Genomic DNA, 54,741 nt, shown 5'->3' with positions numbered 1-54,741 from the left:
TGCTCAAGGTTATCGCGCGCCTGTTCCTTGAGGGCCTCTTCAACGGCGTCCTCCAGGTCAACGATGACTCGGTCGGCGCCACTCGCCAAGGCCTTGGGAATGCGCTCGGGGCGGGTAGCCGGCACGAACAGCGCACTGCGTACGATATCAGCGCTCATGGGAGTGCCCCTTGGGCGAATTCGATTTCGCCAACCTGCGCCTGACCGGCCTGATTACCTGCCCAGACCTGCGCCTTACCGTCACCGGTCAACCGCCCGCCGACGTGGAACGCATCCGGGCAGATCAGCGGGCGCACACCGCGATAGCTGAAGCGGCGGACGTTCAGTTGCGGGTTCGCGCGCACGAAGGCACGCAGGTTCAGGGTAGCGATCAGCGGGCCGTGGACCACCAGCCCCGGGTAGCCCTCGGTTTCAGTGACGTATGGCCAGTCGTAATGGATGCGATGGCCGTTGAAGGTCACTGCCGAGTAGCGGAACAGTAGCGTCGGATCTGGTTGCACGCTTTCGCTCCAATCGCCCTGGGGCATCGGCTCGGTGCCGCCGAGCTTGGGCGGCGAAGGCTCGCGATAGACGATGTCCTGCTCTTCGAGCAGTGCCCGCTGGCCGTCCTGCACATATTCATGCTGCACGGTGACGAACATCAAGGAGCCGGTACGCCCGTGCTTCTCCTCGACATTGAGGATGGTCGAGCGGCGGGACACCTGGGCATCGATCCGCAGCGGGCGGATGAATTCCAGGCGTCCTCCGGCCCACATGCGGTTGCGGTTATCCGCCGGGGGCAGAAAACCGCCCCGCGCCGGATGGCCATCGCCACCCAGGCCGGCCGCTTCGACTGGCTCCTGAAAAAACGCCCAATGCCAGAGTGCGGGCAGGGCATCACCCGGCGCGGGTGCCGGCTCGCTCAAGGTGGCGGCAATACGCTTGACCAGGTTATGGCTGATGCAGTCATGGACGGTCTCGCTACGGCCAATCCATGTTTGGGGTGCAGGTGTGCTCATTTTTTATTGTCCTTTACAGCGTCGAAGTCAGTTCCGGTACGATCTCGAACAGGTCGCCGACCAAACCGTAATCAGCTACCTGGAAGATAGGTGCTTCTTCATCCTTGTTGATCGCGACAATGACCTTGGCGTCCTTCATGCCGGCCAGGTGCTGAATAGCGCCGGAGATACCCACGGCGATGTACAACTGCGGCGCGACGATCTTGCCAGTCTGACCGACCTGCATGTCGTTGGGCACGAACCCTGCGTCTACCGCCGCGCGCGAAGCACCAACCGCAGCGCCGAGCTTGTCGGCCAGGCTATACAGGTGGCTGAAGTTGTCACCGTTGCCCATGCCACGGCCGCCGGATACCACGATCTTGGCGGCGGTCAGTTCGGGGCGGTCGGACTTGGCCAACGCTTCGCAGACAACTGCCGACAGGCCTGCATCTGCAGCACCGGCCAGTGCCTGGATTGGCGCGCCGCCGCCTTCTGCCGGCACGGCGTCAAAACCGGTGGAGCGCACGGTGATGACTTTTACCGCAGCGCTGGATTGGACGGTGGCAATGGCGTTACCGGCGTAGATTGGACGCTTGAAGGTGTCCGCGGACTCGACCGAAATGATCTCTGAGATCTGGTCGACATCCAGCAGCGCAGCTACCCGTGGCAGGAGGTTCTTGCCGTTGCTGGTGGCCGGCGCCAGCACATGGCTGAAGTCGCGGCCCAGGTTGGCCACCAAGGGCGCCACGTTTTCCGGAAGCTGATGGGCGTAGGCGGCATCGTCTGCCAGCAGCACTTTGCTCACGCCAGCGCACTGCGCGGCGGCGAACGCCACACCGGCCACGTCGTGTCCGGCTACGAGCACCACGATGTCAGCGCCGATCTGGCGAGCGGCGGCCAGGGTGTGCAGGGTAGGGCCAGCGAGGGAGTGATTGTCGTGTTCAGCAACTACCAGAATGCTCATCAGATCACCTTCGCTTCGTTTTTCAGCTTTTCAATCAATTCGGCCACCGACCTGACCTTGATACCTGCACTGCGGGCGGCTGGGGCTTCGACTTTCAAGGTCTTGTTGGTGGAGGCGAGGGACACGCCCAGATCGCCTGGCTTGACGGTCTCCAGCGGCTTTTTCTTGGCCTTCATGATGTTCGGCAGCGACGCGTAGCGCGGCTCGTTCAGGCGCAGGTCGGTGGTGACGATGGCTGGCAGGTTCAGCGCAACGGTTTGCAGGCCGCCGTCGATTTCACGGGTGACATTCAGCTTGTCGCCAGCCACTTCAACCTTGGAGGCGAAGGTGCCCTGAGCGAGGCCGGTGAGCGCGGCCAGCATCTGGCCGGTCTGGTTGTTGTCACTGTCGATGGCCTGCTTGCCGAGGATCACCAGCTGCGGCTGCTCCTTGTCGACAACGGCCTTCAGCGCCTTGGCCACGGCCAGGGCGTTCAGTTCGTCAGCGGCTTCGACCAGGATGGCACGGTCGGCACCCAGGGCCAGGGCGGTACGCAGTTGCTCCTGGGCAGTGGTCGGGCCGACGGAAACGACGACGATCTCGGTCGCAACGCCTTTTTCCTTCAGGCGTACGGCTTCTTCCACGGCGATTTCGCAGAAGGGGTTCATGGACATCTTGACGTTAGCAAGGTCGACGCCGGAGTTGTCCGCCTTGACGCGAACCTTGACGTTGTAGTCGACCACTCGTTTGATTGCGACCAGCACTTTCATAGGCAGGAATACTCTGTGTTTGAGCAATGGCAACGAATGAAGAACAGGGCGTCAGATGACCCCTGAATTGCGCAGTTGCTGAATACGTTCTTGGGGCAGGCCGAGTTCGGCAAGGATGCCTTCGCTGTGCTGGCCCAGTGCGGGGACCGGGTCCATGCGCGGTGCATAGGCGTTGCTGGTGGCCGGCGGCAGCAGGCTGGGCACTGATCCGGCGGCGGTGTCGATGCGACGCCAGCGGTCCCGGGCTTGCAGTTGCGGGTGGGCCCAGACACCCTGCATGTCATTGACCTTGGCATTGGCGATGCTGGCCCCATCGAGGCGCCGGATCACGGTGTCGAAGTCCAGCGCAGCAAAGGCCTCGACGATCAACCCGCGCAGCGCATCGCGATTGGCTACGCGTTTGAAGTTGGCGCTGAAGCGCTCGTCTGCGGCCAGCTTTGGCTGCTGCAGCACCTGTTCGCAGAACAGCTGCCACTCGCGCTCGTTCTGCAGCCCCAGCATGACGGTGCTGCCGTCGCCGACCGGGAAGGGGCCATACGGGTAGATGGTCGCATGCGCCGCGCCCGCACGTGGTGGTGGTGCGGCGCCCTCGTAGGCGTAGTAGAGCGGGTAGTTCATCCATTCCACCAACGCCTCGAGCATCGACACTTCCACCTGGCTGCCGATGCCGGTTTTCTCGCGCAGGAGCACCGCCGAGAGGATGCCGGTGTAGGCATACATGCCAGCGGCGATGTCTGCGATCGAGTTACCGGCCTTGGCCATCCCGTCTTCGCCCGGCCCACCAGTCACCGACAAAAAGCCGCCCTCGCTCTGGATCAGCAGGTCGTAGGCCTTTTTTTGTTCGTAAGGGCCGCCTGCGCCGTAGCCGGAGATATCGCAGACAATCAACCGGGGGAAGCGCGTGTGCAGCGCCTCGAAGGTCAACCCCAGGCGCGCAGCTGCACCCGGTGCCAGGTTCTGCACAAGCACATCAGCCTGCTCCAGCAACTGATCAAGGATGTCGCCGGCGATCTCCTGCTTGAGGTCCAGGGCCAGGCTTTCTTTGGAGCGGTTGGTCCACACGAAATGCGAGGCCAGGCCGTTGACACGCTGATCGTAGCCCCGGGCGAAATCGCCACTGCCAGGGCGCTCCACCTTGATGACCCGGGCGCCCAGGTCGGCTAGCTGGCGCGTGCAGAAGGGCGCCGCGATCGCGTGCTCGAGGCTGATGACTGTGATCCCGTCAAGGGGGCGGATGGACTGGCTCATGGTGGTCGTCTCTCTTGTTATGGCAAGCCCTCGTGGGTAACGGGGGGCAGTCCGGATCAGAACGAGCGTGGCAGTTCCAGCAGGTGTTCAGCCACATAGGACAGGATCAGGTTGGTCGAGATGGGCGCAACCTGGTACAGGCGGGTCTCGCGGAACTTGCGCTCGACGTCATATTCATTGGCAAAGCCGAAGCCGCCGTGGGTCTGCAGGCAGGCGTTGGCGGCCTCCCAGCTGGCCTTGGCGGCCAGGTACTTGGCCATGTTGGCGGCCGCCCCGGCGTTGCGCCCGCTGTCGTATTCAGTACAGGCGCGCCAGCGCATCAGGTCGGCGGCTTCGATCTCGATGTGGGCTTCCGCGATGGGGAACTGCACGCCCTGATTCTTGCCGATCGGCCGGCCGAACACCTCGCGGTCACGGGCGTACTGGCTGGCTTTCTCGACAAACCAGCGGCCATCGCCGATGCATTCGGCGGCAATCAGGGTGCGCTCTGCGTTGAGGCCGTCGAGGATGTAGCGAAAGCCCTTGCCTTCTTCACCAATCAAACTACTGGCTGGGATTTCCAGGTTGTCGAAGAACAGCTCGTTGGTCTCGTGGTTCACCAGGTTGGCGATCGGCTGCACGGTCAGGCCGTTGCCGATGGCCTCGCGCAGGTCGACCAGGAAAATCGACATGCCATCGACCTTTTTCGTCACCTCGGCGAGCGGGGTGGTGCGTGCCAGCAGGATCATCAGGTCTGAATGCTGCACCCGCGAGATCCACACCTTCTGGCCATTGACCACGTACTTGTCGCCCTTGCGAACCGCAGTGGTCTTGATCTTGGTGGTGTCGGTGCCGGTGGACGGCTCGGTCACGGCCATCGATTGCAGGCGCAGTTCGCCGCTGGCCAGTTTGGGCAGGTAATAGCGCTTCTGCTCGTCGCTGCCGTTACGCAGCAAGGTGAACATGTTGTACATCTGGCCATGGATGGTGCCAGAGTTACCGCCGCAGGCATTGACCTCTTCGAGAATGACCGAAGCCTCGGCCAGGCCCAGGCCGGAACCGCCGAAATCTTCGGGAATCATCGCCGATAGCCACCCCTCGTCAGTCATGGCCTTGACGAAGGCTTCAGGGAAGCCCTTTTCCTCGTCGATCTTGCGCCAGTACTCGGCCGGGAAGTCGCCACACAGGGCACGCACACCCTCGCGAATGGCGTTGAGTTCTTCATTGCTGTTGTTGTCGTGCATCATCATTCTCCTGGGTGGGCCGGGCCGGCAGCGTCATCGTGGTTCGGCGGCCGGCCGGCCCTGTAACACGGTCAGATAGGCGCAAAGCCCAGAGCGGCGCGGAAGCGGTTCTTGATGTAATGACCATCGCGCGGCGGCAGTACGCGGGGTGGGTTCTCAGCCTTGATTTTCACCGTCGCCAGCTTGACCCCGTCACGGTTGGCGAAACGCTCGCGCAAGGCGTGCACACCGTCCATCTCACGAATTTCCTGAGTCCAGGCGAAACCGCAGGTGTTGGCAACCTGGTCCAGCTGAATGCCGAAACCGGCGTGGCTGACCTGCATGCCTGTCTCGCCGAAGTGGCCGTTGTCCAGTACCACGATGGTCAGGTTCTTCGGCTGTTGCAGGGCAACGGTGGCCAGGGCACCAAAACCCATCAGCAGTTCGCCGTCACCGGTGACCACCACCACGCTTTTGTCTGGCTGGGCATTGGCAAGGCCCAGGCCTACGGTGATGGCGCTGCCCATGGCGGCCCAGAGGTAGTAGTTGTTGTCGTGATCGCCTGCCGCCATCACATCATAGGAGGCCGAGCCCAGGCCGGTGACCACGAGCACATCGTTGCGATCGGCCAGCAAGGTACGGACGACTTCACGGCGGCACAGCACGTGGTTAGCGCTTACTTGACCCATTTCTTTTCTCCGATCAGACGCTGGCCAAGCAGCAGGGCGGTGGCGGCATCGCCATTGAAGGCCATGGTGGCAGCGCCGTGCAGCAGGGGGGCTACGTCCTCTGGCTGGTCGGCGCGCCAGGTCATCACCTTCATCAAGTTGAGGGAGGCTTCGGTGGCTTGGCCCATGGGGTTCTGCCAGGCGTTGAACTCGGCCCAGTCGCCACGCATGGTCACCACCATCAGCAGCGGGAAGCCGGCGCAGTTCTGCAGGGCAAGGGTGTTGATGCAGTTGCCGACGCCGCTCGACTGCATCAGCAGGGCGCCGCGTTCGCCGCCCAACCAGGCGCCGGCCAGGTAGCCGATGCCTTCTTCTTCGGTGGTCAGCACAACGGCCTTGATATCGGGGTCCGCGTAGGACATGCGGATGGCCGCCGAGTGGCCGGCATCCGGGACGAACACGACGTGCTTGACGTCGTGGGCCTTGAGAACGCGGAACACGTCCTCTTGCCAGTTCTGTTCAGCTTCTTGCGATGACATGGGGTCTCTCCCGGCAGTGCTGCTTTTGTTTTTCCTCATCATGGGGGGAGTTGCCGTGCACGACGACTACCGTTTTTTTCTTTGAGATATGCCGTTGCGGCATAGGTCGGCTCATGCAACGGCAGGTCGACGCTCGCTGCGACCGGTTGCCGCGCCGGGTCAGGCATGGCTCGGGCAGGGGAAGCTGGCGTTATAGAAAGCGGGCATAGCTGATAGACACCAGCAGCGCTTATGGGGCGTCGGCGAAGACGTTAGGTTGTCGACTCGATCGCGGCCGAGCCGCTGTCGAATCAAAACAACAATAAAATTGGGGGTCGTCGATGTTGCTTCGTTACCTGCGCACGCTTGCCGGGTGGCTCACTGCTGAGCCGCCATTGGCCGATACGCCATCCTCACCATGCCGGTTCCGGCACCTTGCACTGTCCTATTTCGTTCCGTAATGCACTGCCCAGGCAGTGTCGGATCTTATTGCTTGAATACAGGTGCTCAATGAAACGCAGACTACCGTTGGCGGGCTGGATACTGCTGGCCATGTTTCTCGGTGTGGTGATCGGCTACGTCATTTTTCTCACCAGCCCGGACAAGGCCGCCGCCGCCCATACCGCGGGCTACATCTCGGTGATATCGGATGTGTTCCTCAGGCTGATCAAGATGCTGATCGGGCCGCTGGTGTTTTCCACCCTGGTGGTTGGCATCGCCCACATGGGCGACGCTGGTGCGGTAGGCAGGGTGTTCGGCAAGGCCATGATGTGGTTCATGACAGCCTCGCTGCTGTCGCTGGCAGTCGGCTTGATGATGGCCAACATTTTGCAGCCGGGGCTGCACCTGGCACTGCCGCTGCCAGACGCCAGCGAAACCACTTCGCTGCAGACCTCGGCCTTTACCCTCAAGGCCTTTGTCACCCATCTGGTACCCAGGTCCTTCGCCGAGGCCCTGGCCAACAACGAAATCCTGCAGATCGTGGTGTTCTCGCTGTTCTTCGGGGTCGCCCTGGCGGCGCTGGGCGAAAAAGCCAAGGGCCTGGTGCGCCTGACCGATGAGCTGGCGCAGGCCATGCTGCTGATCACGGGCTACGTCATGAAGCTGGCGCCCTTGGCAGTGATGGCGGCCATGGCCGCAACGGTGGCGGTCAACGGCTTGTCGATCCTGGCTACGTTCGCGGTATTCATGCGCGACTTCTATCTGGGCTTGCTCTTGCTGTGGGTGTTGCTGGTGCTGGCCGGCGCGATGTTCCTGGGCCGGCGGGTGTTCGCCTTGCTCGCACTCATCAAGGAGGCGTTCCTGCTGGCGTTCGCCACCGCCAGCTCCGAATCGGCGTATCCAAAACTGCTTTCGGCACTGGATCGGTTCGGGGTCAGCCGCAAGATTTCCAGTTTCGTGATGCCCATGGGCTACTCCTTCAACCTGGACGGTTCGATGATGTACTGCACCTTCGCCGTGCTGTTCATCGCCCAAGCGTACGGAATCGAGATGACCCTCAGCACCCAGATCCTCATGCTGCTTACCTTGATGCTGACCTCCAAGGGGCTCGCCGGGGTGCCTCGGGCATCGTTGGTCGTGATTGCCGCAACCCTGGTGCAGTTCGATATTCCTGAAGCGGGGCTGCTGTTGATCCTGGGGATCGACACCTTCCTCGACATGGGACGCTCGGCTACCAACGCCGTCGGCAACTCGATCGCCACTGCGGTAGTGGCCAAGTGGGAAGGGGAGCTGCAGGAACCGGACGCACAGCCGGCTAACTCACGCGCCACTGACCCGGAAGTAGAGCGTTCAACAGCTTGAGGTCGGCGCTTGGTGGGCACTGGGGGCCTGCGGGTGATTTCAGCGGGTGGAACAGGGCATTCATCCGTGCGGCCACACGTGTGTGGCCAGCCCGAGGGGTTCGCATGGGGTTCTAGCTGCTATGCTCAAATGCTATAGCTGGCGCCAGAGGCTGTCTTTAGACTGTCAAACACGCCGTTTCAGAGGCGCTTCTTTCCTTGCCAGTGGTTGACCGATGGACGTAACGCAACTCAAAACCCTGATCCACGTGGCTGAACTGGGCAGCTTGAGCAAGGCGTCGGACCGGCTGCATGTCGCTCAACCGGCGTTGAGCCGGCAAATACGGCAGTTGGAAAAGGAGTTGGGTGTTTACTTGTTCGAGCGCCATGGCCGTGGGATGGAAATCACTGCGGCGGGGCTCGAGGTGCTTGAGCGGGCCACCCGCATCATGAACGAGCTGGAGTCCATTCGTACTTCGGTCGCTGGCGGGCGCGCGGCCTTTCGCGGCATGGTCGCCATCGGTACCACGCCGACCATCGCCGAGATCGTCACCGTGCCGCTGGTCAAGCGCATCTGCGATACCCACCCGGACCTCTCCATTCGCTTCTCATCGGCCTTCAGCGGCTACCTGCTCGACTGGTTGCAGCGCGGCGAGCTGGAGTTGGCCATCTCCTACGATCCACAGCCGCTGCATACCCTGCGCATCGAACCGGTGATGATGGAAAACCTTGTGTTGGTCGGCCCTCCCGATTCCGGGCTGACCCTCGACACGGCGATCCCTTTCGCGCAGTTGGCCAGTGAACCGATGGTCTTGCCCAGCCCCCGCCATGGGCTGCGCAAGATCATGGACCAATGTGCCTTGGAGCGCGGATTCAAGATCACCACCAGCGTCGAGGCGGATTCGTTCGGCGCAATGATCGACCTGGTCCGGAATGGCTTTGGCTACACGGCATTGCCCTTGGCGTCGATCTACTCGCGCTTGAATGACGGCACGCTGTGCGCCGCACCGTTGGTCGACCCCACGCCCATGCGCAAACTGGTGTTGGTACTGCCCGCCGACCGCCAGGTGAGCCCGGCAACCCGCTATGTCGGCCAGACCTTCGTCGACATCGCCTCGGAATTGGTGGCCGAAGGCATCTGGGCAGGGCACATGCTCTGATGCTGGCCAGCTATTCAATCGCGGCATAGCTGCTAGAGGGCAGCGGGTCTGGCCGCTCCCCAGACGAGGGCGTAGTTTTGCTCAGGAATAAAAGTCAGTGCGCTTTCGCTGACTTGTAAAATAATAGATCCCAGAAGGTGCCACTCATGATCCGCGTTCCAGCGCCCTGCCTTTCACCGCTTGCTATCTCCCGCCACGACTCCACGCCGATCCATAGAACGTAAACCAACGCTGTCGTTCCTGCCTTGCGTTTGCCCAAGATCTGGAGTTACCCATGCACGCCAACAATAACAATTCCGCTGCGCCTGATATCCGCAACCTGACCAACCGCCAACGGATACGCGCCATACTCGGTGCTTGTTCCGGCAACCTGGTGGAGTGGTACGACTTCTTCATCTACGCCTACACTTCGATCTACTTCGCAGCCCTGTTCTTCCCCCAGGGCGACCAGACCACACAGTTGCTGGCGACCGCCGGGATCTTCGCCGTGGGCTTCTTCATGCGCCCCCTGGGCGGTTGGATCTTCGGATACCTGGCCGACACCCGTGGTCGTAAGTTTTCCATGATCATCTCTGTGTTCCTGATGTGCGGCGGCTCGCTGATGATCGCCCTGCTGCCCACTTACGAGTCCATCGGCATGGCTGCTCCAGTGCTGCTGTTGGTTGCTCGCCTGATGCAGGGGCTTTCGGTGGGTGCTGAATATGGCACCGGGGCCACCTACATCAGCGAGATTTCCCGCAAGGGCAAGCGCTGCTTCTTTGGCTCGTTCCAGTACTTCACGATCATTGCCGGCCAACTCCTGGCGCTGCTGACGGTGGTGGTGCTGCAGAATGTGCTGCCGCTCGAAGATCTCAAGGCCTGGGGCTGGCGGATACCGTTCTTCATCGGTGCGGTCAGTGCACTGGTGGTGGTCTACCTGCGCCGCTCAATGCTGGAGACAGCCCATGCCCAAGGCGCGAAACACAAGGAAGCCGGCTCGATCAAGGCCCTGATGAAGCACAAGAAAGCCGTGCTGCTGACCATTGCCATCACGGCTGGTTGCTCGCTGCACTTTTACACGTTCTCTACCTACATGCAGAAGTACCTGGTGGTGTCGGCCGGCTTCGACCCCTCGACGGTCAGCTTCATCATGACCGCCGCGCTGGTGGTGTTCATGTGTCTGCAGCCGGTGTTCGGGATGATGGCCGACCGGATCGGCTCGCGTAACAGCATGATTGCCTTCGGCCTGCTGTCGAGCCTGTTGATCGTGCCGTTGCTCACGGGCCTGAAGAGCGTCAGTAACCCGTACGAAGCCTTCGCGCTGGTCATGCTCGGGCTGCTGATTGCAGCGTTCTATACGCCGGTGACCGGCGTGCTCAAGGCTGACCTCTATCCCGCCACCGTGCGCGCACTGGGGGTGGGCTTGCCTTATGCATTGGGCAATGCGCTTTGCGGCGGCACGGCCGAGTACGTGGCGCTATCGTTGCGCGGGGCGGGGGTGGAGTCGTACTTCTATTACTACGTGGCGGCCATGAGCGCCATTACCCTGCTGGCAGCCGTGCTCATGCCAGACTTGCGCAAGCATGGTTACCTGGATGGCACCGGCGCGGTGGAGGAGCACACCGGCCTGCGCAGCGGCCCTGCGTACTCCAACGCTCGGGGCTGAGCCCCGGCCACGCAAAAGCCGGGTCTGCATGCAGCCCCGGCTTTTGTTTTCCCATCGCACTCGCTGGCCACCCGATTCCCGCCGGTAGAACGGTGTTTTAACCTCAGAGCAGGATGTAGTCGCTGTATTGACGCAGCCCGCCATGTGCACCTTCGATCAAGTGCACATAACGCCCGCCCACCAGGTCGACTGGCAGGCAATCGTCTACCTCCAGTACTGCATCGGTATGCGGCTTGAGCCAGCCTCCCTGCATGCGTTGCTTGCCCAGTTGCTTGGCCTGGGCCTTGTCCCTGGCCACTATCAGCAAGTAGCGGTGCGCCTCGCCAAACACCTGCGGCTCGTAGCCGCCCAGGTTGATGAAGAACAGCCGCGGATCATCCGGGCCCGGCGCGAGCTGGCTGAATGTGACACGGTAGCGATCGATACCGTCGACTTCCAGCCACGAGTCGATGTGCAGGCCCGCACGGCTGCCGAACCAGCCTTCGCGCAGTTGCGGGTATGCCTGCTGCAGGGAGTTTGCCTGCGCGAACAGCACGTCGTGTACCTCGATACTGGCCCGGGGGTGGCGGCCACCGAGCATGACTACGTACAGCATGAGCAATTCCTTCTGGGGGCAGGGGACGCGTTCCGGGAAAGTGTCAGCGTTGCTTTGACGGGCAAGGCGGTGAGGCTGACCTGACTGTTTTCGATACCGACCTGGACCGTGACGTTGTCTGCCAAGGAGTAAGCGTCACGCTGCACGACGCTGAGAGGGTTGGGTGCGCTGGCGAGTTTCAGCGTCACTGGCCATGTGATCGAAACCGATTCTTCAAATCCGTTGAGAGCGTGTGGAGTTTGCCAGCCAGGTCGGCATGATGCCGCCCTATTTTTCACATTTGGATAGATTCTCCAGCGTGACGTGTGGTGCGCTGACTTTGGTCCGGGGGTTGATACGGGCAGGGCCGAAGGTTCATAGCTCTCTCCGTCCGCCCAGCACCGTGCGGCTCAAAGACTGTCAGGGTCGCCAAAAAACATCTGTATCCGCGACCGCAACCATTTTTCCGCCGGGTCGTTGTCCTGCGCTCCGCGCCAGGCCATGTGAAGCTCGAAACTGCGCACGGGGATCGGCAGGTCTTCCGCCCGCAGGCCACCGGCAGCCGTCAGCGCATCGGCCGTGTAGTCCGGCACCGTTGCAACGATGTCGGTGCCCGCCAGCAAACTCCCCAACCCGTTGAATTGCGGCACCGCCAGCACGACGTGGCGCTTGCGGCCAATCTCTTCCAGTGCCTCGTCGATAAAACCCGACAAGTCACCGGCAAAGGACACCAATGCGTGGGGCCGAGCGCAGAAATCGTCGAGGGTGATGCTGCCGGGCACGCTGTCGGCGCGCAGCAGTTTCGGCATGCTGCGGCGCAGCACTTTGCGCTTGGCGTTGGCCGGCAGTTCGCTGGTGTAGCTGACCCCCACCGAGATTTCCCCCGAAGCCAGCAGCGTCGGCATCAGTAGGTAGTTGACTCGGCGCACCACCAACACGATACCGGGGGCCTCGGCGCGAATGCGCTTGAGCAGTTGCGGCAGCAAGGCGAACTCGGCGTCGTCCGACAGGCCGATGCGGAACACCGCATTGCTGGTGGCCGGGTCGAATTCGGCGGCGCGGCTGACAGCAGTGGAAATCGAGTCCAGCGCTGGCGACAGCAGGGCAAATATCTCGTGGGCTCGCGCCGAGGGCTCCATGCTGCGGCCGGTCCGCACGAACAGTGGGTCGTCGAACAGGTTACGCAGGCGCGACAAGGCCGCGCTGATGGCCGGTTGGCCGAGGAACAGTTTTTCTGCAGCCCGCGTTACGCTGCGCTCGTGCATCAGCGTTTCGAACACGATCAGCAGGTTGAGGTCTACGCGACGCAGGTCGTTTCGATTCATTGGTGCGCTTCGCCTAAAGTGGGGCAGGGGTGAATCTTAAGGCCAAAGGCTGTTACCCTGCACGGGTTTAGGGGGACCAATCGCAGGGAAAGTCAGGTGCCCAATCGATGACAAGCATGTCGACTATTAATGACCACTGATGGTCTAACCGGCAAAGCCCGGATAGAGTCAGGGGTAATTAGAGGTTCACAAAGGCGAGGTATGCGATGTCCCGCATGATCCGTTTCCACAAGTTCGGCGCTGCCGATGTGCTCCGTTGCGAGGAGCAGGCCGAACCGTCACCGGCTGCCGGCGAAGTGCAAGTTCGCGTCGAGGCGGTTGGTGTCAGCTGGTATGACGTGCTCTGGCGCCAGAACCTGGCACCGTCCCAGGCGCGTCTGCCCGCGGGAATCGGCCACGAGATGGCCGGGGTGGTGACTGCGGTCGGTGAAGGGGTTGACGACATTGCCGTAGGCGATCGCGTCGCCAGTTTTCCCGCTACCAGTGCCAACGACCATCCGGTGTATGGCGATGTCATCGTCCTGCCGCGGACGGCCATCACCCGTTACCCGGGTGTGCTCACCCCGATCGAGGCCAGCGTGCACTACACGCCGCTGCTGATCGCCTATTTCGCCTACGTCGACCTGGCGCGGGCCAAGGCTGGGCAGACCGCGTTGGTAACGGATGCAAGCCATTGTGCCGGGCCCGCCTTCGTGCAGTTGGGCAAGGCGCTGGGGCTGAGGGTGTTTGCTGCCACCAAGGAGGAACAGCAGCGTGAGTACCTGTTGGGCCTGGGGGCCGAGAAGGTGATCGTCACCGAAGAACAGGACCTGCTGCTGCAGATTGGCAAGTACACCGACGGTCGCGGCGTGGACATGGTGCTCGATGGCATGGGCGGGCCGCAGATGTCGCTGCTGGGCGATGTGCTGGCACCTCGCGGCAGCCTGGTGCTGTACGGTCTGCAAGGCGGCAACCAGACGCCGTTCCCGGCGTGTGCGGCATTCCAGAAGAACATCCAGTTCTACGTGCATTGCATCGGTAATTTCACCGGCAAGCCGGAGCTTGGCATCAGCCAGGACCAGGTGGCCTTGCAGCGTGCCCTGCGTGATATCAACCAGTTCACTGCTGACCAGTTGCTGACGCCGCAGATCATCAAGGTGTACCCCTTCGAGCAGGTGGTGGAAGCCCACCGTTACATGGATCAATGTCCGTGTGGCGGGCGAGTGGTGCTGGACATGGCGCAACACTGACGGTTGTCTGCGTAATTTGAAACCCGGGCAGAGTCCCGGGTTTTTTATACGTCGAATAAATGATTGTCGGCATCAAAATAGGAATATTCCTACATTAAAAGGCGGCAGGGATTACAGGCAGGACGAATACTTTGGGCGAGTCGGAAATATTCCGCCAAGCATTCCGACTTGAACTGTTTTCTTGCAGAGGTCAATGTGATCCTGCTCTCGTGCTGAATGGTTTTTTTACCGCGATCTGTATCTTCAATTCGCTTTGCATCCCTCGATAATGGCCCGGTGATGGTTTACGCAAGGAGCGTGGAATGAGCATGGCGATGCCTGAGTCAGGGCAGTTTGGGGCAGCAGCGGGCAGTCGCAGGGGTGGTTTCCTCTCAATGGCTTGGCGACAGTGATGCTTTACGTGATTACTTTCGCTTGGATGTAGGAAATTTCTTCTGGATAAGTTCGACGCATGTTGAAGTTCAAGTGCTTGGCACGGCTTGCGTTCGCTACATGTAGTAGGTGAGGTGGTTTCGTGACGGCTATTCACGATCAGGCAATGCAATATATCTACCAGCAAGTGCTCGAACGCTTGCTGAGCCATATGTCCCAGGCGCAGCGCGCTTCTTTGCAATTGCTGATACAGCGCCTGCTGATTTCAGCTGGTGGCACCGAGTACATTGGCACTTTCCGTTTGCAGGTATTGCACGGCAGCGATCGTCAGAGTACCCGGCTGTTGGCCATGCTGCGCGCGGCGCAACTGAGCATCGCCCTGCGTGCGCCGGTAACCTTCCAGTTGCAGGTGTTGGTGGTCAGCTTGCCGATGGCGTGTAGCGGAACGCTGCAAGCCCATGAGCGCAGTTTCAGTACCCTGTTCATGCAGGATGACCCGCGGGTGCAATTGCAGATGATTCAGGGGCGCGAAGTGGTGCCTTTCAACTGCCGGCCCCCGGTAGCCCCCGAACGCTGGCTGTTGGCAAGGGACGCCATGCTGGAGTTCGGTCACCTGGTCGATGCCAGGCCCGAAGCCTTGTTGGGTAGCCGCCTGTTCCTGGACCTGGCGGGGGCCATAGGTTTCGCTCTATTGGTACAGGCGCCCGCCGATGCAGTGGTCACCGCCGTTTCCGGGTTGCAGCGGCGCCGTTACCTGGCGTGGGCCCGGCGCAGCCTGCGCATGGCCGGCGAGCGGGGGCCGCATGTGATGCATCAGTGCCTGGCGATGCTGGCCCACGGTCTTGGCCGCTTGCCCGGCGCCGTGGATGTAGCGCCGGGGTGCCTGGCCGGGCCATTGCATGTCGATGCACCACAAGGTGTGCCGGTGCGGCTTTTTGCTATTGATGACCTGCTGCCGCACTTGCTTGACGAGCAGCCACTTGACGCCATGCTCGGTTGCAGCTTCGAAGCCGCGCCGGATGCCTGGCCGCTGCCCGCATTTCTCGACCCATTGGTCACCGCGCAACTGCACGAGTTGCGTGCACGCAGCCTGGAGCCGCAGGTCAGTCGCCCGGCGTTGCGGCTGGCGGGACAGGCGGGTGGCAGCGGACCGCGTGAGGGCCATCAATCATTGCTCGGTAAAACCTACGGGATCAACCAGACCCAACTGGTGTGCCTGCTTTTCAGCCCCTTTGCCAGGCAGGGGAAGAACCTCGAGCGTTTTCTGCAATGCCGGCACGCTGACATGCTGGTGGCACTGCCCTACCTGCACAGGGCGTTGCAAGGCAAGCCTTGCCCCGATGCGGTGAAAGCCTGGCTGGTCAACACCAGCGGTCTGCCGCTGGGGAAATTGCGAGCGATCTATGGCGGGCAGTTACCACTGACCACCTGGCGTCTGCTGAACAGCCTGGCCCGCCGAGATGTGCACCTGCGGTTGTTGCCGCGGCAGGCGCGTGGGCGGCAACGTGGTTGCGAGGGCCCGCCTTGAAGGGGCGAGCGGGCCGCGGCGAGTTCGCTTATCGAAAGGTCTATCGCTACCTCGAAGCATTGATTGGCCAGGCAGCCTGCGGCGGCCCTTGCCGGTTACCGTCCCTGCGCGCACTGTCGCGACGGCTGCGGGTCTCGTTGGCCACGGTGCAAAGTGCCTACAGCCTGCTGGAGGAGGAGGGCCGGGTACACTGCCTGCCGCGGTCGGGGTATTACGTGCTGATCACTGGCAGTGAGCAGGTCCCGTGCTGGCAGGCTCCCGTGCCAGCACGACCACTGCTGGAGCGCGCTTTGCTCAGCCACGAACGACGCCTGGCCCGTCAGCGTGACCGCAGCGCTGTGCCCTGGGAGGCGCTGGGCAGTGCCCGTTTACGTCACGCCCTGGCTGAGCGATACACCCGCTCGTCCAGCCAATATTGGCGTGCTGAAGATGTGCAACTGGCCCCTGATGTACTGACGTTGCTCGATACCCTGCTCGCGGCGCTGGCGATGCAAGGTGGCACGGTACTGGTGCACTCTCCTTGTTGCTGGCAGGTGTTGCGTGCCCTGGCACGTGCCGGCATGTCTGTGCTGGAGGTGCCGCTGGATGCCCGTGGCAACCTGGACCTGCGCGCCTTGGCCGGGCTATTGGGGAGCGAGCCGGTAAGGATGCTGGTCATGCCGTCGTGCCTGGGTATGCCAGAGGGGCGCCTCATTTGCGCGCACTACCAGCAGCAATTGGCCCTGATGCTCGAACTGCACCCGGTATGGTTGCTGGAAAACGATCTGGACAGCGAGCTTTGCTACAACGGGCCGCCCCCTGCACGCCTGCGCGATTGGGTCGACCCACGCAGGCTGCTGGTGATGGGGGCGCTTGAAGCAGCAGTGGGGGCCGAGGCGCCCTATGCCTATGTCCTGGGCCTTGATGCAGCGCTGCCCAAGGCATTCGCCGAGCGTGGGTTCAGGCTCGCGCCGCTGCGCCTGCAGGCGCTTGCGCACATGTTGGCCAAAGGGGACATCGAGACGCAGTTGGTCGAACTGCGCACGAACCTGCAAGCACGCATGCAAAGCCTGGCCAGTGCGCTGGGGTCACAATTCGCCCAGCGGGCAGTGGTGGAAATACCTCAGGGCGGGCAAATGCTATGGGTGCGTTTTGCCCAGCCTTTGGCCTGGGATGTGATCGCCGCCGCATTGGCAGGTTCCGCATTGCATGCGTTGCCGGGCGAGCGGTTCAGCTCGCAGGGGCGGTTCAAGCAATACATGGCACTGGTATGGCTGGGGGATAATCCCAGCGAGCTGCAACAGGCGGTGGAGCGGCTGGCGCAAGCGCTGGAGCAGCGTTGCGGGCGACATGTCCGGGTCCCGAGTTGAGCTCTCCCCGACAAGGCCGCCTCACGCCTGTCGCGATCGGGCTGGGAAGCCTCCCAGTGCCGATCATCACACCCGATGCGACCCACGGCTCTTGTCATGCATGCGGGTCTGTATGTATAACCAGTGCCTGTTCCCGCAATCTGACTCCAACCCGTGATCGCCCATTCTGTCGACGACCCGTTCTATTACCTGCACAATTTCCGGCAGGTGCTGCTTTGGGTCGAACATCGCTATGAAGACCTGCTCGACAAGCATGAGCTGGCCTTCATCCGAACCTTCAGCCAACTGCAAGCACCCGCCCAGGCCTTGTTGGTGCGCATGGTCATGCGCAAAGGCGAGCTGTTTCGCAGCGACCGGCTCGACTATGTCGAAATCGGTGACACTGCGCTGGCGCTGCAACCGCTGCAGGCCCTCGGCTGGGTTCGCGAACCTGAGGAACTGGACCTTGCCCAGCTGTTTGCCCTGCTGCGCAAGGACGAACTGGCGCGCTGCTTTGCCACGCAACTGGTCCGGCCGCGTGCAGCCAAGCATGAGCTGATGGCACAGCTACAACCCTTGGCGCTGGCAGCCCGGTCCTTGGCTGAATGGTTCCCCGGCTGCGAGGTGCGCATCCTGCAGTGGTGCCTGCAACCGCTGTGCGACCGCATGCGCCTGCTGTTCTTCGGCAACCTGTACCAGGACTGGTCAGACTTCGTTCTGGCCGACCTTGGCCTGCTGCGCTACGAGCAGGTGCCATTCAGTACCGATTCCCGGGCCTTGCACTACCGTGCCGAGGTCGACCTGGCCATGGCCTTGCACCAATGTGCCGAGCGCCTGGAGCAGGGTGACGACCCCAGGTCGATCCTCGCTGTGATGGAGGGTTTGCACAGTGACAACGCCTGGCTGGCCCGGCGTCACGCGCGGTTGCAGTTCGCGCTTGGCCAACAATGCGAGCGGCGGGGGGACTGGGACCTGGCCATGGCGGTATACGCTCAGTGCAACCATGCCCAGGCCCGTATTCGCCAAGTACGTGTGCTGGAGCGCAGCGAACAGTGGCCAGAGGCCCACGCAATGGCGTTGCAGATGGCTGCGGCACCCGCCAATGCGCTGGAGGTGCAGGCGCTGGAGCGCATGCTGCCGCGCCTGGCGCGCAAGCTTGGTGGCCCGCCACAGCGGCGTCAGCGGGTCGCGCCGCTTGAGCTGATCGAGCTGCAGTTGCCTGCCGAGCACGCAGCGCTGGGCGTTGAAGAAGCCGTGCGGCAGCACCTGGCACTAGAGGGAGGCCAGGTGCACTACGTGGAGAACACGCTGTTCAACAGCCTGTTTGGCCTGTTGTGCTGGGAGGCAGTATTCGCGCCGGTGCCTGGCGCCTTCTTCAATCCGTTTCAGGCTGGGCCGCAGGATCTGCACGACGGTGATTTCCGGCAACGCCGCGCTGCACTGTTCGAGCGCTGCCTGGGCCGGCTTGACGATGGCAGCCATCGCCAGGCGATCCTGGACTGTTATGTGGCCAAACAGGGCCTGCAGTCGCCGTTCGTATTCTGGCCCATGCTCAGTGAACAACTGCTGGAACAGGCCCTTGCGTGCCTGCCTCCTGCCCAGCTGAAGCACTGCTTTCAGCGCCTGTTGCAGGACATCCGTAGTAACCGGGCGGGCATGCCCGACCTGATCCAGTTCTGGCCCGAACAGGGCCGTTATCGCATGGTCGAGGTCAAGGGGCCCGGCGATCGCCTGCAAGATAACCAACTGCGCTGGCTAGCGTTCTGCCGGGAGCACGGCCTGCCCGTCGCGGTGTGCCATGTGCGCTGGAGTGACACGCCTTGAGCTACAGTGTGGCGGTGCGCGCCTTGTGCGAATTCAGCGCCAAGGTGGGTGACCTTGACCTGCGCTTTACACCTTCACCCACCGCTCAGGAAGGCATTGCAGGCCACCAGCGTGTAGTGGCGCAGCGTGCTGCTGGCTATGAGGCGGAAATCACCCTCGAAGGCCAGTTCGAAACCCTGCGGGTACGCGGCCGAGCCGACGGTTATGACCCTGCCAGCAACCGGCTGGAAGAAATCAAGACCCACCGTGGCGACCTGGCGCGCCAGCCGCCCAACCATCGCCAGTTGCACTGGGCGCAGGCCAAAGTCTACGGCTGGCTGTTGTGCCAGGCGCGACAGCTGCCGGCTATCGAGGTGGCTCTGGTGTACCTGGACGTGGACAGCGATGGCGAGACGTTATTCACCGAGCACTGCACGGCGGCTGAATTGCAGGCCTTCTTTGAAACCCAATGTCAGCGGTTTCTGGGGTGGGCGCGGTTTCAGCAACAACGCCTGGCCGAGCGTGACCAAGGCCTGCAGGCCCTGAACTTCCCCTATCCGGAGTTTCGCCAAGGTCAGCGGCAACTGGCCGAAACCCTCTACAAGGCAGTGAGCACTGGCCGTTGCCTGATGGCCCAGGCCAGCACCGGCATCGGCAAGACCCTCGGCACCTTGTTCCCGCTGCTGAAGGCGATGGTACCGCAGCAACTCGACAAGCTGTTCTTTCTCACAGCCAAGACCCCGGGCCGGGCGCTGGCCCTCGATGCCATGCGCCAGATCAGCGCTGCCACGCCACAGCCCGCCTTGCGCACACTGGAACTGATCGCTCGCGACAAAGCCTGTGAACACCCTGACAAGGCCTGCCATGGTGAGGCCTGCCCATTGGCTGCGGGGTTTTACGACCGCTTGCCGGCAGCGCGTGAAGCCGCGGCAGCACGACCCTTGCTCGACCGCGACACCCTGCGCGAAGTGGCGTTGGCGCATCAGGTGTGCCCGTATTACCTGGGCCAGGAAATGGCGCGCTGGGTCGACGTGCTGGTCGCCGACTACAACTATTACTTCGATGCCCACGCCTTACTGTTCGGCCTGACCCAACTCAACCAGTGGCGGGTCGCGGTGCTGGTGGACGAAGCACACAACCTGGTCGAGCGCGGGCGCGGCATGTACAGCGCCAGCCTTGACCAGGGCCAGTTGCAGGCCCTGCGCCAGCGCAAACCGCCAGGGCTGACCGGTGCCCTGGACCGCCTGAACCGCCAGTGGAATGCGCTGTACAAGGCGCAGCGTGCGCCATACCAGACCAGTGATTCGCTGCCCGACGGCCTGTTGCGTGCCCTGCAGCAGTGCATCGGGGTGATCCAGGAACAAATGAACCAGGCGCCCGCGCACATGGACCCGCCGGTGTTGCAGTTCTTTTATCAGGCCCTGCAGTTCAGCCGGGTCGCCGAGCTTTTCGACGAGCACTTCCTGTTCGATATCAGCCAGCGCCAGGGCCCGCGCAAACGCCGGCTGGCGACCCTGTGCCTGCGCAACGTCACCCCGGCGCGGCTGCTGGCGCCGCGCATGCAGGCGGCGCGCAGTGTAACCCTGTTTTCCGCCACGTTGAGCCCGCGGCATTTCTACGGCGACTTGCTGGGCATGCCTGCCGACACCGCCTGGTTGGAGGTGGCCGCGCCGTTTCGCGCCGAACAGCTAGAGGTGCGCATTGCCACCCAGGTGTCTACCCGTTACCAGCAGCGCCAGGCCTCGCTGGCTCCGATCGTCGATCTGATTGCCCGGCAGTATGAGCAGATGCCGGGCAACTACCTGGCGTTCTTCAGCAGTTTTGAATATCTGCAGCAGGTGGCTGGGCTGCTGGCCGAGCGGCATACACAGATTCCACTCTGGATGCAGGAACCGGGCATGGACGAGGCAGCCCGCCAGGCGTTTCTGGATCGCTTCGTTGCTGATGGCCGCGGCGTGGGCTTTGCGGTATTGGGTGGTGCGTTTGGCGAAGGGGTGGACTTACCCGGCACGCGGTTGATCGGCGCCTTCGTCGCCACCCTCGGGCTGCCTCAGGTCAACCCGGTCAATGAGCAGTTCAAGCAACGTTTGGGGCGGCAGTTTGGCGCAGGTTTCGATTATGCCTATCTCTATCCTGGGGTGCGCAAGGTGATCCAGGCGGCGGGCCGGGTGATCCGGGGCGACCAGGACCGCGGGGTGTTGGTGCTGATCGATGAACGGTTTGCAGAACCCCGTGTGCAGCAGATGTTCCCGGGGTGGTGGCCAGCGGCCGAAGAATGCCAGTGAGCCTTGCGACGCGTTGCACGGGGCTAGACAGGGCTTGATTCGTTGGATGGCTTCAATTGGGGTAAGATCCTGGCCTGTGCCGATTGTAAAACCGTGGAATATCAAGGTGATGGCACTTTACCGCGACCGAATGACATACCTATTTTGTAGACATCCAGACTCACCGGTATCTCGTTTTGATTTGCTTCAGGGTTGGCCCGCTGGGTTGCTGGCCAACGCTTCGCTACAGGATTCACGTTTTGACCGACCTCTCGAAAAATCCGCTGCTGCAGTACATGGCCCGCCTGGCCCCATCCAGCCAGCAAACCATGCGCTACATTCTTCAGGACGCCGCCGACCGGCTGGGCTTTGCCGACTGTAATATCGTCGACGTGCCTTGGCATCGGCTCGAGCCCGGCCACGTGATTGCCCTGGTCTCCGCCCTGCGTGCCGACGGGTACGCCCCCAACAGCTCGTCGCTGTACGTGAACGCCATCCGGGGCGTGATGAACGAGGCATGGCGCCAAGGCCTGATCGACCATGAGCGGTTGCTGCGCATTCGCGAGGTCAAGCCGGCCAGTGGTACCCGGCTGCCACCCGGGCGCAACCTGCGGCGCAGCCTGATCCGCGAGTTGATGGATGTGTGCGCAGCCGACCCCCGGCCGCAAGGTGTGCGCGACGCGGCGATCATCGCCTTGTTGTATGGCACCGGCATGCGCAAGTCGGAATCGGTGGATATTGACCTGGACCAGGTCGATTTCGAGGCACGCAGCCTGCAGGTGGTGGGCAAAGGCAACCACCAGCTGGTCAAGTACGCACCGCCATGGGCGTTCGAAAAATTGCAGGCATGGCTCGCACTGCGCCGGCAGGACCTGCCGGCTGGCGTCGAGGACGACCCCTTCCTGTTCAATCGCATTCGCCGGGGCAGCCACATCACCCGTGCGCGCATCACCAAGCATGCGATCTACTACATCGCCCGCCAGCGCGGCGCCCAGGTAGGGGTAAAGATCATGCCGCACGATTTCCGCCGGGCGTTCATTACCCGGGTGATCGAAGAGCACGACCTGTCGATTGCGCAAAAGCTGGCGCATCATGTCAACATCCAGACCACAGCCATCTACGACCGGCGCGACGACAACGAACGTCGGCGTGCGGTGGACCGTTTCGACTACTGACCTTGGGATCCAGGGCTGTTCCGCAGCCCGCATCCGGTTGGCACCGAAACAGGGCCAGGGTGCGCCCCCGCTTTGTGCGCCGTTAGCCCCCATGCTCGATGCCAGAGCGGCGGGGGCAAAAGTTTCATCTGCCTTCACCTGCGGAGTTGGCCCGCAACCTGCTATATCCAGCCTGCGAATTTGATCGAGTGGTCAGGCCGTGCGCGCTAGCAGCCGCCCGTGCCGAGCCCTCTAAACGGCCAGCAGGCCACGGATTTCAGGGGCCGCAGGATGTCGCTCGCGGAGCAGATCGAACAACAACAAGACGATGCAGGCTGGAGCGCCCACCTGCAGTTGCGCTTTGTCAGGCGCGATGATGTGACCCGCCTTGGTGCGTGGAGGCATTTCGGACCTCTTTTGGTGCAGCGGCCGTTCTATCCGGAAGGTGCACCCTGCCACGTCTATGTCTTGCACCCGCCGGGCGGCATCGTCGCTGGCGACCGCCTCGAGCTGGACATCCACCTGGAGCCCGGCAGCCATGCGCTGCTGACCATGCCTGGGGCAAGCAAGTTCTACCGCAGTGTCGGCCCCACCGCGCGGCTGGCCCAGCGCTTTCAGCTGGGCGCGGGAAGCACCCTCGAGTGGCTGCCACAGGACAGCATCTTCTTTTCGGGTGCCCGCGCCAGCCTCGCCAGCCACTTCATCCTTGAGCCAGGCGCACGCCTGCTAGCCTGGGAAACCCTGTGCCTGGGCCGCCCAGTCATGCACGAGCGCTTCGACCACGGTGCCCTCGACAACCTTCTGCACATCGAGCTGCCCGACGAGGTTGGCCTCCACGAGCGCCTGCGTATCGAAGGCGGGCAGCTGGATAAGCTCGGCGGCCATCCACTGCTCGCCACCTTCTGCGCCGCACCGGCCGACCAGGCGGTGCTGGAGCGGGTGCGCCCGTTACTCGACGAATTGGATAACCCGGCTGGCGCGACCCTGCTTGGGTCGCTGCTGGTGATCCGCCTGCTCGACCATGACAACCAACATCTGCAACACACCCTGCAACGCCTGTGGCATGTGCTACGGCCGGCCGTCCTCGGCTTGCCGGCCTGCCCGCCGCGTATCTGGGCCACCTGAGAGAGCGCCATGGAGCTGACCCCGAGAGAGAAAGACAAACTGCTGCTGTTCACCGCCGCATTGCTGGCGGAGCGGCGCCTGGCCCGTGGCCTGAAGCTCAATTACCCGGAAGCCGTGGCGTTGATCAGCGCTGCGGTGCTGGAGGGCGCCCGCGATGGCCGTACTGTCGCTGAGCTGATGAGCCTTGGCCGCGAGGTGCTGACCCGCGAGCAGGTGATGCCCGGCATCGCCGAAATGCTCCACGACGTGCAGGTCGAGGCGACCTTCCCGGACGGCACCAAGCTGGTGACCGTGCATGACCCGATTGTTTGAACCCGCCAAGGAGCGCCGCATGATCCCAGGTGAAATCCAGGTCGCCGCTGGCGACATCGAACTGAACAGCGGCCGCGCAACGGTCAGCGTCAGCGTGGCCAACCACGGCGACCGACCGGTGCAGGTTGGCTCGCACTACCACTTTTACGAAGTCAACGAGGCGTTGGTGTTCGACCGTGCGCCGACCTTGGGCTTTCGCCTGGACATCCCGGCCGGCACCGCGGTGCGCTTTGAACCTGGCCAGGCACGTACCGTGCAACTGGTGGCCTACGCCGGCAAGCGTGAGGTCTATGGCTTCCAGGGCAAGGTAATGGGCGCGCTGGAGGGCAGGGCATGAGCCGTATTTCCCGGCAGGCCTATGCCGACATGTTCGGCCCCACCGTGGGTGACCGTGTGCGCCTGGCCGATACCGCGTTATGGGTGGAAGTCGAAAAAGACTTCACGATTTATGGCGAAGAGGTGAAGTTTGGCGGTGGCAAGGTCATCCGCGATGGCATGGGGCAGGGCCAGATGCTGGCTGCCGAAGCCATGGACCTGGTGCTGACCAATGCCTTGATCATCGACCACTGGGGTATCGTCAAGGCTGATATCGGCATCAAGCACGGGCGCATCGCCGTGATCGGCAAGGCCGGCAACCCCGATGTGCAGCCGGGCGTCAACGTGCCGGTCGGGCCAGGTACCGAAGTGATCGCGGCTGAAGGCAAGATCGTCACCGCCGGCGGGGTCGACTCGCATATCCACTTCATCTGCCCGCAACAGGTGGATGAGGCACTGAACAGTGGCGTTACCACCTTCATCGGCGGCGGCACCGGCCCGGCGACTGGCACCAATGCCACCACGTGCACGCCTGGCCCTTGGTACCTGGCGCGCATGCTGCAGGCCGCCGACAGCCTGCCGATCAACATCGGCCTGCTGGGCAAGGGTAATGCCTCGCGCCCTGAAGCGTTGCGCGAGCAGATTGCCGCGGGCGCGGTAGGGCTCAAGCTGCATGAGGACTGGGGCTCGACACCTGCGGCCATCGACTGCTGCCTGGGCGTGGCCGAAGAAATGGACATCCAGGTGGCGATCCACACCGACACCCTCAACGAGTCCGGCTGTATCGAAGACACCCTGGCGGCGATCGGCGACCGCACCATCCACACCTTCCATACCGAAGGTGCCGGTGGTGGCCATGCGCCCGACATCATTCGCGCGGCGGGGCAGGCCAACGTGCTGCCGTCCTCGACCAACCCGACCCTGCCGTACACCGTCAACACCGTGGACGAGCACCTGGACATGCTCATGGTCTGCCACCACCTGGACCCTAGCATCGCCGAAGACGTGGCCTTCGCCGAGTCGCGTATCCGCCGTGAAACCATCGCCGCCGAAGACATCCTTCACGACATGGGCGCTTTTGCCATGACCTCGTCCGACTCGCAAGCCATGGGCCGGGTTGGCGAAGTGGTGCTGCGCACCTGGCAGGTGGCGCACCAGATGAAGCTGCGTCGTGGCCCATTGGCACCTGATACCAGCTACAGCGACAACTTCCGGGTCAAGCGCTACATCGCCAAATACACCATCAACCCGGCGCTCACCCATGGTATCGGCCACGAGGTGGGTTCGGTTGAACCCGGCAAGCTGGCCGACCTGGTGCTGTGGGCGCCAGCGTTCTTTGCCGTCAAGCCGGCCCTGGTGATCAAGGGCGGGATGATCGTTACCGCGCCCATGGGCGACATCAACGGCTCCATCCCCACGCCACAACCGGTGCATTACCGGCCGATGTTCGGCGCATTGGGCGCGGCGCGGCATGCCACGCGCATGACCTTCCTGCCGCAGGCAGCCATGGCCCGTGGCCTGGCCGAGGCGTTGAACCTGCGCAGCCTGATTGGTGTGGTTGACGGTTGTCGCCGGGTACGCAAGCCGGACATGGTCCACAACACCTTGCAGCCGCTGATCGAGGTCGATGCGCAGACCTACCAGGTGCGTGCCGATGGCGAGCTGCTGGTTTGCGAGCCGGCCAGCGAACTGCCGCTGGCCCAGCGCTATTTCCTGTTCTGAAGGAGCACCGATGATTGTCTTGAATCGCCGTATCACCGACCCCGGCACGCTCGCCGAAACCGGCACTGTCACCCTCGACGTGGACAGCCGTATCAAGAGCCGTCTGCGGCTGACGCTGGACGATGGCCGCGAGGCCGGGCTGATGCTGGAGCGCGGCCACCTGTTGCGCGGTGGTGAATTGCTGGCCGATGCCGAAGGCAACCAGCTGATCCGTGTGCTGGCAGCGCCGGAGGCAGTATCCACAGTGCGTTGTGCTGATCCGCACCTGCTGGCCCGTGCCGCCTACCATCTGGGTAACCGGCATGTGCCGTTGCAGATCGAGCCTGGCCTGCTGCGTTTCCAGCACGACCATGTACTGGACGACATGCTGCGTGGCTTGGGCCTGACCGTGGAGGCTGAACAGGCCCCGTTCGAGCCTGAAGCCGGCGCCTACCAGAGTGCCCCGCACGGCCATAGCCACAATCATGCCCATGGCCACGATCACCCGTTCGTGCGCCTGCCTGCCCATTCCTGAACTGCCCTGGAGCAACCCATGAAAAAGACTTTCGCCCTGTTTCTGCTGATGCTGGCGCTGCCAGCCTTCGCCCACCCTGGCCATGACAGTAACCCGCTGCACGACGGGCTGCTGCATCCGCTGACGGGCCTCGACCACTTACTGATGCTGCTGGGTACCGGTGTGCTCGCTGCACTGACCCGACGTAACCTGACGCTGCCCTTGGCCACGCTGGCAGCCATGTTTGGTGGTGCGGTGTGTGGTCACCTGTTCGGCGACGTGCTGGGCATGGAAACCTTGATCGCCGTGTCGCTGTTGGTCGCTGCCGGGGCGGTACTGCTGCCAAGCCGGCAACTGCTGCTGGCCATGGCCATGCCAGTGTTTGCCCTGTTCCATGGTTGGGCCCATGGTGTAGAAGCCACGCCAAGCGCGTTCTGGCAGTTCAGCCTCGGCTTTGTCACGGTCAGCGGCCTGCTGCTGGCGGCCGGCTTTGCGGTCGGTTGCCTGCTGCGCCGCCACAGTGGCTTGCAGAAAGCCTTCGGCGGTGGCCTGCTGGCCGGCGCTGCACTGGTGCTGGCCGGTTGATGAGCAGCGACCTGGCGTTGCTGCGCCTGCTGCAGCTGGCCAGCCCAGGCTTGCCGGTGGGCGGCTTTACCTATTCACAAGGCCTGGAGTGGGCGGTCGAGGCGGGCTGGGTAAGGGGCGTTGACGGCTTCGCTGCCTGGCAGCGTGAGCAGCTCAATGACACCCTGGCCTGCCTCGACTGGCCAGTGCTGGCGCGCCTGTACCAAGCTTGCCAGGCCGAGGATGCCGAAGCTTTTGGCCACTGGAGCCGCTTTCTGCTGGCCAACCGCGAAACCGCCGAGCTGCGCCTGGAAGAACAGCAGCGTGGCGCAGCCCTGGCGCGGCTGCTCGACGGCTGGCAATTGGGCCAGGCGCCAGCCTGGCGGGCCAGTCTGGAACTGACCCAGTTGGGCGGCATGGCCTGGCTGGCCGCACATTGGGGCATCCCGCTGCGCCAGTTGGCGTTGGGGCATGGTTTCGCTTGGCTGGAAGGTGCGGTCATGGCCGGGGTCAAGCTGGTGCCGTTCGGTCAGCAGGCGGCCCAGACCGTGCTGCGTGACCTCGGCGCCGACCTGCCTGGGGCCCTCGACGCGGCCCTTGCTCTTGGCGATGGCCAGCTTGGCGGCGGCCTGCCGTTGCTGGCCATCGCCTCATCGCGTCACGAAACCCAATACACCCGTTTGTTCCGTTCCTGAGGACTGCCTGCATGCAAAGCTATCAACAACCCCTGCGTGTCGGTGTCGGCGGCCCGGTCGGCTCTGGCAAGACCGCACTGCTGGAAGCGCTGTGCAAGGCCATGCGCGATCACTACCAGATCGCCGTGGTCACCAACGACATCTACACCAAGGAAGACCAGCGCATCCTCACCGAGGCCGGCGCCCTGGAGCCGGAACGGATCGTTGGCGTCGAAACCGGCGGCTGCCCGCACACGGCGATTCGCGAAGATGCTTCGATGAACCTGGCGGCGGTCGAAGCACTGGCGCGCAAGTTCGGCAACCTCGAAGTCATTTTCGTGGAAAGCGGTGGAGACAACCTCAGCGCCACCTTCAGCCCGGAGCTGGCCGACCTGACCATCTACGTGATCGATGTGGCCGAGGGCGAGAAAATTCCGCGCAAGGGTGGCCCGGGCATTACCAAATCGGATTTCCTGGTGATCAACAAAACTGACCTGGCGCCCTATGTGGGGGCTTCGCTGGAAGTGATGGAACGCGACACCCAGCGCATGCGCCCCCAGCGGCCTTGGACCTTCAGTAACCTGAAGAAGGGCGAGGGGCTGCAAGCGGTGATCGACTTCATCGTCGAGCGCGGCATGCTGGGTGTGCGGGCCTGACAGAACGAGGTCTCTTTGGGAGCGGCTATAGCCGCGAACACCGACGCTCCCGGTGTTCGCGGGTAAACCCGTTCCTGCAGGTGTGTGTTGCCTGCATCAGCTGTGACAGCAGTGAGGCTTGTCCGGCTGCCCTGCATAGCGGTCATGGTGGCGTACCCAGTCCATGGTGCCGCTTTCATTACGCCCCAGTGGCGCAATGTCGAGGAAGTTGTAGGTATTGACCAGAATGTCCAGCCCGCGGGCATAGGTCGAGTAGGTGTGGTACACGCTGCCGTCCGTGTCGCGGTAGAACGCACTCAAACCGGGCAGCTCGCTTTCACTGCCGTCATAAGGCTCATAGTTGTACTGGCGCTCGCCTGCACTGCCAACACTCACGCCAAAGTCCTCGTTGAAGCCGCTGCCATGCGACGAATACCAAGGGAACTGCCAGCCCATGCGCTGGCGGAATGCCTGGAATTCGGCATAGGGCGCGCGTGACACGGCCACCAGCGACACGTCGTGGTGGGTCAGGTGCAGGTTGGCGCCGTCGAAGTGGTCGGCCAGGAACGAGCAGCCGGGGCAACCCTCGCTCCAGCCTTCGGCGAACATGAAGTGGTAAAGCAGCAATTGGCTGCGGCCTGCGAACAACTCGCCCAGGCTCAACTCGCCGCCTGGCCCGTGGAAGCGATAGTCCTGCTCAACTTTGACCCAAGGCAGCGCGCGACGCGCTGCGGACAGCGCGTCGCGGTGGTGGGTGAAGGCTTTTTCGTGCAGCCACAGTTGCCGGCGGGCCGCCAGCCACTGGCTGCGGGAAACCACCGGGTGCCTGCTTTCGCTGGTGCTCATGGTGCTTCTCTCCACGCTGGGGGATTCACACACTAGTCGAGCACGTGCTCGATGAATCGACAGGCACCGGTGGCCGGGCGATGAGCGGTAGCCCCTCAGCCCGAATGGGCGATATGCCCCTCGGTCCGTTCATCGGCCGCGTCATCCTCGCCGGGCAATGCAGTGATCACGCTGAAGTCGCTGATTTCCACCTTGCCGCCGCCATAGCCCAGCAAGTGGAAGGAGAACGCCTTGCGCTCGGTCGGGTTGTCGAAGCCGAACTCCATCTCCAGCGGCTGGTCGGCGGTGACTTTGACTTCTTCCGGCAGGCCCAGTGGCACATCCTGCTCCAGCTGCTTGGCCTTGAGCTGGATGTAGGCTGCACGCTTGGGGTCCAGTGAGCGTACCTTGACCCGCACGCGAGTATGCGAGCCCTCGGGCATTTCCAGGTACTGGGCGCCAATCAGGTTGTCGGCCCAGTCATCCTGAATGCGCTTGCGCAACTTGATCGGCGCAGGGCCGCCGAACTGGTAACGCAGGTTGAGCGGGGTTTGCATCAGGGACTGATCCAGTACCCCGGCCAAGGCGCCAACCTGCTGACCGAGCAAGCTGTCGCCGGGCCCCAGGTAGCGGGCCTGGTCGGCGATGAAGCCTTCGCTGGCGTAACGCCTGCAGCGCTGCTGGAAGTCGCACTCGGTGAACACGCCCTGGCCATTGTGGTAGCGCAGCATGCCGTTGGTGTAGGCGATCATCTCACGGCCAGTGTCATAGTCGCGGTACAGCGAGCGACCGCCCAGCGCGATGGGGATGGGCAGTGAGAAGTAGTCGAGCAGCGATGTCGCCAGGTCGACATGGCCGTATGTGCCACGCTTGATGTGCGGCAACTGGGCCTGCTCCGGTGCCAGGGTAAGGTTGAAGCCCCACGACGAAGCCAGGCGCACACCATCGATGCCGTGGGACTCGTCGGAAGTCAGCACAACCAGGGTGTCCTTGAGCACGCCCTGACGTTCCAGGCCGTCGAGAAATGCCCCGACGGCGTCATCTAGGTAGGCCACCGCCGCCTGTTTCGGGGTGTCGTAGCGTTCAAGGTATTCGGCCGGGGCCGAATACGGCTGGTGAGTGCCCACGGTAAGCAAAGTCAGCATCCAAGGCTTGTCCTGCTTCTGCAACTGGCCGACGTAGCCCAAGGCACCTTCGAAGAACGCGCGGTCATCCTTGCCCCAGGGAAAATCCAGGTAATTCTTGTTGCGGAACCACTCCAGCCCGTGCACCGAGTCGAAGCCGATGTGCGGCATGATGCGGTCCTTGGCCATGAAGCGCAGGCCTGCGCCCTGTAGGTAGTGGGTGGTAAAGCCGGCCTGGCGCAGTTGCGCCGGCAGGCAGGCCTGGTTGCGTTCGTTCTGGGTCAGCAGTTCCACGCCCTTGGGCGTGCCGTTGGCCAGTTTGTCGTAGTCACCGCACAACATCGCGTACAGGCCGCGGATGGTTTGATGAGTGTGTAATACGTAGTCAGGGGTGTTCATGCCGCGCTCGGCCCACTTGCTGAGCTTGGGCATGAGGTCTTCGTCGAAACGGCTGTGCAGCGCCTGGCGGTTGGGCCGCAGGTAGGCGCCGGGGATGCCTTCCATGGTGATGACCAGCAGGTTGCGCGCGCTGCCCGGGCCGGCAAGCAGGCGTTGGCCATGCAGGTCGGATTGGGTCAGGCCGGCGCTGGGCAGCGGGGTGAAGGGCTGTGTCTGGCCCATCCAGCCTTCGACCTGGCGTTGCAGGTCGCCGACACCGGCAGACATCAGCTGGTGAGTGAGGTTGTATTGCCGCCACTGGTCGGCGTCCGAAGGCAGCACGTGTTGGCTGCCCCAATGGGCGGCGAACAGCAGTACCGGTATGGCCCAGGCCTTGCGCGGCAGAGGTTGGCTGAGCCTTGCGCGGCTGCGCCAGGCGCTGGCCAGCCAGGCCAGCAGGCCGCCGCCCATGACCCAGGGCAGCCAGGCATGGGCCAGACCGCCGCCGGTCGAATTTTCCATGAACTGCGGGTCGAGCAAGTAGGTCAGGTCGGCGCTGGTGGGCAGGCGGCCCACCGCGCTTACAAGTTCGGCAGAGGCGACCCAAAGAGCCGCCCAGGCCAGCAGTATGGGGAGGGCCAGCCACCATGGCCGGCGGTGCAGCAGCAACAGCAGCAGGCTGCCGAGTGCGAGGTCGGACAGGTAACCGAGCGGATTGGACCAACCCAGCATGGCGCGCGTACCCAGTGGGATCACCAGCACCAGGCCTGCCAGGGCGGCAAGCCGGATACGTGGGTGGTCGGACAGGTTCTTCACAAAAACATCCCTTTTGCCATCAAATCGTCATACATCTGTGCATGATGATAACAGGCCAGGGCAGGTAACGCGGTCGGCTACAAGGCTGGTAACCATTTGCCGGGCCCGCCTGGCGGGGCCCGGCCAGGAGTAACTGTCAGAAGTAGTAGGGGAATTTCAGGCTGAAGGAAAAGTCCGGGGCATCATCGGTCAGACCAATGGACAGGTTGGGCACGATGGTCAGGTTGTCGGTGGCGGCGAAGGTCAAGCCGATGTTGAAGTTGGCGGCGTTATAGTCACTGTTGGAGATCGACTGCCAGTCGCCGCCGTCCGGTTTGATCTTGCTCTTGCGGGCGAACTGGTCCGACACCGAGAACGACATGCTCATCTTCTCGTTGAGGGCAAAGGCGATACCGCCGCCGATCTGCCAGGAGTCGCCGAGCTTGACGTCACCCGGGACCTTGCTGTTGACCTGCGGGCTGATGTCGCTGAACGAGTCCTCCATGTTGTAGGTGTAGGACAGGCTGCCGAACAGCACGGCCGGGTCGAAGGTTTTCACCAGCGATATGCCTGGGGTGATCGACCACACGCCGTTGCCGGTCGGGAGGCTTTCCGGTACCGACAGGTTGCTGTTGCCATCGACCTCGCGCAGCTTGATGCCGTACGGGTCCTTGCCTGTCGGCGCCTTGATGCGCAGGGTTGCGACCGCGTCGGGCCAGGTTTCGTCCTCGTCGAGGAACTTGTAGGCCACGCCGACGTTGACATCGCCAATCTCGGGGTCGCGGGTCACCGACGCGTCAGACGTGCTGGCCCCGGCGCCACCTGCGCCACCCGACGAGTAAGTCGACTCGCGGTACACCACGGGCACGTTGATATCGAACTGCCAGCGCTGCGCCAGGTTGTAGCGCGCGGTCATGTCCAGGGTCCAGTTATCGGCCTTGATGCGGTCGAGGTTGATGCTGCCGAGAAAGATCGAGTCCAGGGCCAAAAAGCCGTTAAGGGTCAGCGCACGGGTATCGTAATGGGTATAGGTGACGCCGGTTTCGAAGCTGAACTTGCCCCCGCCAAAGAATCCGCTGGCTTCGTCATACAGGTTGGAAACACTTTGCGCCGGCTCGGAATCGGCCGTCAGCGCCTGGCCGTAGGAGCTTCCTGTGGTGCCCGGTGCGCCAGAGGCAACGGTCTGTGCACCTTTCACGCCCTCGGCGGGAGACTTGACCAAGCGTCTGGGTTGCGCGGCCGCTGGGGCCTCCTCGACCTGGCGCACACGTTGCTCCAGCACCATCAGCGCCTGTTGCTGCGCCTCATAGCGGCGTTTGAGTTCAATCAGTTCCTGTTTCAGCGCTTCGACTTGTGGGTCGGCGGCTGCGTAAAGTGCGGTGGCGGGGGCCAAGGTAGTCAAGCACACAAAAGCTCTGAGCGTAAAAGATCGGTACATGGAGTTGCCGTCCCTTCCAACTACTTTTGATGAGACTGAGCGTAGATCAGTATCCGAAGGTGCGAAGACCTTTGAGCTGGTCGAGGCTACCGTTGAGCGAAGCCGCTGTCGGCACGCTCTCGCGCATGACAACGTTCAGGGTGGTGACGTTGTTGACCAGGTTGCCGTTGCCAAGCAGGGTCGAGTTCTGCAGCAGGCCACCTTGGGCCAGGCGTTGCACGCTGCTGCCCTGGTTGTTGCTGGCATTGATGTTGACCTGCACGCCCACACCACTGGAGGACACACTCAGCGCGCCGGCGCCATTTTCCCCGACCAGGGTCTGCCCGGCGGCCAGTACCTGGCCTTGCTGTTGGACGGCGGGGGCCTGGTTCGCTTTGGTCACGTTGATATCGACGTTGTTGTAAGCGGCGTTGTTGTCACCGGCGGCACGGACCACTTGGGTCACACCTTCGGTGGTGGTCAGGCCTTTGCCGCCCGTTACCACGCCAGTCCCGGCAGTAGAAGCGCTGCTCGGCGCCGTACCTGCGCCTTTTTTATCAATCATCGATACATAGAACTGGGGTTTGATGGTCGATTGCTGAACTTGCAGCGTTGACGTTGCCCCGATCACATCCCCTTTTGTATTTTGCCAGGTGCTGGACATGACGATGCCGAAGCTCACGATCCGTCCGGGCATCACATAGCGGCCCCGCAGGTTCGCCAGCTCCTGGTCCTTCAGTTCGATGGGTTTCAACACCTCTGCGTGACTGGGCAAGCTGGCTGCCAGGCAGGCGATGGCCAACCACAATGAAGTCTTCATGAAATGCTCCCTGGAGCCTCATGCTCCTTGTCATTAGAACAGTCGTTAGAAGAAGTCGCTTTTGATGAAGCCGAAGTCCAGCAGCTCTGCGTCCTGCACAGGGGTGAAGTTGTTCACCCGGCCCTTGGCGGTCAGTGGCAGGGGCGGGTCGAGCAGGATGTTGTTCTTGTCGTAACCCTGGCCGATCACGGCGAAGATGATGCCGTTCCAGCCCTTGAGAAAATCGTCGACCTTGTAGCGCCGGTGGCCCAGCACGGGATCACCCACATATACCCAGCCCCTGTCGACTTTTTGCATGACCACAAAGTGTTTGTAGCCACGCACGTCCATCAGCACCACGACCGGAATGCGCACGCTGTGCAAGGTGTCGGGTGCTACCCGGTAGCCGCGGGCACGCATGCCCAGGCTTTCGACGTAGCGTTTCATGTCGAGCATCGAGAAGCCCTGGGTACGCACCAGGTCCTGGTCGGCGTGGGCCAGCATGCCTTCGATGATCTGGTGTTCGTCGACGTCCAGCCAGTAGGCCTGGCGCAGGATGGTCGCCAGCGCGGCGGCGCCGCAGCTGAAGTCGGTCTTCTGTTGCACCAGGTCGGCGAACTTGCGTTCGCGTAGGCTCTGGATAGGCTTGAACACGACAGCGCCGCCCGGCAGCACGGACAGCGGCATTTGTGCAGCTTCGTTCACGCTGGCCAGGCACAGCAAAAACGCCAGGGCAATAATGCGCATGATCGGATGCCTTCTTGTTCTGTGGAAGAAAGGCCCCCCGAAGGGGGCCTCAAGCGCAGCGATCAGAACGAGGTGTTGGAGATGGCCAGCGAGTTGCTTTGCTGGTTGCCCACACCCGCAGCCACGTTCACGCCCAGGTTGCCGCTGCCACCGTTCACCGAACCGCTAAGGGTTGCAGTGTTGGTAACAGGGTTGGCCCAGCCGGTCGGGGTCAGCACTTGGAAGGACACGGTATTGCTCAAGTCGTAAGCACTGCTTTCGCTGTAGCTCTTCGAGACGTCGTTGGACGACTGATGCGATTTCTCGCCAGACTTGGCGTATTCGGACGCCGAAGCGTTCTCGTACGAGGACTCGTGGGACTTCGTGTACGAAGAATCGCGAGACTTGTCATACGACGATTCGCGCGACTTGTCGTAGTTGGAGTCGAAGGCCTTCTCGAACGACGAGTCGTATGCACTTTCGCGCGACTTGTCGACCGAGACATCCAGCGAAGCGTTCAGCGAGCCATCGAAGCTGCTGCTACGGGTGCGTTCGCGACGACCGTCGTCCGTGGTGACAGTGCGGGTGGCATCAGCTGCAGCGGCCAGGCTGGCGTTGAGGCTGGCACTGCTCGACGAGCTGGCGCTGCCACTGGCCGAGCCGCTGGCGCTCCAGCCATTGGAGCCGCTGGCAGTCATGCTGCTGGAGCCACTGGCATTGCTGGATTTCGACCCGGCCGAGTTCCAGCCACTGGAGCCGCTGTTGCTGGCGCTTTGCGAACCGGCCACGCTAAAGCTGGACGACGAGTTGCGATCATCGGTCGAGTTGAAGGTGCCGTCACGCGAGCTCGAGCCGCTGGCCGACTTGGTGATGGTAATCGTATCCACCCGGTAGGTGCGGTCGGCGCTGTTGTTCACGGTCAGGCCAGGGCCGTCCTGGTTTGCCGAGGCGGTGGCGGTCGCATTACCCAGCGGGGCACCGGTGTTGGCGATAGCCATGGTGTTTTTCTGCTGGTTGAGGTCGCCACCGGCAATGTTGATGCCGATGTTGCCCTCAGCCCCGCTGGCCGAGCCACTCATCAAAGCAGAAGACTGCGTCGAGTAGTTGTCTACGCGGTTGTCGCTGCTGGTCTGCTGTACGTCGGCAGTAGCGCTGGCCATACCGAACACGAAGCTGTTGTCCAGGCTCGATTCGGAGCCGGCGTTGGCGATGGCAGCCGCATTGTCCTGCTGGTTGCCGTTACCGGCCGCCACGTTGATGCCGACGTTGCCGCTGGAGCCAGTGCCCGAGTCGCTCATCTCGGCTTCGTTGATGGTGCCTTGGTTGCTGATGCGGTTATCGGTACTGGACTGGGTATCCCAGGCGTTGGCCGTTGCATACACAGGGATCTTGGTGGGTGGAGGCGTGTGCTGACCATTGTTATGGTGGCCGTGATGGTGGTCATTGCGCCGATCGTTTTGCCCAGCTTGTACAGCAACAGCCATGACCGCAGCAATTGCGAAAACCAGAGGCTTGATTGCCATCGAGGGTTTCATGGTGATTCTCCGTACGCTATTAGGTTAAGTGTCGTTCTTGACTGAAAGGGTCAATCCGCGACCCGGATGCTCAAGGTGTTGGCCATGCGGTTTCCCACCCCGGCACTCTGGTTCAACTGGATCACCCCACGGCTACCGGTGAAGGCCTGGTCACTGGTGGTGACCTGGCGATAGCCGGCTGGAATGTCAGTTGCTCCGGAGTTGTTGATCAGCGCCACGTTCTGTTGCATGAGTACGCTGTCGTCGATGCTTTGCGGTTGCGCGCCAACGCTGATGCTGAGGGCGTTGGCTTGCTGGGTATTGGCGCCGGCGCTCTGGTTCACGCCCAGGGCACCACTGCCGTTGCTGAAGGCGTTGCCCCGAATGGTCGCGTGGGCGTCCATTGCAGGGTCAGCCGGGGTATTCAGGCGTTGGCGGATCTGCGTGCTGGCGCTGGCTTCGGGGCCGACAGCGATGGCACGCGCATTGACCTGCTGCTGTTTGTCGCCAGCGGCCTGGTTGACAGAGAGGTTGCCCTGATAGCGGCTGCCGGAACTGTCGATATCGGCGTTGTTGATGACGGGAACGAGGGACTGCGCGAAGGCCGGTGCAGTGCACAGGGTGGCCAGGATCAGCAGCGTGAGCTTCATCTCACTTGCCCCCGCCCGTCAGGATCTGCAGCGGCGCCAGGCCGCGCTGCACACTTGAGTTGACCATGTTGGCGATACCGTTACCCGAGCCACCCGTGCCACGGCCACCTGACAGGTTGGGTAGCTGGTTCTGGTTGCCGAGGTTTCCACCGAGGTTGTTGGTCTGCTGGGTGATCAGGTTGCTGATGCCGGCGCCACTGCTGATGCTGGCGAAGTCGCCGTCACTGAGCTCGTTGGTTTGCTTGAGCACATAGGCAGATGGGTTGGCATTGACGGTGGTAGGGTTGGGGTCAGGTATCAGCGGCGGAATCGTCGCGTTTCGCACCTGGACATCGCGGGTGATGATGATGATCCCCTTGTCGGCCTGCGCCGTCAGGCTCAGCGACCCCAGTACACACCCAATCAGCAAGACGTGATAAAGGCGATTGTCTGTTTTCCTCACGACGGCAATTCCTTCTTTGAGCGCTGGCCCTGTTCAGCGATGCGAACAAGAGAGCAGAAGGTGTGCCGCTTTCGGGAATTGTTTTCAGATCAACTGGTTAGCGCCAGAGGCTGACAAATCGCGGCGCATTTTGTTTCAGCCGTGAAACAGATAGCGGCAGGCGTCGCCGGCGAAACCAGCAGTGGCCTTGACTGGAAAGGTTTTTGCAGGGGTGTTTCATCAGCTTGACACTGCCCCCGGATCGGGGGGAGGGCCCGCATTTTCGGGGGCTTTGCCCCAGCGGAGTGTGTCAGCGGCTTAACACGCTTAGCGACAGGGTGGCGCAGTGCTATCAATGAGCTTAGCCACTGTTTGCAGGGCCAGCAACTGGCGCTGAGGCCAATTGCCATCAATGATTTTGTAGGCTTTGTCATTCTGTTCGAGCCAGCGCAGGCTGTCATCGAAAAAGCGCTGACGGTCGCCCGGCTCGGGTTGGCAGCGCTGCCCATCGGCGACCCACTCCACCCCTTGCGGGCTAAGCAACAGGTGCAAGTCATAGCGCCGTGCCAGCAATGCCTGCTCCATCCAGGCTGGGCAGTCGTCGAACAGCGCTTTGCTCCACAGCATATTGCTAAGCAGATGGGTGTCCAGAATCAGCAACGGCGGGGCCTGCTCCCGGGCGTGGTCTTCCCACGCCAGCTGGCCGCGGGCGATGGCTGGGATATCGGCAAAACAGGTGTCGCGGCCCTCCTGCTCGATGAAATGGCGCACGTACTCGGCCACCACCACGCCACCGAAATGCGCCTGGATCACGCCACTGAGCCAGCTTTTGCCGCTGGATTCCGGGCCGCACAGCACCAGTACTTTCATCGCCTGTTGCATGCTCATGCCTGCACCAGCGCCGGGTCACGGCGCCATTCCAGCCAGCCGCGCACCGCGATCAGGGTGAGCACGGCAAAGAAGCCGGCAGTGAAGTACAACTGCTGGTGCAGGTACTGGCCCACGTAGATGACGTCGACTGCCACCCACAGCGGCCAGCATTGCAGGCGTTTTTGCGCCATCCACAATTGCGCCACCAGGCTGAAGCCGGTCAGGCTGGCATCGAGCCAAGGCAGGGCGGCATCGGTCCAGTTGGCCATGGCCGTACCCAGCGTGACGCTCAGCAAAAGCCCCGCAGCAAGGCCACGGTAGAGCGCCGGGCGTTGCAGGCGGGTGACCTGACGGGCGTCTTGTGCGTGGCCTGGGCGCTTCCATTGCCACCAGCCGTACAGTTGCAGGATGGCGTAGGCCAGTTGCAGCAACATGCCCGAGTACAGTTTGACTTCGTAGAACAGCCAGCCGTAGATCAGCACCATGACCAGGCCGATTGGCCAGCACCAGGCGTTCTGCTTGACCGTGAGCCAGACAGCGGTGACGCCGAGGACGGCGGCGATGAGTTCAAGGCCGGACATCGGCGATCCTTGGCGGCTGCGGGGGAGGGGCGCGATTGTAGCTGTTCGTTGTGTGAAGGTGTAGCGCGCCAGCGATTCTCAATGCATGCAGAGAACGTGCTGGAGCTACACGCGGAACTGGCGCAGCAACTGCTCCAATGCCTCGCTCAACTGCCCCAGCGCTACACCGGCATCGCTGGATTGGCGCGCCGCATCGGCGGTCTGCTGGGATAGCCCGGCGGTGTCCAGCACATTACGGTTGATCTCCTCGACCACATGCGATTGTTGCAAGGTAGCGCTGGCGATGGAGGCATTCAGGGCGGTGAGATTGTTCAACGCCTGGTTGATGGCGTCCAGGCTGGCGCCGGCCTCGCGGGCTTGCTCCACGGTCTGGCGCGACGCCTCGCTGCTGGTATCAATCGCCAGGACAGCGGCATCCGACTGGCTCTGCAGGTGCTCGATCATGGTATGGATCTCGGCCGTGGAGTGCGCTGTGCGCTGGGCCAGCAGGCGCACCTCATCGGCAACCACGGCAAAGCCACGGCCTTGCTCGCCGGCCCGAGCGGCTTCGATGGCCGCATTCAATGCCAGCAGGTTGGTCTGTTCGGCAATCGAGCGAATCACGTCCAGTACCCCGCCGATGCGGGTACTGTGCCCGGCCAGGTCGCGGATTACCTGCACCGCCTGGTCGATGGTCAACGAAAGGCGGTCGATCTGCGCCAGGCTGCCGTGGATGGCTTGCTGGCCGTGCGTAACTTGCTGCTGTGCGGTGCGCATTTCACCGGCAGCCTGTTCGGCCGTCTTGGCCACGTCCTGCACCGCATAGGTCACTTCATTCACTGCCGTGGCCACCTGGTCCATCTGCAGTGATTGCCGGGCGCTGTGCTGTTGGGCGGCACCGGCGTTGTCGCCGACATGCCCGGCAGACTGCGCCAACGCGTGTGCGGCCGCCTGCAACTGGCCAACTACGCCTTGAAGCTTGCCGTTGAAGCGGTTGAAGTGTTCGCCCAGTTGGCTGATTTCGTCATGGCCATGGGTGTCCAGGCGCCGGGTCAGGTCGCTTTCGCCACTGGCGATGTTGCCCATGGCTTGCACCGCCTCCTGCAAGGGCCGGGCGATGCTGCGAGCAATCAGCATGACCACCAGCGCCATCAGCAGGGCAATGCCCACGCCCACCAGCGAGACATCACGCAGCTGGCGGGCGAATTCTGCCTGCACATCATCGACGTATACGCCCGAACCGATGATCCAGCCCCACGGTTTGAACAGCTGTATATAGGAGGTCTTCGCCACCGGTTCGCTGGCGCCGGGCTTGGGCCAGCGATAATTGACCGGGCCGGCGTCCTGCTGGCGGGCCAGGGCGACCATTTCGTTGAAAACGGCAAAGCCGTCGGGGTCGCGGATGGCCGACAGGTCCTGGCCGTCAAGTTTGGGGTTGGCCGGATGCATGATCATCCTCGGCCCCAGGTCGTTGATCCAGAAGTAGTCGTCGTGGTCGTAGCGCAGCGCGCGCACTACCTGCAGCGCCTGCTGCTGGGCGGCTTCGCGGCTGAGCGTGCCGGCCGCCTCCAGGCCCTGGTAGTAGGCCAGCACACCCGCAGCGGTCTGTACCACGTGGCGCGTCTTTTCCGCCTTGGCCTGGTACAGGTCACCGTGGATCTGGCGCAGCATCAGCAGCCCCAACACCACCAGCATGGCTACCGCCACCACAAGGATCAGCCACAGGCGACGGCTGATCGACATTGATCTCAGAGTCTTCATCCAGGAGCTCCCGCATTGTTCTTGTTATTCAGATGCATCCAAGCATGCTTTGCACCCAGGGCCCACCAGACTAATGGCTAAGTGCTATCTTCGTGGCAGTCTGCAACAGGGTCGAACAAGCCGATTGCAAAGGCGCTCTGTTAGCATTTCGGCCGCGCTGGATGAAACCTTTAGCGGGCGTGAACTTTTCCACTGGCATTGGTCCCAACAGTCGCTGTAAAACAGCCGGGCCGCGTGCGGCAATCACAAGCAAATCAAGAACAAGGGGCCTGCGACGCGCAGCGCTCCATCGGGGGAATGATGGATTTTTGGACTGCCTTCCAGGCAATCATCTTGGGCGTGGTGGAAGGGTTGACGGAGTTTCTGCCGATATCCAGTACCGGCCACCAGATCATTGTCGCTGACCTGATCGGTTTTGGCGGCGAACGGGCCATGGCTTTCAATATCATCATTCAGCTGGCGGCGATCCTGGCGGTGGTATGGGAGTTCCGCAGCAAGATTCTCGAAGTGGTTTTCGGCCTGACCAGCCAGCCCTCAGCGCGGCGTTTCACCGGCAACCTGCTGTTGGCGTTCATGCCGGCCGTGGTGCTGGGTGTGCTGTTCGCCGACCTGATTCATGAGTACCTGTTCAACCCGATCACCGTCGCCGCTGCGTTGGTAGTTGGCGGTGTGATCATGCTCTGGGCCGAGCGCCGCGACCATCGCGTGCAGGTTGACCACGTGGACGAGATGCGCTGGAGCCATGCACTGAAGATCGGTTTCATCCAGTGCCTGGCGATGATCCCGGGCACTTCGCGTTCCGGTTCGACCATCATCGGCGGCCTGCTGTTTGGCCTGTCGCGCAAGGCGGCGACCGAGTTCTCGTTCTTTCTGGCGATGCCGACCATGGTCGGTGCAGCGGTCTATTCAGGCTACAAGTACCGTGACCTGTTCCAGCCTGCTGACCTGCCAGTGTTCGCGATTGGTTTCGTGACCTCGTTCATCTTCGCCATGATCGCGGTGCGGGCGCTGCTCAAGTTCATTGCCAACCACAGCTATGCGGCGTTTGCCTGGTATCGCATCGTGTTCGGCCTGTTGATCCTGGCGACCTGGCAGTTTGGTTGGGTTGACTGGTCGACCGCACATGGCTGAGGCGCTGCGGGGGCAAAGGGTTGCTGGGGTGCAGAATGTGCGCCTGAAGCTGCTGGTGTTGGCTGTGTTGTGCCTGTTACCGGGCCTGGGGGCGGCGCGCATGGCCTGGAATGACCAGGCCTGGTGGCCGCTGGCCCTGTACCCGGCCATGAGCCTGATCAGCCTGTTGCTATATTGGCAGGACAAGCAGCAGGCGCGTACCCAGGCCTGGCGGACACCCGAGAAAGTGCTGCATGCCAGTGAACTGCTGGGCGGATGGCCAGGGGCGTTGCTGGCACAGCAACTGTTCCGGCACAAGACGCGCAAGGTTTCGTACCAGCTGGTGTTCTGGGTGATCGTGCTGGTGCATCAGGTGTTCTGGGCGGACTGGCTGTTTTTTGATGGGCGCTATCTGCCTGTTGGTTGAGGCGTGGCTGCCCCGGCGCCTTCGTAGGCTTGTCCAGGTGGCGTCATATCAACAACCCCACCTGCGCGCGCTTGGGCAGCCGCCGCACCACCAGCTGGTGTGAGCGCTGTAGCAAATCGCACAGCTCATCACGGCCCATGGGGTAGGGCAGCGCCATGCTGATCCACCGCGCCCGCGCCAGATATGGCGCCGGCCGCACCCCTGGGCGGTCGCAATAGCCGAGAAACAGTTCATCGGCCACCTTGAACGACAACCCCGCACCCGCCAGGTCGAGCACCGCGAACATCTTGTTGCCGGCTACCGAGAACACCCGGATGCCGCCCCATTTGTAGTCTTCTCGCGCCCCCGGCAGGCCCAGGCAAAACGCCGCCACCTGAGCCTCGCTCATCTTCCTTTCAGACATACCGTTCTCCACACGCTTCAAACGAGGCCGCCAGGTGATCGATCCACGCCCGCACTGCCGGGAGCAAGCCACGGCGGTGCGGGTACACCGCTTGCAAATAGCCACCCGGCAGTGACCAGTCTGGCAGCAGGCGCACCAGCTCGCCGCGCTCCAGCTCTTCCTCACAGAACATGCTGGGCAGCGCAGTGAACCCAAGGCCGGCCCGTACAGCTGCATTACGTACTACGAAATCATCAATCGCCAAACGGGGTTCCAGTGCGATTTCCTGGTGCTTACCATTGGGGCCGAACAGGCGGAAGTGTACCAATCGGTCGGCTTCGGCAGCGCCGAGGACCGGTACCGATGCCAACTCGCTCGGCGCGCGAATGTGGTCGGCAAAGCCGGGAGCAGCAACGAGCTGCATTTGCGCCTGACGCAGGCGGCGGGTAACCAGGGCAGGGTCTTCATCGCCTAGGTCACGCACACGCAATGCCACGTCGATACCCTCGGAAATCAAGTCGACCCGGCGGTTGAGCAGCACCATGTCCAGTTGCACATGCGGGTAACGTTCGAGGAAGCGGCTGATAACATCCGGCAGGAAGGCGTGCGCCAACGCCACCGGGCAGGACACCCGCAAACGGCCGCGGGGTTCGCTACTCATGCTGGCCACTGTCTCATCGGCGGCTTCAGCCTCCAGCAGCATGGCCTGGCAGTGATGCAGATAGCGTTCGCCGACCGCGGTAAGCTTCAGCTGCCGTGTGGTGCGCTGCAGCAGGCGGGCACCCAGGCGCTCTTCCAGTTCGGCGATACGCCGCGACAGGCGCGATTTGGGGATGCCCAACTGGCGCCCGGCGGCGGCAAAACCGCCGGCTTCGACGACGCGGGCAAAATAGAAAAGGTCGTTGAGGTCTTGCACGAGAATGTCTCACTGTTCTATCTGTGGGACAAACTAACGCATTTTTACTGCCTTATCAGTTATTAATCATCCCGGTAGGATTCTCTGCAACGTGATCGCCCACAGATGCGGTCTTCAATCACAGGAGAGTCCTATGAAACTGTTGCACATCGATTCGAGCATCCTGGGCGACAATTCCGCCTCCCGCCAGCTGAGCCGAGAAGTGGTTGAAGCTTGGAAAGCCGCCGACTCAAGCGTCGAGGTGGTGTACCGTGACCTGGCCGCCGACGCCATCGCCCACTTCTCTGCCGCCACCCTGGTAGCTGCAGGTACGCCAGAAGACATGCGTGACGCCGCTCTGGCCTTCGAAGCCAAACTGAGCGCCGAGACCTTGGAAGAGTTCCTGGCGGCTGATGCCGTGGTGATTGGTGCGCCAATGTACAACTTCACCGTGCCGACCCAACTCAAGGCCTGGATCGACCGCGTGGCCGTCGCCGGCAAGACCTTCCGCTACACCGAAGCCGGCCCGGAAGGCCTGTGCGGCAACAAGAAAGTGGTCCTGGTTTCCACCGCTGGTGGCCTGCACGCCGGCCAGCCGACAGGCGCCGGGCATGAAGACTTCCTGAAAGTGTTCCTGGGTTTCATTGGCGTAACCGAGCTGGAAATCGTCCGCGCCCATGGTCTGGCCTACGGCCCGGAGCAGCGCACCCAGGCGATTGTTGCTGCCCAGGCGCAGATTGCCAACGAGCTGTTTGCGGCGGCCTAAAGCTGGCGATGCGCGTAAGCGGCGGGGTAGGGCGGCACAGTCACTGTTGCGCAACCCTTGGCCATAACTGTGCTGGTCCCCAAGAAAGGAATAGCCTTATGCTGTAACGAAATATGTCCAGAAACGCCTGAAGAAGGAAGTCGCAATGCCGCTCAAGGACCTGCTTATCGCCCTGGTGGTGATTATCGCCTGGGGAGTCAACTTTGTAGTCATCAAGGTTGGCCTCGATGGGTTGCCGCCGATGCTGCTGGGGGCATTGCGTTTCTTGTTGGTGGCGTTTCCGGCCATCCTGCTGGTCAAGCGGCCCAAGCTGCCCTGGCGCTGGCTGATCGCCTACGGTGCGACCATCTCGCTGGGGCAGTTCGCGTTCCTGTTTCAAGCCATGTACAGCGGCATGCCGCCGGGGTTGGCCTCGCTGATCCTGCAGTCGCAGGCCTTCTTCACCCTTGGTTTTGCCGCGTTGTTCCTTGGTGAGCGGTTGCGCCTGGCCAGCGTGCTTGGGCTGTTGGTGGCGGCCAGTGGCTTGGCGCTGATCGGCAGTGAAGACGGTAGCCATGTGCCGATGCTGGCGCTGTTGCTGACCCTGTGTGGGGGCGCCATGTGGGGGCTGGGCAACATCATTACCCGGCGCTTCGGCTCGGTCGACCTGGTGGCGCTGGTGATCTGGGGCGGGCTGATTCCGCCACTGCCGTTTCTGCTGTTGTCCTGGTGGCTGGAAGGGCCCGAGCGGATTGGCCACGCGCTGGCCAACATCAGCTGGAGTTCCGTGCTGGCCCTGGCGTACCTGGCCTTCGTCGCGACCATGCTGGGCTACAGCCTGTGGAGCAAGCTGCTGTCGCGCCACCCGGCGGGCAAGGTGGCGCCATTCTCGCTGCTGGTGCCGGTGATTGGCTTGAGCTCGTCGGCTTTGCTACTGGGCGAACGCCTGACAGCGACCCAGGGCTGGGGGGCCTTGCTGGTGATGGCCGGGTTGCTGGTGAACGTGTTCGGGGCGCGCATTGGCCAGCGGTTGCGGGCGGCCAGCGCCTGAGTTGGAGCCTATGCAATGACCGTGACAGCGGGCACAACCTGTGCCCGCCAGTGCGGTGTTGGCTTCCCGGGCATGCACTGTCCCCCGTCTGTGGCTTGACTGCCGCGGTCATGTGCTCTGTTAGAATCAGCCTTTTTTGCCAGGTAAACGGAGCGTACCCATGATCATTTCCACCACCAGCCAGCTCGAAGGCCGCCCTATTGCCGAATACCTGGGTGTGGTCAGCTCCGAATCGGTGCAGGGCATCAACTTCGTGCGCGATTTCTTCACACGGTTTCGCGATGTTTTCGGCGGCCGTTCGCAAACCCTGGAAAGCGCATTGCGCGAAGCCCGCGAGCAGGCAACCGAAGAACTCAAGGCGCGGGCACGGCAGTTGCAAGCCGATGCGGTAGTGGGTGTGGATTTCGAGATAAGCATGCCGTCGGTACAGGGCGGCATGGTCGTGGTTTTTGCTACCGGTACGGCAGTACGCTTGAAATAGAGCCATCTGCCACTGGTCGGCTGCGGGATCATCGTCCAGGCAGTCCGCAAATGACCAGCTAGTCTCACTTTCACAGGCCGCGTTCACTGGGCAACTTTTCTGGTTGTCGGCGCGACCGCCACTGGAGGGAGACAGGGCATGAGCGAATCCTTTTTCGAAGACCTGAACGACGCGTTCCCGATCAACAGTCAGGTGCGTTGCGGCCAGTCGGCATTCCGCCTGGGTTTCGCCCACATGACGCTGGATGATTCCGAACAGCTCCAGCCTGCACACCTGCAGCGCAGTAAAAAAGGCCGCTTCATGCCGCGGGTACCGCTGAAGAAGTAATCCCGCCCCAACCTGACCCCGCCCGATGGCGGGGTTTTTATTGCCATTCGTTGATCCGCCTCATGGTAATGCCGGGTAGCGCTCGCCGGATGGTCACGGCTGTGCTTTTCTGATGCGGCATTCCAGCGACGGAGGATTGAACGCTCATGCGAGTCAGGGAAGAGACCTATTGGCAGTGGGCTGATGCCCAGCTGCACAGCCGCAGCCACGATGAAGCCCTCAGCGATGGCACCACACTCGATGTGCAGGTGCGCTTGTCGCGCCTGGGGGCAACGCAGTTGTTCCTGGGGTTGTATGCCGGGGATGGGCGGGCGTTGCTGGAAGAGTATTACCCTGCTCGGCCTGGCGAGACCATGACCCGTGCCCTGGTCTGGGGTGTCGACCGCGCCCGGGCGATGGCAACGGGCGCATTGCCCCTGCCGGAAAGCCGCCCGCAGCGGCGCCAGGCATAAAAAAGCCCGGCCTATGCGGGCCGGGCTCTGTTAAGGGTGCGAACCCTCAATTCAACGGTTCGATCACCTTGACTGCCTGCTGCTCACGGGCAGCGGGCCATTCTTGTTGCAGGGTCTGCAGCACGCGGCCAACGAATTCGGTGTCGGCTGCGGCCTTCTTGCCGACGTAGCCCTGGCCACGGCGGTAGACCTTGAAGCGTGCACGCATGCTTGGCAGGTGCTCTTCGAATTCATCTTCGACGGTGTTCGGTGGCAGGCGGTCGAGGCGCACTTCACCGGTTTGGCTGACCCACAGCAGGTGGTCGTCAAGGCTGTCCTTGCGTACGGCGAACAGCTGGGCCAATTGGTCGATAGTCGGATTGTTGTTCAAGTTCATCATAAAGCCCCCATTACCCATTCGTAGGTGATTTTCACAGTTGGCGCCACCACGGTGTAGCGCACTACCAAGGCTGCTACAGCAGCATCGCAACAGGGGCTTTCTCACGCTGCCTTTTGGACAGTTTCCCTCTCCACGGACGGCCTGCGTTACCGCGCAGGCCGTCTGGAACACCCTTGCCACCGCTCCCGATCGGGGAGACAGCTTCATCATGCACAAGGGCGATGAATGGCGTCAACCATTTTGTAGTGAATATTTTGATGCACTACATCGTGTCGTTTTGTTCGACAATCAGGCTGAGCACTACAGGCCGGAGAGGATGTCGAAGGCCGCGCGCACCCGGGCTTCGTTGGGGTAGTTCCGATTGGCCAGCAGCACTACCGCCAGCTGTTCAGCGGGCACGAATGCGGCGTAGACGCCAAAGCCATTGGTTGATCCAGTCTTGTTGTACCAGGCTGCTGCCTGCGGCGGCAGGGCAGGTTGCAGGCGGGTGGTTGCCTGCGGCTCACGGATCAGGCGCGCGCTGTTGCCATCGACCAGCGTGTTCAGCGCGACCGGGTAGGGGTAGCGCTCCCAGCCCAGGCCTTGAGTCATGGCGCCGACCTGGAAATAGCCTTGCTGGGTGATGGCCGTGGCCTTCACCAGTGTTGGTGGCAGGCCGTGCGGTTGCATGTGCAGGCGCACGTAGCGCAGCAGGTCGCTGGCGCTGGTCTTGATGCCGTAGGCCTCGTCGGCATAAGGGCCTGGGCCGACACGCACAGGCTTGTCGGCGGCGTCGTAGCCCTGGGCATACAGCCCCTGGGCACTGGCCGGGACCTGCAGGTAGGTGTTTTCAAGGCCCATTTGCGCCAGCAACTGCTCAGCCATCAGCGTGGAAAACGGTTGGTGCTGAGCGCGGGCTGCCAAGTCACCGAACAGCCCCAGGCTGGGGTTGGAGTAGCAGCGCTGGGTGCCGGGTTTGGCGCGCGGTTGCCAGTGGCGGAAGAAATCGACCACTTGCTGCGGGGTCTGTACCTCATCCGGGAACTGCAGCGGCAGGCAGTCAGCGCTGTAGGCGCCCAGTTCCAGTACGGTCGCATCGCCGATTGGCGTGCCGGCCAGTGCCGGGTGATAGCGCTTGGCCGGGGCTGCAAGGTCCAGCTTGCCTTCGGCGCTGGCCAGTGCGGCCAGCGTGGCGGTGTACGTCTTGCTCAGCGAACCGATCTCGAACAGCGTGTCACGGCTTACCGGCACGTTGTCGGCCTTGCTGGCCACGCCATAGCTGAAGTAGTGCGCGTGATCGTGGGCATAGATGGCCACGGCCATGCCGGTGATGCCCTGTTTCTGCATCAGCGGGCGGATGATCTGGTCGACCTTGGCTTGCAATTGGTCGTCGGCGCGGGCGTTGACAGGGCCCAATGTGAGCGTGATGGCGGCTGCAACTGCAGCCAGGCGAGGGCGGAGCATGGGTGGGGTCCTTGTGTGGAACGTGTCCGTTGAGCGATACCCGAGGGGGTTCCGGCGTTAGCGCCGAAAAGCCGAAAACCTTATCGTCTGCGCCTGGACAATGACAAGACGGAAACTGTGATGAAGTATTTGCGCATGTTATTCGACAATTTCACCCTGGCCTTGCTCGCGGTGGTCTTGATTGCGACCGTGCTGCCTTGCTCGGGCGACGGCGCGGTGTATTTCGGCTGGTTGACCAACCTCGCCATCGGCCTGCTGTTCTTCCTGCATGGTGCCAAGCTGTCGCGTGAGGCAATCATTGCCGGCGCCGGTCACTGGCGCCTGCACCTGCTGGTGTTTTCTTGCACCTTCGTGCTGTTCCCGCTACTGGGCATGGCGTTCAAACCCTTGTTCGTGCCACTGGTGGGCAACGAGTTGTACCTCGGCGTGCTGTACTTGTGTGCCTTGCCGGCCACCGTGCAGTCGGCCATTGCCTTCACTTCACTGGCGCGCGGTAACGTGCCGGCAGCCATCTGCAGTGCGGCGGCGTCCAGCCTGCTGGGCATTTTCCTCACCCCTCTGCTGGTGATGATGTTGCTGGGGGCCAGTGGTGATACAGGCTCGGGCCTGGATGCAGTACTGAAGATCACCTTGCAACTGCTGGTACCGTTCGTGGCAGGGCAGATCGCACGTCGCTGGATCGGTGCCTGGGTCAAGCGCAATGCCCGCTGGCTCAAGGTGGTGGACCAGGGTTCGATCTTGCTCGTGGTGTATACCGCCTTCAGCGAGGCAGTGGTTACCGGGCTGTGGCACACGGTTTCGCCGCAGCACCTGGCCGGGTTGTTCGTGGTGTGCGGCATCCTGCTGGCGGTGGTGCTGTGGGGGACCCGCCTGCTGGGCAAAGCGCTGGGCTTCGACCTTGAGGACCGCATCACCATCCTGTTCGCCGGCTCCAAGAAGAGCCTGGCCACGGGCGTGCCAATGGCCCAGGTTCTGTTCGTGGGCAGTGGCATTGGTGCGATGATCCTGCCGTTGATGCTGTTCCACCAGATCCAGCTCATGGTCTGCGCGGTGCTGGCGCAGCGTTATGCCAGCCGCGAGCAGGTGAGCGAAGAGGCTTCGCCCGCCTCTTGATGGCCACCCGGCCTCTGGCGCGGCCGCTCCGACACAGGGGCCGCGCCATGGCCGGGATTACCTGGCCTGCCCCGAACCACGTTCGCGCAACACCTTGGCCACTTCGGCCTCGATTTTGTAAGCCGGCCCCTCCAGCTCGTCGTAATTGCGGGTATAGCGCCGGGCAAATTCCTCGACCCCCAGTTGTTGATACTGCTGGACATGCTTGAGCTCGTGCGCCCACAAGGCCACGTTGTCCTCGGCGTCGCTGGCGCGGCGGAAGATGATGGTGTCGATCAATGTCACCGCATTCACATCAGGGTTTTGCAGCAGTGCATTGGCGGCACTCATCTGCTGCTCGTCACCCACCCGAAAGCGTGCCGTATCGAGTACGGCAAAGTCATACCAGGGTTCCAGCTGCGCGCGGATATGCAACGGGATCGGCTGCACGCCGTTGGCCGTGGCTTCGTCGCGGGCCTGACGCAGGGCGTAGCTCAGGCTGGAAGAGGCCATGACCTCGACATCCTTGAGGATCTGCCCGGCCTGCCCAGGGTCGATCGGGGCGCAAAAACAGCCCATCAGACACACTTGATACTGCCCAGGCGGGCATGCTTGTTCGGCAAATGCCGGCAGTACCACCAGCAACCCCAGCAGAGCACTAATCCGCTTCATGCAGCGCCCGTTCGACAAACGCGCGGCTAGCGCCCAGCACCTGTGCTTGCGCGCTTTCGCTGGCCAGCATGCGCCCGACCAGCAATGCACCGACACACTGGCTGATCAGCACCCAGGCCAGTTGCTCATCCTCCAGGGTAGTGCTCCAGGCCTGGTGCAGTTGCAGCAACCAGTGCTCGGCCACTTCACGCACCGGTGCTTCGGCACGGGCAATTTCAACTCCCAGGGGTGGCAGCGGGCAGCCACCTTCGGCGTTGTGCAGGTGGGCCAGGCTCAGGTACTGCTGCAGGCAGCGGGCCAGGCGCTCGCGGCTGGCACCCTCGTTGGCGAGACGCGCCAGCGGGCTGTTGCACAGCTCCTGGCGTACTACCTCGGTGAACAGGTCGTCCTTGGAGGGGAAGTGGTTGTAGAAAGCACCGCCGGTCAGGCCGATCGCTTTCATCAGCCCTGCCACGCCGGTGCTGGCGAAGCCCCCGCGCTTGGCCAGCGCACCGCTGCTGGCCAGCAACCGCTCGCGGGTTTGCTGCTTGTGTTCGGTGGAGTAGCGCATTCACTGGCCTCTGGACGCGGGCTTGACGGTGACCGCGATCATAACATAGCGTTCGTTAACTAAACGATCGTTCATCAATGGAGTCAGGCATGGCAGAACAACAAAAAGCAGTGCTGGTGATTGGCGCGGGCGATGCCACTGGCGGCGAGATTGCCAAGCGTTTTGCGCGTGAGGGCTATATCGCCTGCGTAACCCGGCGTCAGGCTGACAAGCTGCAGCCGTTGCTGGCAGAGATACGCGCCGCTGGCGGCCAGGCCCATGGTTTTGCTTCGGATGCACGCAAGGAAGAAGAGGTGGCCGAGCTGGTCGAAACCATCGAGCGCGATATTGGCCCGATCGAAGCTTTTGTCTTCAATATCGGCGCCAACGTGCCATGCGGCATTCTTGAAGAGACCCCGCGCAAGTACTTCAAGATCTGGGAGATGGCCTGCTTCGCCGGCTTCCTCACTGCGCAGGCGGTGGCCCGGCGCATGGTTCAGCGCGAGCGCGGCACGCTGCTGTTTACCGGCGCCACGGCCGGTACCCGGGGGGCGGCTGGTTTTGCCGCTTTCGCCGGAGCCAAGCATGGCCTGCGCGCCCTGGCCCAGAGCATGGCGCGGGAGTTGGGGCCGCGCAACATCCATGTCGCCCATGTGGTGGTGGATGGTGCCATCGACACCGCCTTCATCCGCGACAGCTTCCCGGAGCGCTATGCCCTCAAGGACCAGGATGGGATTCTTGACCCGGCACACATTGCCGACAGCTACTGGTTCCTGCACGCCCAGCCGCGCGACAGCTGGACCTTCGAACTGGACCTGCGCCCGTGGATGGAACGCTGGTAAACCCTCTCGCCCCCGCAAGGACCATGATCATGCACAAGACTGTCGATTTCCATTTTGACCTGGGCAGCCCGGCCAGTTACCTGGCCTGGACCCAGCTGCCCGCGCTGTGCGCCCGCCTGGGTGCCACGTTGCGCTACAGGCCAATGCTGCTGGGCGGTGTGTTCCAGGCCACGGGTAACGCTTCGCCGGCGATGATCCCGGCCAAAGGGCGCTACTTGTTCACCGACCTGGCGCGCTTTGCTGCACGCTACGGCGTGCCGTATGGGCTGCCACCGGGGTTCCCGGTCAATACCTTGACCCTGATGCGCGGCGTGATGGGCACGCAGATGCGTTCACCCGAGCGTCTGGAGGCATTGCTGAACGTGCTGTTCACGGGGCTGTTTGCGCAGCAGCGCAACCTGAGCGACGCGGGCGTACTTGACGAAACCCTACGCCTGGGTGGCTTTGACCCGCAGGTATTCCACGCGCTGGCGGCGGATGACGAAGTAAAAGCCGCGCTCAGGCAGGCGACCGACGCGGCTGTGGCGCGAGGGGTATTTGGCGCGCCCACCTGCTTTGTCGGCGACGAGATGTTCTTCGGCCAGGATCGCCTCGACTTTGTCGAGGCTGCGCTGCTTCAGGGCGCGCGCAGCCTCCCCAGCTGAATGTCGCGTGCGCACCGACAGCGAGTGCGGGTATTGCCGGTGAACAGGGGCAACGTACCCGAAGGAGCAGCATAACGCTGCTCTTGCAACGGGCACGGCTGCCTCGCTGATCAGAAGTTCGCCGGGGTATTGGCGCTGATGATCTCGGCCTCGTCCGGCCCGATGTTCTTGAAACTGTGCGGCAGGGTAGTGGGGATGTAGTAGCCATCGCCCGAGTTGAGCACGCTGACCTGGCCATCGACCCACAACTCGACCGTGCCCCGGGTCACCAGGCCACATTCTTCGCCCTCGGCATGCACGATCGGCTCGCCCGAGTCGGCGCCAGGTGCATACAGTTCGCGCAGCATACGCATCTGCCGCCCTTCGACACTGGCGCCCACCAGCAGCATGCGCAAGCCGTTGCGGCCCAGGTCTGGCTGTTCGCCGCCACGGAACACGTAGCGCTCTTCACGCACCGGCTCGTCGAAGCTGAAAAACTCCGCCAGGCTCATGGGAATGCCTTCGAGCAGTTTTTTCAGGGAGCTGACCGAAGGGCTGACGCGGTTCTGCTCGATCTGCGAGATCGTCGAATTGGTCAGCCCACTGCGGCGGGCCAGTTCCCGTTGGGAGAGGTTGTTGCGTTCACGCACCAGTTTGAGTCGCGTCCCCGTGTCCATAGCCGCCTTGTAATCAGAGGTGTTAAAAATAATGAGCGATGCGCATTAAAACACACTCTGCGCGCTTGCGCGCTGTGCTTCTCAAACCCTCTGTTGACGCGGGATTGGCCACAGCCCGACCAGCAGCAACAGCGCTGCTACGGCCAGGAATGGCAAGCGCGGATCCAGGGCGTAGATCAGGGTGCCGGCCAATGGCCCGATGACTGCGCCCATGCCTTGGGCAGCACCAATGGAGCCGGCGGTGGCGCCTTGCTCGGAAGCCTCCATGGCATTGGCTGCCAAGGCCGAAAAGGCCGGAAAGACAAAGCCCATGCCCGCAGCCGCCACAAAATAACAGCCCCACAGCCAAGGTGCCGTGGTCGCCAGCGAGCCGCAGGCAAAGCCCAGGGCCGACACCGTTGCACCCACCCGGATCATCCTCAGGGGTGGCCATTCCAGTTGCCGCAGTATCACCTGTGCGAGTATCAGCGCAACGCCGACTGTGGTCAGGGCGATACCGGCAGCCTGGGCCGCCTCGGCCGGGCCGAGTTGCAAGCGGTCCAGGGCAAAGAAACCGACGATGATCTGCGAGACGGTCACGCTGAGCATGGCGCTGAACGCCACCAGCAGGGGCCGGCGCAGGCGCGGGTCGTTCAGCCGCACCGGGCTGGGTGCGTGGCTGTGCTGCAGCGCCTGTGGCTTCAGGGTGAACAGCAGCACCAGGAAGGCAATGGCGGGCAGCAGCGACATGATATGGAAGGGCAGGCTCAGGCTATGCCGCGCCAGCAGCGCCGCCAGCGCCGGGCCGGCGACCAGGCCAACGGCGTTGGCCGCGCCCAGCGAGGCCATGGCCCGGGCCCGGCGTTGCGGTTCGACATGATCGGCGATCAGCGCATTGCAGCCCACCGGAATGGCAGCGTAGAAGGCGCCGATGCAACCGCGCGCGACCATCAGGCCGATGAACGCCAGGGTCGCGCCCGGCAGCCAGCGCAGTGCGCCTTCCACGAACAGACACATCAGCCAGTAGGCCAGGGTAAAGCCAGCGCTGCCCAGCAACAGGATCCGCCGCCGGCCGAGGCGGTCCGCTGCGCGGCCCCAGGGCCGGGCCAGCAGCACCCAGACCACGCCAGCCACGGTAACGGCGGCACCTGCTTGCCAGGTGGCCATGCCGAGCTGGCGGGCGATAGGGCCGATCAAAGCGACGAAGGCCATCATCGACATGGTGCAGGCCATGTTGGCCACTAGCAGCGGGCGCAAGTCCAGGGTGCTGGCAGGTAGAAGGGTTGCAGGATCCTTTGCGACATTCATTGGGCAGTCCAGGGCAGTTCGGCAATAAGGCGCCGATTTGGTTAAGCAAGCATTGATGTGTGTCGAGCACCCTGGGCTACGTCAGCTCATTCATTGCGGCGCAGGGGGCCTGGCCACATGCTACGCAACACGCCGTCGCGGCGCACCCATGCGTGCATCAACGCCGCGCCCACGTGCACCAATACGGTGGCGAACAGCAGGTAGCCGGCCCAGCCGTGGGCCTGCCGCAGCACGGCGTACAGCTGCAAGTCGTGTGGGGCGATGGCGGGCAAGCCCAGCGGGCGTGGGTAGTCGCCGGCCGACAGCATCGCCCAGCCCAGCAGCGGCATGGCCAACATCAGGCCGTAGAGCAGCAAGTGAGAGGCACCGGCAGCCCAGCGCTGCACTGCTGGCAGATCGTCTGGCAAAGGCGGGTGGGGCACGGCCAGGCGCACGCCGATGCGCAGCAGAACCAGCACCAGCAAGGCCAGGCCGGTGGCTTTGTGCAGGCTTATCAGTAAAGGGTGGCGAGGCGACAAGTCGACAACCATGCTCACGCCGATGAACAGCATGGCCAGGATCAGCACAGCCATCAGCCAGTGCAGCAGGCGGGCGAAGGGGTGGAAAGCGTCGGGTTTCATGGGCGGGCTCCGGTTCCGAGCGATTCACGGCTGCGGCGGTTGAACGATTCCGAATAGGCAGCAGAACGGGCGGCGAGGATTGGGTCGCCAGATGCTTCGATGCCCCGTGGCAGGATCAGTGGGTCGAAGTTCAGATCGCGGCAGGCGCCTTGCTCGGGGCCGTCGACCTGCTGCAGCACCAGGGTGCCGGCGTCTACGCGACGCCGCTCGGCTGGCCAAGGGCGGGCAGGGTCATCCACCGCATCGCCCGGCTCGGCCAGTACCAGGCGCAGGGTCCAGCGCAACGGGCCTTGGGCCAGGCGCTGTTGCAGGTCGTGCTGGAGGAACTGTTTGTCGTCGACCTTTGCAGGCAACGCAGCGAATGCGGTTTGGGGCTCGAGCTGCCAACGTACCGGGTGAGCCGCCCCGGTGGCGTCGATCAGGCGGAAGGCATTGATGCTGTGGTACTGCGTGCTGGCAAAGCTGTCGCTGGGCTTGTAACTTGCCGCCCATTGGCGAAACGCTGCGCTCTCAGGGTGCGCGGCGAAAAACGCCTGCAG

General features: G+C 62.9%; 58 protein-coding genes (2 of these 58 cut by a window edge). 27 read left to right on the top strand and 31 right to left on the bottom strand.

Annotated elements, in window-relative coordinates; translation table 11 throughout:
• The 8 genes from DMX11_RS09935 to DMX11_RS09900 all read right to left on the bottom strand — a co-directional run.
• Window positions 1-158 carry the 5' portion of a CoA ester lyase gene (locus tag DMX11_RS09935; RefSeq protein WP_110744367.1) on the bottom strand. 658 nt of this gene lie to the left of the window's left edge, so the window shows 158 of its 816 coding nt (coding positions 1-158); its start codon is at window positions 156-158; the stop codon falls past the left edge of the window.
• A complete protein-coding gene (locus tag DMX11_RS09930) occupies window positions 155-997 on the bottom strand; it encodes a MaoC family dehydratase N-terminal domain-containing protein (protein WP_110744366.1) in 843 nt (280 codons plus the stop codon). The genes DMX11_RS09935 and DMX11_RS09930 overlap by 4 nt, the downstream gene beginning before the upstream one ends.
• A 13-nt stretch (window positions 998-1,010) precedes the next feature.
• Window positions 1,011-1,940: an electron transfer flavoprotein subunit alpha/FixB family protein gene (locus tag DMX11_RS09925; RefSeq protein WP_110744365.1), complete on the bottom strand. Its 930-nt coding sequence runs from the start codon at window positions 1,938-1,940 to the stop codon at window positions 1,011-1,013.
• Window positions 1,940-2,689 (bottom strand): electron transfer flavoprotein subunit beta/FixA family protein, encoded by a 750-nt coding sequence (locus tag DMX11_RS09920; protein ID WP_110744364.1) that lies wholly within the window; start codon window positions 2,687-2,689, stop codon window positions 1,940-1,942. The genes DMX11_RS09925 and DMX11_RS09920 overlap by 1 nt, the downstream gene beginning before the upstream one ends.
• A 51-nt stretch (window positions 2,690-2,740) precedes the next feature.
• The gene (locus tag DMX11_RS09915; RefSeq protein WP_177410725.1) at window positions 2,741-3,937 is read right to left on the bottom strand and encodes a CaiB/BaiF CoA-transferase family protein; all 1,197 of its coding nucleotides are present in this window, start codon (window positions 3,935-3,937) and stop codon (window positions 2,741-2,743) included.
• Between the two features lie 56 nt (window positions 3,938-3,993).
• Window positions 3,994-5,160: an acyl-CoA dehydrogenase family protein gene (locus tag DMX11_RS09910; RefSeq protein WP_110744362.1), complete on the bottom strand. Its 1,167-nt coding sequence runs from the start codon at window positions 5,158-5,160 to the stop codon at window positions 3,994-3,996.
• A 71-nt stretch (window positions 5,161-5,231) separates the two neighbouring features.
• Window positions 5,232-5,828, bottom strand: coding sequence for a thiamine pyrophosphate-dependent enzyme (locus tag DMX11_RS09905; protein WP_110744361.1), 597 nt, complete (start codon window positions 5,826-5,828; stop codon window positions 5,232-5,234).
• Complete coding sequence (locus DMX11_RS09900) at window positions 5,816-6,346, bottom strand: thiamine pyrophosphate-binding protein (protein WP_110744360.1); 531 nt, start codon at window positions 6,344-6,346, stop codon at window positions 5,816-5,818. The genes DMX11_RS09905 and DMX11_RS09900 overlap by 13 nt, the downstream gene beginning before the upstream one ends.
• A 489-nt stretch (window positions 6,347-6,835) precedes the next feature.
• On the opposite strand from DMX11_RS09900, the gene DMX11_RS09895 reads away from it, so the two are divergent.
• From DMX11_RS09895 to DMX11_RS09885, 3 genes are all read left to right on the top strand, one after another.
• Complete coding sequence (locus DMX11_RS09895; RefSeq protein ID WP_110744359.1) at window positions 6,836-8,128, top strand: dicarboxylate/amino acid:cation symporter; 1,293 nt, start codon at window positions 6,836-6,838, stop codon at window positions 8,126-8,128.
• 214 nt (window positions 8,129-8,342) lie between these two features.
• The gene (locus DMX11_RS09890; protein ID WP_047602692.1) at window positions 8,343-9,266 is read left to right on the top strand and encodes a LysR family transcriptional regulator; all 924 of its coding nucleotides are present in this window, start codon (window positions 8,343-8,345) and stop codon (window positions 9,264-9,266) included.
• A gap of 274 nt (window positions 9,267-9,540) precedes the next feature.
• Window positions 9,541-10,911, top strand: coding sequence for an MFS family transporter (locus tag DMX11_RS09885; RefSeq protein ID WP_110744358.1), 1,371 nt, complete (start codon window positions 9,541-9,543; stop codon window positions 10,909-10,911).
• A gap of 103 nt (window positions 10,912-11,014) precedes the next feature.
• Here the strand turns inward: DMX11_RS09885 and DMX11_RS09880 are convergent, their stop codons facing one another.
• A complete protein-coding gene (locus DMX11_RS09880) occupies window positions 11,015-11,506 on the bottom strand; it encodes a DUF1543 domain-containing protein (protein ID WP_110744357.1) in 492 nt (163 codons plus the stop codon).
• Between the two features lie 389 nt (window positions 11,507-11,895).
• Window positions 11,896-12,810, bottom strand: coding sequence for a LysR family transcriptional regulator (locus tag DMX11_RS09870; RefSeq protein WP_110744356.1), 915 nt, complete (start codon window positions 12,808-12,810; stop codon window positions 11,896-11,898).
• 206 nt (window positions 12,811-13,016) lie between these two features.
• Between DMX11_RS09870 and DMX11_RS09865 the strand changes: the two genes are divergently transcribed.
• The 14 genes from DMX11_RS09865 (at window position 13,017) to ureG (ending at window position 28,349) form a co-directional block, all read left to right on the top strand.
• Window positions 13,017-14,039, top strand: a complete 1,023-nt coding sequence (locus tag DMX11_RS09865) for a zinc-dependent alcohol dehydrogenase family protein (RefSeq protein WP_110744355.1) — start codon at window positions 13,017-13,019, stop codon at window positions 14,037-14,039.
• 514 nt (window positions 14,040-14,553) lie between these two features.
• Window positions 14,554-15,939 (top strand): hypothetical protein, encoded by a 1,386-nt coding sequence (locus DMX11_RS09855; protein WP_110744354.1) that lies wholly within the window; start codon window positions 14,554-14,556, stop codon window positions 15,937-15,939.
• Window positions 15,936-17,288: a GntR family transcriptional regulator gene (locus tag DMX11_RS09850; RefSeq protein WP_110744353.1), complete on the top strand. Its 1,353-nt coding sequence runs from the start codon at window positions 15,936-15,938 to the stop codon at window positions 17,286-17,288. The genes DMX11_RS09855 and DMX11_RS09850 overlap by 4 nt, the downstream gene beginning before the upstream one ends.
• A 153-nt stretch (window positions 17,289-17,441) precedes the next feature.
• On the top strand, window positions 17,442-19,091 hold the full coding sequence (locus DMX11_RS09845; protein WP_110744352.1) for a VRR-NUC domain-containing protein: 1,650 nt from the start codon (window positions 17,442-17,444) through the stop codon (window positions 19,089-19,091).
• Window positions 19,088-21,355 carry an ATP-dependent DNA helicase gene (locus DMX11_RS09840; RefSeq protein WP_110744351.1) on the top strand — a complete coding sequence of 756 codons (2,268 nt, stop codon included), beginning with the start codon at window positions 19,088-19,090 and terminating at the stop codon, window positions 21,353-21,355. The genes DMX11_RS09845 and DMX11_RS09840 overlap by 4 nt, the downstream gene beginning before the upstream one ends.
• A gap of 239 nt (window positions 21,356-21,594) precedes the next feature.
• A complete protein-coding gene (gene xerC, locus DMX11_RS09835) occupies window positions 21,595-22,509 on the top strand; it encodes a tyrosine recombinase XerC (protein WP_110744350.1) in 915 nt (304 codons plus the stop codon).
• A gap of 270 nt (window positions 22,510-22,779) precedes the next feature.
• On the top strand, window positions 22,780-23,613 hold the full coding sequence (locus DMX11_RS09830; protein ID WP_110744349.1) for an urease accessory protein UreD: 834 nt from the start codon (window positions 22,780-22,782) through the stop codon (window positions 23,611-23,613).
• Window positions 23,614-23,622: 9 nt separating this feature from the next.
• Complete coding sequence (locus tag DMX11_RS09825) at window positions 23,623-23,925, top strand: urease subunit gamma (protein WP_003253929.1); 303 nt, start codon at window positions 23,623-23,625, stop codon at window positions 23,923-23,925.
• A gap of 19 nt (window positions 23,926-23,944) precedes the next feature.
• Window positions 23,945-24,262: an urease subunit beta gene (locus tag DMX11_RS09820; protein WP_110744348.1), complete on the top strand. Its 318-nt coding sequence runs from the start codon at window positions 23,945-23,947 to the stop codon at window positions 24,260-24,262.
• Window positions 24,259-25,962 (top strand): urease subunit alpha, encoded by a 1,704-nt coding sequence (gene ureC, locus DMX11_RS09815; RefSeq protein WP_110744347.1) that lies wholly within the window; start codon window positions 24,259-24,261, stop codon window positions 25,960-25,962. Before DMX11_RS09820 ends, ureC begins: the two co-directional genes overlap by 4 nt.
• 10 nt (window positions 25,963-25,972) lie before the next feature.
• Window positions 25,973-26,476 carry an urease accessory protein UreE gene (gene ureE / locus DMX11_RS09810; RefSeq protein ID WP_110744346.1) on the top strand — a complete coding sequence of 168 codons (504 nt, stop codon included), beginning with the start codon at window positions 25,973-25,975 and terminating at the stop codon, window positions 26,474-26,476.
• A gap of 18 nt (window positions 26,477-26,494) precedes the next feature.
• On the top strand, window positions 26,495-27,040 hold the full coding sequence (locus DMX11_RS09805; protein ID WP_110744345.1) for a HupE/UreJ family protein: 546 nt from the start codon (window positions 26,495-26,497) through the stop codon (window positions 27,038-27,040).
• Complete coding sequence (locus tag DMX11_RS09800; RefSeq protein ID WP_110744344.1) at window positions 27,040-27,714, top strand: urease accessory protein UreF; 675 nt, start codon at window positions 27,040-27,042, stop codon at window positions 27,712-27,714. Before DMX11_RS09805 ends, DMX11_RS09800 begins: the two co-directional genes overlap by 1 nt.
• Before the next feature lie 11 nt (window positions 27,715-27,725).
• Window positions 27,726-28,349, top strand: coding sequence for an urease accessory protein UreG (gene ureG / locus DMX11_RS09795; RefSeq protein WP_003253923.1), 624 nt, complete (start codon window positions 27,726-27,728; stop codon window positions 28,347-28,349).
• 96 nt (window positions 28,350-28,445) lie between these two features.
• On the opposite strand, the gene DMX11_RS09790 is transcribed toward ureG, so the two are convergent.
• From DMX11_RS09790 to mcpP, 11 genes are all read right to left on the bottom strand, one after another.
• Window positions 28,446-29,174, bottom strand: coding sequence for a thioredoxin family protein (locus DMX11_RS09790; protein WP_110744343.1), 729 nt, complete (start codon window positions 29,172-29,174; stop codon window positions 28,446-28,448).
• A gap of 95 nt (window positions 29,175-29,269) precedes the next feature.
• Window positions 29,270-31,471 carry an LTA synthase family protein gene (locus DMX11_RS09785; protein ID WP_110744342.1) on the bottom strand — a complete coding sequence of 734 codons (2,202 nt, stop codon included), beginning with the start codon at window positions 31,469-31,471 and terminating at the stop codon, window positions 29,270-29,272.
• Between the two features lie 136 nt (window positions 31,472-31,607).
• Window positions 31,608-32,888 carry a transporter gene (locus DMX11_RS09780; protein ID WP_110744341.1) on the bottom strand — a complete coding sequence of 427 codons (1,281 nt, stop codon included), beginning with the start codon at window positions 32,886-32,888 and terminating at the stop codon, window positions 31,608-31,610.
• A 46-nt stretch (window positions 32,889-32,934) separates the two neighbouring features.
• The gene (locus DMX11_RS09775; RefSeq protein WP_110744340.1) at window positions 32,935-33,687 is read right to left on the bottom strand and encodes a hypothetical protein; all 753 of its coding nucleotides are present in this window, start codon (window positions 33,685-33,687) and stop codon (window positions 32,935-32,937) included.
• Window positions 33,688-33,732: 45 nt separating this feature from the next.
• On the bottom strand, window positions 33,733-34,413 hold the full coding sequence (locus DMX11_RS09770; RefSeq protein WP_110744339.1) for a C39 family peptidase: 681 nt from the start codon (window positions 34,411-34,413) through the stop codon (window positions 33,733-33,735).
• Window positions 34,414-34,475: 62 nt separating this feature from the next.
• Window positions 34,476-35,927 (bottom strand): heme utilization protein, encoded by a 1,452-nt coding sequence (locus DMX11_RS09765; protein WP_110744338.1) that lies wholly within the window; start codon window positions 35,925-35,927, stop codon window positions 34,476-34,478.
• A gap of 50 nt (window positions 35,928-35,977) precedes the next feature.
• Complete coding sequence (locus tag DMX11_RS09760) at window positions 35,978-36,556, bottom strand: adhesin (RefSeq protein WP_110744337.1); 579 nt, start codon at window positions 36,554-36,556, stop codon at window positions 35,978-35,980.
• 1 nt (window position 36,557) lies between these two features.
• Window positions 36,558-36,998, bottom strand: a complete 441-nt coding sequence (locus DMX11_RS09755; RefSeq protein ID WP_110744336.1) for a hypothetical protein — start codon at window positions 36,996-36,998, stop codon at window positions 36,558-36,560.
• A gap of 306 nt (window positions 36,999-37,304) precedes the next feature.
• Window positions 37,305-37,865 (bottom strand): AAA family ATPase, encoded by a 561-nt coding sequence (locus tag DMX11_RS09750; protein WP_110744335.1) that lies wholly within the window; start codon window positions 37,863-37,865, stop codon window positions 37,305-37,307.
• The gene (pnuC, locus tag DMX11_RS09745; protein ID WP_110744334.1) at window positions 37,862-38,428 is read right to left on the bottom strand and encodes a nicotinamide riboside transporter PnuC; all 567 of its coding nucleotides are present in this window, start codon (window positions 38,426-38,428) and stop codon (window positions 37,862-37,864) included. The genes DMX11_RS09750 and pnuC overlap by 4 nt, the downstream gene beginning before the upstream one ends.
• 105 nt (window positions 38,429-38,533) lie before the next feature.
• Complete coding sequence (gene mcpP / locus DMX11_RS09740; RefSeq protein WP_110744333.1) at window positions 38,534-40,168, bottom strand: methyl-accepting chemotaxis protein McpP; 1,635 nt, start codon at window positions 40,166-40,168, stop codon at window positions 38,534-38,536.
• Between the two features lie 300 nt (window positions 40,169-40,468).
• On the opposite strand from mcpP, the gene DMX11_RS09735 reads away from it, so the two are divergent.
• On the top strand, window positions 40,469-41,299 hold the full coding sequence (locus DMX11_RS09735; protein WP_110744451.1) for an undecaprenyl-diphosphate phosphatase: 831 nt from the start codon (window positions 40,469-40,471) through the stop codon (window positions 41,297-41,299).
• On the top strand, window positions 41,292-41,705 hold the full coding sequence (locus tag DMX11_RS09730; protein WP_110744332.1) for a DUF1294 domain-containing protein: 414 nt from the start codon (window positions 41,292-41,294) through the stop codon (window positions 41,703-41,705). Before DMX11_RS09735 ends, DMX11_RS09730 begins: the two co-directional genes overlap by 8 nt.
• A 43-nt stretch (window positions 41,706-41,748) precedes the next feature.
• Here the strand turns inward: DMX11_RS09730 and DMX11_RS09725 are convergent, their stop codons facing one another.
• Both DMX11_RS09725 and DMX11_RS09720 read right to left on the bottom strand, forming a co-directional pair.
• The gene (locus tag DMX11_RS09725) at window positions 41,749-42,108 is read right to left on the bottom strand and encodes an MmcQ/YjbR family DNA-binding protein (RefSeq protein WP_110744331.1); all 360 of its coding nucleotides are present in this window, start codon (window positions 42,106-42,108) and stop codon (window positions 41,749-41,751) included.
• Window positions 42,101-43,003, bottom strand: coding sequence for a LysR substrate-binding domain-containing protein (locus DMX11_RS09720; RefSeq protein ID WP_110744330.1), 903 nt, complete (start codon window positions 43,001-43,003; stop codon window positions 42,101-42,103). The genes DMX11_RS09725 and DMX11_RS09720 overlap by 8 nt, the downstream gene beginning before the upstream one ends.
• Window positions 43,004-43,136: 133 nt before the next feature.
• Here DMX11_RS09720 and DMX11_RS09715 point away from each other — a divergent pair, with 133 nt between their 5' ends.
• The 5 genes from DMX11_RS09715 (at window position 43,137) to DMX11_RS09695 (ending at window position 46,038) form a co-directional block, all read left to right on the top strand.
• Entirely contained in the window at window positions 43,137-43,748 is a 612-nt protein-coding gene (locus DMX11_RS09715; protein WP_110744329.1) for an FMN-dependent NADH-azoreductase, read from the top strand.
• A 145-nt stretch (window positions 43,749-43,893) separates the two neighbouring features.
• Entirely contained in the window at window positions 43,894-44,778 is an 885-nt protein-coding gene (locus DMX11_RS09710; RefSeq protein WP_110744328.1) for an EamA family transporter, read from the top strand.
• A gap of 160 nt (window positions 44,779-44,938) precedes the next feature.
• Window positions 44,939-45,259: a YbjQ family protein gene (locus tag DMX11_RS09705; RefSeq protein WP_027916804.1), complete on the top strand. Its 321-nt coding sequence runs from the start codon at window positions 44,939-44,941 to the stop codon at window positions 45,257-45,259.
• Between the two features lie 138 nt (window positions 45,260-45,397).
• Window positions 45,398-45,586 (top strand): hypothetical protein, encoded by a 189-nt coding sequence (locus tag DMX11_RS09700; protein ID WP_033698317.1) that lies wholly within the window; start codon window positions 45,398-45,400, stop codon window positions 45,584-45,586.
• A gap of 146 nt (window positions 45,587-45,732) precedes the next feature.
• Window positions 45,733-46,038 (top strand): hypothetical protein, encoded by a 306-nt coding sequence (locus DMX11_RS09695; protein WP_110744327.1) that lies wholly within the window; start codon window positions 45,733-45,735, stop codon window positions 46,036-46,038.
• Between the two features lie 46 nt (window positions 46,039-46,084).
• Here DMX11_RS09695 and DMX11_RS09690 read toward each other — a convergent pair whose 3' ends face one another.
• Window positions 46,085-46,417, bottom strand: coding sequence for a hypothetical protein (locus DMX11_RS09690; protein WP_003253895.1), 333 nt, complete (start codon window positions 46,415-46,417; stop codon window positions 46,085-46,087).
• A 300-nt stretch (window positions 46,418-46,717) separates the two neighbouring features.
• Window positions 46,718-47,860: a class C beta-lactamase gene (gene ampC, locus DMX11_RS09685; protein WP_110744326.1), complete on the bottom strand. Its 1,143-nt coding sequence runs from the start codon at window positions 47,858-47,860 to the stop codon at window positions 46,718-46,720.
• 120 nt (window positions 47,861-47,980) lie between these two features.
• On the opposite strand from ampC, the gene DMX11_RS09680 reads away from it, so the two are divergent.
• Window positions 47,981-48,973: a bile acid:sodium symporter family protein gene (locus DMX11_RS09680; protein WP_110744325.1), complete on the top strand. Its 993-nt coding sequence runs from the start codon at window positions 47,981-47,983 to the stop codon at window positions 48,971-48,973.
• A gap of 57 nt (window positions 48,974-49,030) precedes the next feature.
• On the opposite strand, the gene DMX11_RS09675 is transcribed toward DMX11_RS09680, so the two are convergent.
• Window positions 49,031-49,624: a DUF4157 domain-containing protein gene (locus DMX11_RS09675; RefSeq protein WP_110744324.1), complete on the bottom strand. Its 594-nt coding sequence runs from the start codon at window positions 49,622-49,624 to the stop codon at window positions 49,031-49,033.
• Window positions 49,611-50,174, bottom strand: coding sequence for a TetR/AcrR family transcriptional regulator (locus tag DMX11_RS09670; RefSeq protein WP_110744323.1), 564 nt, complete (start codon window positions 50,172-50,174; stop codon window positions 49,611-49,613). Before DMX11_RS09670 ends, DMX11_RS09675 begins: the two co-directional genes overlap by 14 nt.
• Window positions 50,175-50,263: 89 nt before the next feature.
• Here DMX11_RS09670 and DMX11_RS09665 point away from each other — a divergent pair, with 89 nt between their 5' ends.
• Together DMX11_RS09665 and DMX11_RS09660 are read left to right on the top strand one after the other, a co-directional pair.
• Window positions 50,264-50,995, top strand: a complete 732-nt coding sequence (locus DMX11_RS09665; protein WP_110744322.1) for an SDR family oxidoreductase — start codon at window positions 50,264-50,266, stop codon at window positions 50,993-50,995.
• Window positions 50,996-51,024: 29 nt separating this feature from the next.
• Window positions 51,025-51,639 (top strand): 2-hydroxychromene-2-carboxylate isomerase, encoded by a 615-nt coding sequence (locus tag DMX11_RS09660; protein WP_110744450.1) that lies wholly within the window; start codon window positions 51,025-51,027, stop codon window positions 51,637-51,639.
• Between the two features lie 110 nt (window positions 51,640-51,749).
• On the opposite strand, the gene DMX11_RS09655 is transcribed toward DMX11_RS09660, so the two are convergent.
• The 4 genes from DMX11_RS09655 to DMX11_RS09640 all read right to left on the bottom strand — a co-directional run.
• A complete protein-coding gene (locus DMX11_RS09655; RefSeq protein WP_003248033.1) occupies window positions 51,750-52,295 on the bottom strand; it encodes a cupin domain-containing protein in 546 nt (181 codons plus the stop codon).
• Window positions 52,296-52,376: 81 nt separating this feature from the next.
• Window positions 52,377-53,582 (bottom strand): MFS transporter, encoded by a 1,206-nt coding sequence (locus DMX11_RS09650; RefSeq protein WP_110744321.1) that lies wholly within the window; start codon window positions 53,580-53,582, stop codon window positions 52,377-52,379.
• A gap of 86 nt (window positions 53,583-53,668) precedes the next feature.
• Window positions 53,669-54,202: a cytochrome b gene (locus DMX11_RS09645; RefSeq protein WP_110744320.1), complete on the bottom strand. Its 534-nt coding sequence runs from the start codon at window positions 54,200-54,202 to the stop codon at window positions 53,669-53,671.
• A protein-coding gene (locus DMX11_RS09640) for a catalase family peroxidase (protein ID WP_110744319.1) crosses the window boundary here: on the bottom strand, window positions 54,199-54,741 show its 3' portion. The gene runs 504 nt beyond the window's last position; the window shows 543 of its 1,047 coding nt (coding positions 505-1,047); the start codon falls outside the window, past its right edge — the gene reads right to left on this strand; its stop codon occupies window positions 54,199-54,201. The genes DMX11_RS09645 and DMX11_RS09640 overlap by 4 nt, the downstream gene beginning before the upstream one ends.

Origin of the sequence: Pseudomonas sp. LB-090624, from assembly GCF_003205205.1 — a bacterium.
Classification (GTDB): domain Bacteria; phylum Pseudomonadota; class Gammaproteobacteria; order Pseudomonadales; family Pseudomonadaceae; genus Aquipseudomonas.
This window is presented reverse-complemented; position numbering and strand designations above follow the sequence as displayed.

Excerpts from the sequence above, each read along its gene's own strand:
- DMX11_RS09700 (WP_033698317.1), top strand. The coding sequence starts at position 45,398 with ATGAGCGAATCCTTTTTCGAAGACCTGAACGACGCGTTCCCGATCAAC.
- DMX11_RS09870 (WP_110744356.1), bottom strand. The coding sequence starts at position 12,810 with ATGAATCGAAACGACCTGCGTCGCGTAGACCTCAACCTGCTGATCGTG.
- DMX11_RS09775 (WP_110744340.1), bottom strand. The coding sequence starts at position 33,687 with ATGAAGACTTCATTGTGGTTGGCCATCGCCTGCCTGGCAGCCAGCTTG.
- ureG (WP_003253923.1), top strand. The coding sequence starts at position 27,726 with ATGCAAAGCTATCAACAACCCCTGCGTGTCGGTGTCGGCGGCCCGGTC.
- DMX11_RS09900 (WP_110744360.1), bottom strand. The coding sequence starts at position 6,346 with ATGTCATCGCAAGAAGCTGAACAGAACTGGCAAGAGGACGTGTTCCGC.
- DMX11_RS09905 (WP_110744361.1), bottom strand. The coding sequence starts at position 5,828 with ATGGGTCAAGTAAGCGCTAACCACGTGCTGTGCCGCCGTGAAGTCGTC.
- DMX11_RS09650 (WP_110744321.1), bottom strand. The coding sequence starts at position 53,582 with ATGAATGTCGCAAAGGATCCTGCAACCCTTCTACCTGCCAGCACCCTG.
- DMX11_RS09800 (WP_110744344.1), top strand. The coding sequence starts at position 27,040 with ATGAGCAGCGACCTGGCGTTGCTGCGCCTGCTGCAGCTGGCCAGCCCA.
- DMX11_RS09695 (WP_110744327.1), top strand. The coding sequence starts at position 45,733 with ATGCGAGTCAGGGAAGAGACCTATTGGCAGTGGGCTGATGCCCAGCTG.
- mcpP (WP_110744333.1), bottom strand. The coding sequence starts at position 40,168 with ATGAAGACTCTGAGATCAATGTCGATCAGCCGTCGCCTGTGGCTGATC.
- DMX11_RS09790 (WP_110744343.1), bottom strand. The coding sequence starts at position 29,174 with ATGAGCACCAGCGAAAGCAGGCACCCGGTGGTTTCCCGCAGCCAGTGG.
- DMX11_RS09715 (WP_110744329.1), top strand. The coding sequence starts at position 43,137 with ATGAAACTGTTGCACATCGATTCGAGCATCCTGGGCGACAATTCCGCC.
- DMX11_RS09670 (WP_110744323.1), bottom strand. The coding sequence starts at position 50,174 with ATGCGCTACTCCACCGAACACAAGCAGCAAACCCGCGAGCGGTTGCTG.
- DMX11_RS09770 (WP_110744339.1), bottom strand. The coding sequence starts at position 34,413 with ATGCGCATTATTGCCCTGGCGTTTTTGCTGTGCCTGGCCAGCGTGAAC.
- DMX11_RS09910 (WP_110744362.1), bottom strand. The coding sequence starts at position 5,160 with ATGCACGACAACAACAGCAATGAAGAACTCAACGCCATTCGCGAGGGT.
- DMX11_RS09920 (WP_110744364.1), bottom strand. The coding sequence starts at position 2,689 with ATGAAAGTGCTGGTCGCAATCAAACGAGTGGTCGACTACAACGTCAAG.
- DMX11_RS09660 (WP_110744450.1), top strand. The coding sequence starts at position 51,025 with ATGCACAAGACTGTCGATTTCCATTTTGACCTGGGCAGCCCGGCCAGT.
- DMX11_RS09895 (WP_110744359.1), top strand. The coding sequence starts at position 6,836 with ATGAAACGCAGACTACCGTTGGCGGGCTGGATACTGCTGGCCATGTTT.
- DMX11_RS09705 (WP_027916804.1), top strand. The coding sequence starts at position 44,939 with ATGATCATTTCCACCACCAGCCAGCTCGAAGGCCGCCCTATTGCCGAA.
- DMX11_RS09665 (WP_110744322.1), top strand. The coding sequence starts at position 50,264 with ATGGCAGAACAACAAAAAGCAGTGCTGGTGATTGGCGCGGGCGATGCC.
- DMX11_RS09930 (WP_110744366.1), bottom strand. The coding sequence starts at position 997 with ATGAGCACACCTGCACCCCAAACATGGATTGGCCGTAGCGAGACCGTC.
- DMX11_RS09880 (WP_110744357.1), bottom strand. The coding sequence starts at position 11,506 with ATGCTGTACGTAGTCATGCTCGGTGGCCGCCACCCCCGGGCCAGTATC.
- DMX11_RS09915 (WP_177410725.1), bottom strand. The coding sequence starts at position 3,937 with ATGAGCCAGTCCATCCGCCCCCTTGACGGGATCACAGTCATCAGCCTC.
- ureE (WP_110744346.1), top strand. The coding sequence starts at position 25,973 with ATGATTGTCTTGAATCGCCGTATCACCGACCCCGGCACGCTCGCCGAA.
- DMX11_RS09645 (WP_110744320.1), bottom strand. The coding sequence starts at position 54,202 with ATGAAACCCGACGCTTTCCACCCCTTCGCCCGCCTGCTGCACTGGCTG.
- ampC (WP_110744326.1), bottom strand. The coding sequence starts at position 47,860 with ATGCTCCGCCCTCGCCTGGCTGCAGTTGCAGCCGCCATCACGCTCACA.
- DMX11_RS09725 (WP_110744331.1), bottom strand. The coding sequence starts at position 42,108 with ATGTCTGAAAGGAAGATGAGCGAGGCTCAGGTGGCGGCGTTTTGCCTG.
- DMX11_RS09865 (WP_110744355.1), top strand. The coding sequence starts at position 13,017 with ATGTCCCGCATGATCCGTTTCCACAAGTTCGGCGCTGCCGATGTGCTC.
- DMX11_RS09890 (WP_047602692.1), top strand. The coding sequence starts at position 8,343 with ATGGACGTAACGCAACTCAAAACCCTGATCCACGTGGCTGAACTGGGC.
- DMX11_RS09825 (WP_003253929.1), top strand. The coding sequence starts at position 23,623 with ATGGAGCTGACCCCGAGAGAGAAAGACAAACTGCTGCTGTTCACCGCC.
- DMX11_RS09675 (WP_110744324.1), bottom strand. The coding sequence starts at position 49,624 with ATGAAGCGGATTAGTGCTCTGCTGGGGTTGCTGGTGGTACTGCCGGCA.
- pnuC (WP_110744334.1), bottom strand. The coding sequence starts at position 38,428 with ATGTCCGGCCTTGAACTCATCGCCGCCGTCCTCGGCGTCACCGCTGTC.
- DMX11_RS09805 (WP_110744345.1), top strand. The coding sequence starts at position 26,495 with ATGAAAAAGACTTTCGCCCTGTTTCTGCTGATGCTGGCGCTGCCAGCC.
- DMX11_RS09735 (WP_110744451.1), top strand. The coding sequence starts at position 40,469 with ATGGATTTTTGGACTGCCTTCCAGGCAATCATCTTGGGCGTGGTGGAA.
- DMX11_RS09780 (WP_110744341.1), bottom strand. The coding sequence starts at position 32,888 with ATGTACCGATCTTTTACGCTCAGAGCTTTTGTGTGCTTGACTACCTTG.
- DMX11_RS09830 (WP_110744349.1), top strand. The coding sequence starts at position 22,780 with ATGTCGCTCGCGGAGCAGATCGAACAACAACAAGACGATGCAGGCTGG.
- DMX11_RS09730 (WP_110744332.1), top strand. The coding sequence starts at position 41,292 with ATGGCTGAGGCGCTGCGGGGGCAAAGGGTTGCTGGGGTGCAGAATGTG.
- DMX11_RS09655 (WP_003248033.1), bottom strand. The coding sequence starts at position 52,295 with ATGGACACGGGGACGCGACTCAAACTGGTGCGTGAACGCAACAACCTC.
- DMX11_RS09760 (WP_110744337.1), bottom strand. The coding sequence starts at position 36,556 with ATGAAGCTCACGCTGCTGATCCTGGCCACCCTGTGCACTGCACCGGCC.
- DMX11_RS09765 (WP_110744338.1), bottom strand. The coding sequence starts at position 35,927 with ATGAAACCCTCGATGGCAATCAAGCCTCTGGTTTTCGCAATTGCTGCG.
- DMX11_RS09820 (WP_110744348.1), top strand. The coding sequence starts at position 23,945 with ATGATCCCAGGTGAAATCCAGGTCGCCGCTGGCGACATCGAACTGAAC.
- DMX11_RS09750 (WP_110744335.1), bottom strand. The coding sequence starts at position 37,865 with ATGAGCATGCAACAGGCGATGAAAGTACTGGTGCTGTGCGGCCCGGAA.
- DMX11_RS09680 (WP_110744325.1), top strand. The coding sequence starts at position 47,981 with ATGAAGTATTTGCGCATGTTATTCGACAATTTCACCCTGGCCTTGCTC.
- ureC (WP_110744347.1), top strand. The coding sequence starts at position 24,259 with ATGAGCCGTATTTCCCGGCAGGCCTATGCCGACATGTTCGGCCCCACC.
- DMX11_RS09710 (WP_110744328.1), top strand. The coding sequence starts at position 43,894 with ATGCCGCTCAAGGACCTGCTTATCGCCCTGGTGGTGATTATCGCCTGG.
- DMX11_RS09690 (WP_003253895.1), bottom strand. The coding sequence starts at position 46,417 with ATGATGAACTTGAACAACAATCCGACTATCGACCAATTGGCCCAGCTG.
- DMX11_RS09885 (WP_110744358.1), top strand. The coding sequence starts at position 9,541 with ATGCACGCCAACAATAACAATTCCGCTGCGCCTGATATCCGCAACCTG.
- DMX11_RS09925 (WP_110744365.1), bottom strand. The coding sequence starts at position 1,940 with ATGAGCATTCTGGTAGTTGCTGAACACGACAATCACTCCCTCGCTGGC.